The following is a 57,671-nucleotide window of genomic DNA, read 5'->3' on the forward strand; positions in this document are numbered from 1 at the left end:
CCCGGCGACGAGCGCGCCGGGTGGCGGGGCGGCCAGGGCGGGGACCGCGCCGAGCAGCGGGGCGGCGCACACGGCGGCGGCCACGATCAGCATCGCCCCGCGTCGCGTGACTGACACCATGACCCCTTTCGCGCTCCGACAACTCCCGCTCGGCGCGTCTGACGCCGCGCCACGACCGGGAGCCGTCGTCCGACAATCCCGCTCGGCGCGCCTGACGCCGCGCCACGACCGGGAGCTGTCGCGTCGGCGGTGTCGGTCGGCGGGCCGCCCGTCCTGCCGTGGATGAATCCTCTCACTCCCGGTCGCACATCACATCCGTTCCGCGGCGGCGGTCGCGTACGCTCGGGTCGCTGTGACCACCACCGACCAGAACGCCACCCCGCCGGCCCACGCCGCCCGCATCCGTACCTTCCATCCGCGCCGCGGCCGGATGAGCGACCGGCAGCGCGACGCGCTGGCGCGGCTCTGGTCCGCGTACGGCCTGGAGATCGCCGACCTGGACGGGCCGTTCGATCCGACGGCGCTGTTCGGGCGGCGGGCGCCGCTGGTGCTGGAGATCGGTTCCGGCATGGGCGACGCCACCGCCGCGATGGCGGCCGCCGACCCGGACCGACACTATCTGGCGGTAGAGGTGCATACGCCCGGAATCGCCAACCTGCTGGAACTGGTCGAGCGGCACGGGCTGGCCAACGTCCGGGTGGCCCGGGGCGACGCGCTGGACCTGGTCCGGGCGATGCCGGCGGGCTCGCTGGACGCGGTCCACGTCTTCTTCCCCGACCCGTGGCCGAAGGCCCGCCACCACAAGCGACGGATCATCCAGCCGACGCACGTGGCGCTGCTGCGCGCCCGCCTGGCCCCCGGCGGCACGCTGCACTGCGCCACCGACTGGGCCGAGTACGCCGAGTCGATGCGCGAGACGCTGACCGGCGACCCGGAGCTGGTCGACGTGCACGGCGACTACGCCCCCCGCCCGGCCCACCGCCCGGTGACCAAGTTCGAGCGCCGCGCGTTGATCGCCGGCCGCCCGATCTTCGACCTGGTCCACCGCCGGCGCTGAGCCGGTGCGCAGTCCCGCTCGGCGCGGCGGCCGGCGTCCGCGGGGCGGCCCGGTTGGCGCGGCGGGCCATGATCCAGGCACCATGGAGCGGCTATGACCCTCACCGCCGCGCTGCCGAAGAGCGCCGACCCCGACACCCTCTACGACGCGTTCGCCGGCTGGGCGTCCGAGCGCGGTCTCGACCTCTACCCCCACCAGGAGGAGGCGGTCATCGAGATCGTCTCCGGCGCGAACGTGATCATGAATACGCCCACCGGCTCCGGCAAGAGTCTGGTGGCGATCGCGGCGCACTTCGCGGCCCTGGCCGACGATCGGACCACCTTCTACACCGCGCCGATCAAGGCCCTGGTGTCGGAGAAGTTCTTCGCGCTCTGCGAGATCTTCGGCGCGGAGAACGTGGGCATGCTCACCGGCGACGCGAGCGTGAACGCCGACGCCCCGATCATCTGCTGCACCGCGGAGATCCTGGCCAACCTCGCGCTGCGCGAGGGCACCCGGGCCGACGTCGGCCAGGTGATCATGGACGAGTTCCACTTCTACGCCGAGCCGGACCGGGGCTGGGCCTGGCAGGTGCCGCTGATCGAGCTGCCGCAGGCGCAGTTCGTCCTGATGTCCGCCACGCTCGGCGACACCACCCGCTTCGTCGACGACCTGAGCCGGCGTACCGGGCGGCCGACCGCCGTCGTCCGCTCGGCCGAGCGGCCGGTTCCGCTCCTCTTCTCGTACGCGATGACCCCGCTGCACGAGACCCTCGAGGAGTTGCTGGAGACCAAGCAGGCCCCGGTGTACGTGGTGCACTTCACCCAGGCCGCCGCGCTGGAACGCGCCCAGGCCCTGATGAGCGTGAACGTCTGCACCCGGGCCGAGAAGGACATGATCGCCCAGGCGATCGGCAACTTCCGCTTCACCTCGGGCTTCGGCAAGACGCTGTCCCGGCTGGTGCGGCACGGCATCGGCGTGCACCACGCCGGCATGCTGCCCAAGTACCGCCGCCTCGTCGAGACCCTGGCCCAGGCCGGGCTGCTCAAGGTCATCTGCGGCACCGACACGCTCGGCGTCGGCATCAACGTGCCGATCCGCACCGTGCTCTTCACCGGCCTGTCGAAGTACGACGGCACCCGCACCCGGCTGCTCAAGGCCCGCGAGTTCCACCAGATCGCCGGCCGGGCCGGACGGGCCGGCTTCGACACCCTCGGCCGGGTGGTGGTGCAGGCCCCCGAGCACGTCATCGAGAACGAGAAGGCCCTGGCCAAGGCCGGCGACGACCCGAAGAAGCGGCGCAAGGTCGTCAAGAAGAAGCCGCCGGAGGGGTCGATCGGCTGGGGCGAGCCGACGTTCCAGCGCCTCGTCGAGGCCGAGCCGGAGCCGCTCACCTCCAGCTTCCAGGTCAGCCACTCGATGCTGCTCAACGTCATCGGCCGGCCCGGCGACGCGTTCGCCTCGATGCGGCACCTGCTCACCGACAACCACGAGGACCGGGCCGCCCAGCGGCGGCACATCCGGCGGGCCATCGCCATCTACCGGGCGCTGCGGGCCGGCGGCGTGGTCGAGGAGCTGCCCGAGCCGGACGAGCAGGGCCGCCGGGTCCGGCTCACCGTCGACCTCCAGCTCGACTTCGCGCTCAACCAGCCACTGTCGCCGCTCGCCCTGGCCACCATCGAGCTGCTGGACCGGGAGTCCCCGTCGTACGCCCTGGACGTGCTGTCGGTGATCGAGTCGATCCTCGACGACCCCCGCCAGGTGCTCTCCGCGCAGCAGTTCAAGGCCCGCGGCGAGGCGGTCGCCGCAATGAAGGCCGAGGGCATCGAGTACGAGGCCCGGCTGGAACTGCTCGACGAGGTGACCTGGCCAAAGCCCCTTTCCGAGCTGCTGGAGAACGCGTACGAGATGTACCGCCAGGGGCACCCGTGGGTCGCCGACCACCAGCTCTCCCCCAAGTCCGTCGTCCGCGACATGTACGAGCGGGCGATGACCTTCCCGGAGTACGTGCAGTTCTACGGCCTGTCCCGGTCGGAGGGGCTCGTGCTGCGGTACCTGGCCGACGCGTACAAGACGCTGCGGCAGACCGTGCCCGAGGACGCCAAGACCGAGGAGCTGGTCGACCTGATCGAGTGGCTGGGCGAGCTGGTCCGCCAGGTCGACTCCAGCCTGATCGACGAGTGGGAGCGGCTGCGCAACCCGTCCGACGTCGCGGAGGTCGCCGCGTCGCTGGACGACCGGCCGCCGGCGGTCACCCGCAACGCCCGGGCGTTCCGGGTGCTGGTCCGCAACGCGCTGTTCCGTCGGGTCGAGCTGGCCGCCCTGCGCCGCTGGGATGAGCTGGGCGAACTCGACGGCGCCTCGGGCTGGCACGCGGACGCGTGGGCGGACGCGCTGGAGCCGTACTTCGAGGCGTACGACGAGATCGGGGTCGGGCCGGACGCCCGCGGGCCGGCGCTGCTCATGATCGAGCAGGGCCGGGAGCGGTGGTCCGTACGACAGATCCTCGACGATCCGGAGGGCGACCACGACTGGGGCATCAGCGCCGAGGTCGACCTGGCCGCCTCGGACGAGGCCGGTGCCGCCGTCGTGCGGATCACCGCCGTCGGGCAGCTGTAACTGCTTTCTTTTCAGGGGCCGTCCGGGATGCCCGGGCGGCCCCTTTCGTTCCCTGGGCGATGTCAGTCCCGTCGATTAGAATGTATGTACTAATCGAGCCGCTGACCTGGGAGGATGCTCGTGAACGCGCCCACCTCCACCGCCCCTCTCACCCCCTACGCCACCCTCCTCGGTTTCACCCGGTACGTGGACCGCACCGGGCCCACCAAGGCCACCTTCGTCGGGGGCCTGCGCCGCCAACGGGCGAGCAAGTCCGGCTTCAACCCGCACGGGCAGTTCGTCAAGGCGCTCAAGGCCGACGTCGCCTTCCACACCGGCGGCACCCACCTGGCCCAGGTCGCCGACCTGGTCAAGCCCCGCTGGCGCCCGCTCTACGAGGCCCTCGTCCCGGGCGCGACCAGCTGGCTGCACTCCCTCGGCGAGCCGGCGGGCGTCGACCTGGCGCAGACCCGCGACGCCCTGGCCATGCTGGGCGACCTCCCCGTCAAGATCAACCCGCACTTCGGCGTCCGATACGCCGACGGCCGCGCCGAGGCGATCCGCCTGCACTTCGACGAGGCCCCGCCGAGCGAGGAGGCCACCCTGGCCACCCTGCACCTGATGGCCCGGCACATGGACGCGGTCCTCCCGCACGCCGAGCCGGTCCTGGTCGACGTCCGGCGCGGCGAGGCCCACCGCATGCCCACCGAGGTCAAGCCGGACCAGGTCGAGCAGTGGCTGGCCGGTGAGGCGGCCGCCTTCCGCGCCATCTGGTCCACCGCCGCCTGACCCCCACCCGCAGCGCGCCACCCACCGCGCGCCCGGCAAGATCGCGCTCGGCCCAGGAAGTAGTGGCCTCGCCGCCGCACGGAGGCCACTACTTCCGCGTTCGAGCGCGATCTTGGTCAGCGAGTTGTCGGTTATCCACAGGGGCGGCGCCACTGGCACGGGATCGGGCAGCGTGGTCGTATGTCGAAGCCTCCTCGGCGGCCGCCCCAGCTGCGCGGTCAGATCTTCCGTGGCTCCGTGGCCGTGCGGCATGGCCTGCTGACCCGCAATGATCTCCGCAGCTCGGCTTGGCGGCCGCTCTTTCGGGACATCTATGCCGACGCGCACCTGAGAGTGACCCATGCCGACCGGTGCGCCGCCGTGATCCGCTGGTTGGTCCCGCACGGCGCCGCCATCGCGGGGCGTTCGGCTGCCGCCCTCTACGGCGTCGGGCACGTCGCTCCCGACCAGCCCGTTGACGTGCTCACCCCCACCCTGCCAAGCGCCCTGTTGGCATCCGTCCCCGCGCCGGCCGCCCGTCCGGCCGACGTACCGACCTCGGCCGCGGACCAGGCGACGCCGGGCTGCGTCCCCGGCCGGCGCGGGCCGATGACCGGCCTGCGGGTGCACCGCGCCGACGTCGAGCCAGGAGACGTCGTGGACCGGGCCGGCATCCCGACGACCGCACCGGCCCGCACCTGTTGGGACCTGGCCCGATGGCTTGATGTGGTCGAAGCGGTCGTGCTCATCGACGGCCTGCTGGCCCGCGGGCTCACCGACGTGGCCACGCTGCGGGGGTACGCCCTGGCCAGGGCCGGCAGACGGGGCTGGCGGTCGCTGCTGCGCGCCGTCGATCTCGCCGATGCCGGCGCGGAGTCGCCGCAGGAGTCCCGCACCCGGGTCCGCCTGGTGCTGGCCGGCCTCCCCCGACCTCAGTCGCAGTGGGTGGTGTCGCACCAGGGGCGTTTCGTCGCCCGACTCGATCTGGCCTGGCCCGAGTTCAAGGTCGCGGTCGAGTACGACGGCCGGTGGCACGACGATCCCGAGCAGTTCCACCGGGACCGCCGACGACGCAACCGGCTGCTCGGGGCGGAGTGGATCGTCCTGCACGTGACGGCGAAACGCCTCCGCGACGACTTCGAGGGCCTTCTCGCCGAGGTTCGGACGGCACTCCGCGCTCGCGGCTGGCGCACGCCACAGACGTAAAGACCATGCTCGAACACGGAAGTAGTGGCCTCCCTATGCGGGCGAGGCCACTACTTCCTGGATCGAGCGCGATCTTGGCGCGGGGCGCGGCGCGGGGCGGCGCTCAGGCGGAGAGGTACTTTTCGAGGTCGTCGAGGATCTTGTTGGCGGCGGTGACGCCGATGCCGGTCATCCACGTCTCGTCGGAGACCACGTGGGCCTTGCCCGCCTGCACCGCGGAGAGGCCCTGCCAGAGGCTCCCAGCGGTGACCTTCGCCTGCTCGGCGGCGGCCTTCTCGCCGTACGCGGTCACGAAGATGACGTCGCCGTCGACCTCCTTGACCCGCTCGGGGCTGACCTGGTCGAAGCGCTTGTCCTCCTTGGCGTCGAGGCGCTGCCGCGCGGGGCGGCCCAGCCCGGTGTCGCCGATGACGATGCCGGAGAACGACTCCGGGCCGTAGACCCGGATGTTGCCGGGCATGAAGCGCACGATGGAGATCTCCCGCGAGGCCGCGTCGCCGAGCTTGGCGCCGAAGTCCTTGGCCCGCTTCTCATACGCCGCCAGAAGATCGCGAGCCGCCTGCTCCTTGCCCAGCGCCTTACCGTCGAGGAGGAAGTTCTCCTTCCACGTGATGCCCACCTTCTCGGTGAAGACCGTCGGTGCGATGGCGGACAGCTCGTCGTAGAACTTCTCCTGGCGGAACTTGCTGCCGAGGATCAGGTCGGGCTTGAGCGCGTTGATCGCCTCCAGGTCGGGCTCGGTGAGCACGCCGACCTCCTTGATGCCGGCGAGCTTCTCCGCGCCGAAGTAGGTGGGCCAGCTCTTCGCCTCGCCGGCGGTCGCCGCGCCGACCGGGGTGATCCCGAGCGAGAGCGCGGTGTCGATCTTGTCGGTGTCGAGCACCACTACGCGCTTCGGCTCGGTCGGCACCTTGGTGGTGCCCATCGCGTGGGTGATCTCCCGGGTCTCCCCGGTGGCCGCACCGGGGGCGGGGTCACTCTTCCCGCAGGCGGTGAGGCCGACGCCGAGGGCGAGGGCCGCGGTGAGGGCGGCGGCGAGACGACGCATCGGGGTCCTTTCGTGGAGGTACGGGTCGACGCGCGCTCAGGCGTCGCCGACGGAGGAGCCGGCCGGAGCCGGTGCGCCGGCCGGCGCGGCGGCCGGCACGGGCGAGGTGTGGGTGAGGGCGGGCACCACCAGCGGGGCGCCGGTGACGGGGCAGGGCACGACCACGCAGTCGAGCCCGAAGACCTCCCGGACCAGGTCGGCGGTGAGGATCTCGCGCGGCGGTCCGGCCGCGACCACCGCGCCGGCGCGCATCGCGACCAGGTGGTCGGCGTACCGGGCGGCCTGGTTGAGGTCGTGCAGCACGGCGACGACCGTCCGGCCGCGTTCGGTCCGCAGCCGGTGCAGCAGATCCAGCACCTCGACCTGGTGGGCGAGGTCGAGGAAGGTGGTCGGCTCGTCCAGCAGCAGCGCCTCGGTGTCCTGGGCGAGGGTCATCGCGATCCAGACCCGCTGGCGCTGCCCACCGGAGAGGGTGTCCACCGGCCGGTCGGCGAGCCCGGCGACGTCGGCCATGGTCATGGCCCGCTCGACGGCCCGCTCGTCCTCCGCCGACCACTGCCGCCACCAGCGCTGGTACGGCTGCCGGCCCCGCCCGACCAGGTCCGCGACGGTGATCCCCTCCGGCACCAGCGGGCTCTGCGGCAGCACGCCGAGCCGGCGGGCCACCTCCCGGGTGGGCAGGTCCCGGATCACCGCGCCGTCGAGCAGCACGCTGCCGCGGCGCGGGGTCAGCAGCCGGGCCATCGTGCGCAGCAGGGTCGACTTGCCGCAGGCGTTCGGGCCGACGATGACGGTGAACGCGTCGCCGGGCAGGTCCAGGTCCAGCCCGTCCAGGACCGTCCGGCCCTCGTAGCCGACGACCAGGTCACGGGTGGAGAGCATGGTCACGACCCCCTCTTCCGGGTCCGGAGCAGCAGGAACATCAGGTACGGCCCGCCGATCGCGGCGGTGAGCACGCCGGCCGGGAGCTGGGTGGGGGCGAACAGGCGGCGGCCGGCGAGGTCGGCCAGCACCAGCAGCAGCGCCCCGAGCAGCGCCGCGCAGAGCAGCGGCGGCCGCTCCGCCCGGACCAGCCGGCGGGCCACCTGCGGGGCGACCAGGGCGACGAAGTCCACCGCGCCGACCTGGGCGGTGACGGTCGCGGCGATCAGCACGCCGGTGGCGGCCAGCCCGATCCGCCGGGCCACCGGCCGCAGCCCGATGCCCCGGGCGGTGTCGTCGTCCAGGGCGGTGCTGCGCAGCGCCCAGCCGGCCCAGGCCAGCACGGGCAGCAGCAGGGCGAGTGTGCCGCCGATCCAGGCCGCCTCGGTCCACCCCTTGCCGGCCAGCGTGCCGATCAGCCAGAGCTGGGCGCGCAGCCCGTCGATCGGGTCGGCGGTGAGCATGACCACCTCGGTCAGCGCCCGGAACGCGAACGCCACCGCCACGCCGGCCAGGACGAACCGCTGCGCCGCCAGCCCGTGCCGGGCGCCGAGGGCGAACACCAGGACCGCCGCGACCAGGCCACCGAGCAGCGCGGCCGGCGCCACCAGGACGGCGGCCGCGCCGCCGGTGAGGGCCACCGTCGCGGCGAGCCCGGCACCCTGGGTGACGCCGATGACGTCGGGGCTGGCCAGGGGGTTGCGGGCCACGCTCTGGATCAGGGTGCCGGCCACCCCGAAGGCGGCCCCGGCGAGCGCCGCGAGCACCGCGCGGGGCAGTCGCAGGTCGAGCACCACGAGGTCGTACGGGGTGCCGGCCCCGGAGAGCGCACGCAGCACGTCGGCCGGTGCGACGTACGGGGTGCCGAGCGAGAGGCTGAGCACGACGGAGCCGGCGAGCAGCAGGAACAGCGTGCCGGCGACGAGCACCGGACGGCGGCGGACCTGGACGGTCACCGGCCCGATCCGCAGCAGCGACCGTCCGGGCAGCGCGACGCTCGACGCGCTCCGGGCTCCGGCGTGGATGGAAGTCACGGAGCCTCCTCAGTTCGCGACTGCGGGGCTCGCAAACCCGGCTCACTCCTCGCGCTCACGCGGTCACCACCCGGGCGCGGCGGACCAGGACGGCGAGCAGCGGGGCGCCGATCATGGCGGTGACGATGCCGGCGGGTACCTCGCCGGGCGGGGCGACGAGCCGGCCGAGGATGTCGGCGCCGAGCACCAGGGCCGGCCCGAGCAGCCCGGCGACCAGCAGGGTCCACCGGTGGTCGGCACCGACCAGAGCCCGGGCCAGGTGCGGCACGGCCAGCCCGACGAAGGCGATCGGTCCGGCGGCGGCGACGGCGGCGCCGGTGAGCAGCACGCCGGCGACGCCGGCGCCGAGGCGGACCAGGGCGATCCGGTGGCCGAGGCCGCGGGCCACGTCGTCGCCCAGGGCGAGCGCGTCGAGGCCCCGGGCGACCAGGGCGGCCAGCACCGCCCCGGCGAGGACGAACGGGAGCACCTGCCCGGCGACCCCGACGTCCCGGCCGGTGAGGCCGCCGACCACCCAGAACCGGTACTCCTCGAAGGTGCGGGCGTCGATGCTGAGCAGCGCGTACACGACGGCGCCGAGACTGGCGTCGAGGGCCGCACCGACCAGCGCGAGGGTGACCGGGCTGGCGCCCTCGCGGGTGCGGTTGGCGACGGCGAAGACCAGCAGGCCGGCGAGGAACGCCCCGGCGATGCCGAACCAGACGTACCCGGTGAGGGTCCCGACGCCGAAGACGGCGATGGCCAGCACCACGCCGAAGGACGCGCCGGCGCTGATCCCGAGGATGCGCGGCTCGGCGAGCGGGTTGCGGGTGACGGCCTGGAAGAGCACCCCGGCGACGGCCAGCGCCAGCCCGACCACCAGTCCCAGGGCGGTACGCGGCAGCCGCAGTTCCCGGACGATGGTGCTGGCCTCGCCGCCGTCCGGGGCGGTCAGCGCGGCCCACACCTGGTCGACGGGGAGCGGGCGGCTGCCGAGCGCCAGGCTGGCCAGCAGCGCGACGGCGAGCAGGAGCGCCGCCACCAGGGTGACCGCGAGACGGCGGCTGACGCCTCGGCGGGCCGGGGTGTCGGCCCGCTCGGGCCGGACGGCGACGGTGGTCACGGACGGAGTTCCCTCTCGGCTTAGGTTCGCCTTACCTTAGCCGACGAGGTTAGGTGAACCTAACTCGGGATCGTCGATCTTCGGCCGACGGGTTGCGCCTCCCGTGGGGGGAGACGCCAGGGTGAGGGTATGAACGGTGACCCGCGCTACTCGATCGGCGAACTGGCCCGGCGGACCGGCCTGACGGTCAAGACCATCCGGTTCTACTCCGACCGCGGGATCGTGCCGCCCACCGACCGTGGCCCGACCGGCCACCGCCGCTACGGCCTGGACGCCGTCGCCCGCCTGGACCTCGTCCGCACGCTGCGCGACCTCGGACTGGACCTGGCCACGATCCGCCGGATCGTGGACCGGGAGGTCTCGCTGCCCGAGGTCGCCGCGGCGCACGCCGACGCACTCGCGGCACAGATCCGGGTGCTGCGCCTGCGGCGCGCGGTGTTGACCGCGGTGGCCCGGCGCGGGTCCACACCCGAGGAGATGGCGCTCATGCACAAACTGGCCCGGCTCTCCGCCGACGAGCGCCGGCGGCTGATCGACGAATTCCTCGACGCCGCCTTCGCCGGTCAGGCGGGCAACCCCGCGTACGCGGGGATCAGGCGCTCGCTGACCCCCGACCTGCCTGACAACCCCGACGCCGACCAGGTCGAGGCCTGGGTGGAGCTGGCCGAAATGTCCCAGGACCCGGACTTCCGGGCCAGCCTGCGACACCTGGCGGAGCAGCACGCGGCGGACCACGCCGACGCGCCGGGCGTACGCCGCGACGCGGTCGCGTTGGCCCGGGCCGAGGTCGAGGAGGCGCTGGCCGCCGGCGTCGACCCGGCCTCGCCCCGAGCCGACCGGGTCGTCGCCGCGCTCACGAGCCGGTACGCGCACCTCTGCGGCCGGCCCGACGACGTCGACCTCCGGCGGCGGCTGCTGGACCGGCTGGACGCCGCGAACGACCCCCGTCGGGAGCGCTACCTGCACCTGCTCTCGGTGGTCAACGGCTGGCCGGCGACCGAGAGCCTGGCGCCGGTCCTCGACTGGTCGATCCGCGCGCTGCGGGCCCGGACCTCGGCGTAGCCCCTTTTCGACTGGTTTGCGCTCCTACCCTGGGAGCATGCGATTCGACCAGCACACCGTCGTCCTCCTGGTCCGTCCCGACGACCCGCCCGAGCTGCCCCGGGACGCGGCCGACCGCTTGCAGGACGCGCACCTGGCCCACCAGGCCGGGCTGGCGGAGCAGGGCGCCCTCCTCGCCGCCGGCCCGTTCCTCGGCGGCGACGACGAGCGGATCCGTGGCTTCGCCGTGCTCTCCGTGGACCCGCAGATGGCCCGCGAGCTCTACGCCAACGACCCCGCCGTACGGGCCGGGCGGCTGGTCGCCCAGGTGATGAGCTGGCTGGTGCCGGAGGGCAACCTGCGCTTCGAGCAGGTGCCGGTCCCCCGGTCGATGCTGGAGGTGGCGTCGGGCGACTGACCCGGCTCAGTCTTCCGGGGCCTGGCGGCTGCCCGGCACCACCGGCATCGGCCACACCCCGGTCCGCGGCACGGCCGGCACGTCCAGCTGGTGGTCCGACCAGACGTATGTCTCGGGCAGCAGATCGGTCACCGGGACCGCGCGCAGCCCGTCCGGCGGGCCGACGATCACCTTGATCGACGGGAAGTAGTCGGCGAGCACCTGCCGGCAGCGACCGCACGGCGCGAGAACGCCCCGGTTCCGGTCCCCCACCGCGACGATGGTCTCCAGGTCGCCGGCGCCCTGCGTGGCGGCGGCACCGATCGCCACCAGTTCCGCGCACGGTCCGCCGGTGAAGTGGTAGACGTTCACCCCGCTGAACACCCGACCGTCGGTGCTTCGCACGGCGGCTGCGACGGTGTGGTTGTCACTGCGGCAGCGCAGCTTGGCAACGGCCATGGCGGCCTGCACCAGTGCCCGGTCGGTGTCGCGCATGATCATCCCGTCCGTCGTCAACCTCGATCGGCGGCCACTTTAGCCCGGCGCCCCGGCCCGACCTGGGACGGCACGCGCGGGGACGTGGTCGGGGCGCGGCACCCCGGCCCGGCCGGTAACCCGGGAGCGCTGCGCCCGGCGGCTGCCTATCCTTGGCGACGACATGCAGAATCCAGCCGCACCCGCCGCACCCGAGGCCGTCCGCGAACTGCACCGCCGCCTCTCCCCCCTGATGTTCCGCGACCAGCGCCGGCTCCAGCGGCGGCTGGACGGGGTCCGGAAGCTGCGGGACCCGCAGCGGCGCGACTCGGCGCTCGCCGAGATCGCCACCGAGGTGGCGCGGGCGGAGGCGCGGCTGGCCGCCCGGCGGGCCGCCGTGCCGGCGGTCACCTATCCGGCGCAGCTGCCGGTGAGCGAGCGCAAGGACGACATCGCCGCCGCGATCCGGGACCACCAGGTGGTGATCGTGGCCGGCGAGACCGGCTCCGGCAAGACCACCCAGCTGCCCAAGATCTGCCTGGAGCTGGGGCGTGGGATCAACGGGCTGATCGGGCACACCCAGCCCCGCCGGCTCGCCGCGCGTACGGTGGCGGACCGGATCGCCGAGGAGCTCGGCACCGAGCTGGGCGACGTGGTCGGCTACAAGGTGCGCTTCACCGACCAGGTCAGCGAGCAGAGCCTGGTCAAGCTGATGACCGACGGCATTCTGCTGGCCGAGCTGCAGACCGACCGGATGCTGCGCCAGTACGACACGCTGATCATCGACGAGGCGCACGAGCGCAGCCTCAATATCGACTTCATCCTGGGCTACCTGAGGCAGCTCCTCCCCCGCCGTCCCGACCTCAAGGTGGTCATCACCTCGGCGACCATCGAGACCGACCGGTTCGCCCGGCACTTCGCCGACGCCGAGGGCAACCCCGCGCCGGTCGTCGAGGTGTCCGGGCGGACCTACCCGGTCGAGGTGCGCTACCGGCCGCTGGTCGAGGTGACCGAGGCCGAGGAGGAGGCCGACGAGGAGAACGTCCGCGACCAGATCCAGGCCATCGGCGACGCGGTCGAGGAGCTGGCCGCCGAGGGGCCGGGCGACATCCTCGTCTTCCTCAGCGGCGAGCGGGAGATCCGGGACACCGCCGAGGCGCTCGGCAAGCTGGTGGGGAAGAAACGGTCCCTGCTGGGCACCGAGATCCTCCCGCTGTACGCCCGGCTCTCCACCGCCGAGCAGCACCGCGTCTTCGCCCCGCACGCCGGGCGCCGGGTGGTGCTCGCCACCAACGTCGCGGAGACCTCGCTGACCGTCCCGGGCATCAAGTACGTGGTGGACCCGGGCACCGCCCGGATCTCCCGCTACTCCAGCCGGCTGAAGGTGCAGCGGCTGCCGATCGAGCCGATCTCCCAGGCATCGGCCAACCAGCGTAAGGGCCGCTGCGGGCGTACCTCGGACGGCATCTGCATCCGCCTCTACGACGAGCAGGACTTCGAGTCCCGACCCGAGTTCACCGACCCGGAGATCCTGCGGACCAACCTCGCCTCGGTCATCCTCCAGATGACCTCGATCGGGCTCGGCGACGTCGGGGCGTTCCCGTTCATCGACCCGCCGGATCGGCGCAACATCACCGACGGCGTCAACCTGCTGCACGAGTTGGGCGCGCTGAACCCGGCCGAGACCGACCCGGCGAAGCGGCTCACCCCGCTGGGCCGGCGGCTGGCCCAGCTCCCCGTCGACCCGCGGCTGGCTCGGATGGTGCTGGAGGGCGAGCGGAACGGCTGCGCCACCGAGGTGATCGTGATCGCGGCGGCGCTCTCCATCCAGGACCCGCGCGAGCGGCCGGCGGAGAAGCAGGCCCAGGCCGACCAGGCGCACGCCCGGTTCGCCGACCAGGAGTCGGACTTCGTCGCGTTCCTCAACCTCTGGCGGTACCTGCGCGAGCAGCAGCGCGCCCTGTCGTCCAGCGCGTTCCGCCGGATGTGCAAGGCGGAGTACCTCAACTACCTGCGGGTCCGCGAGTGGCAGGACATCGTCAGCCAGCTGCGCCAGGTGCTGCGTACCCCGGAACCGGGTGACGGGCGTCGGGGCCGGCGCGGCGGCCCGGCGGCCGAGCCCGACGGAGCCGGTGGCCGGCGCGGAGCCGGGGCGGACCTGCCGGAGGAGATCGACACCCCGAAGGTGCACCAGTCCCTGCTGCCCGGCCTGCTGTCCCACATCGGGCTCAAGGACGCGCAGAAGCACGAGTACCTGGGCGCACGCGGGGCGAAGTTCGCGATCTTCCCCGGCTCGGCGTTGTTCAAGAAGCCGCCGCGCTGGGTGATGGCCGCCGAACTGGTGGAGACCACGCGGCTGTGGGGCCGGGTCGCCGGCCGGGTCGAGCCCGAGTGGGTGGAGCCGCTCGCCCAGCACCTGGTCAAGCGCAGCTACAGCGAGCCGCACTGGGAGAAGCGGCAGGCCGCGGTGATGGCCTACGAGAAGGTCACCCTGTACGGCGTCCCGATCGTCACCTCCCGCAAGGTCAATTTCGGCCGGATCGATCCGGCGCTGTCCCGGGAGCTGTTCATCCGGCACGCCCTGGTGGAGGGCGACTGGCAGACCCACCACCAGTTCTGGCGGGACAACCAGCGGCTGCTCACCGAGGTGGAGGAGCTGGAGAACCGGGCCCGGCGCCGGGACATCCTGGTCGACGACGAGACGATCTTCCAGTTCTACGACGAGCGGATCCCGGCCGACGTGGTCTCCGGCCGGCACTTCGACTCCTGGTGGAAGAAGACCCGCCGGGAGCAGCCCGACCTGCTCACCTTCACCCGCGACCTGCTGGTCAACTCCGGTCGCGGCGGGGTCGACGAGGCGGACTACCCGGACGAGTGGCGGGCCGCCGGGGTGACCCTCCCGCTGACCTACACCTTCGATCCGGGCACCCCGACCGACGGGGTCACCGTGGACATCCCGCTGCCGCTGCTCAACCAGGTGCCGGCGGAGAGCTTCGACTGGCAGGTGCCCGGGCTGCGCGAGGAGTTGGTCGTCGCGCTGATCCGGTCGCTGCCGAAGGCGGTCCGGCGCAACTTCGTCCCGGTGCCCGACTACGCCCGGGCGGCCCTGGCGGCGATCGTCCCCGGCGAGGAGCCGCTGCTCGACGCGCTCACCCGGCAGCTGCGCCGGATGACCGGGGTGACCGTCCCGCCGGACGCCTGGGACCTGGCCAAGCTGCCGCCGCACCTCCGAGTCACCTTCCGGGTGCTCGGCGAGGACGAGAAGCCGGTCGCCGAGGGCAAGGACCTGCCGGCCCTGCAACGCCAGCTCCGCCAGGAGGTACGCCAGGTCGTCGCCGCCGCCGCGCCGGACGTGGCCCGGACCGGGCTCACCGAGTGGAGCTTCGACACCCTGCCGCGCACCATCGAGCAGGTCCGCGCCGGGTACGCGGTGACCGCGTACCCGGCCCTGACCGACGAGGGCGCCACGGTCGGGGTGAAGGTGTTCGACTCCCCGGCCGAGCAGGAGGCCGCGCACTGGGCCGGCACCCGGCGACTGCTCCGGCTGACCCTGCCGTCGCCGGCGAAGTTCCTGCAGGGCCGGCTCAGCAACGAGGCCAAGCTGGCGCTCAGCCGCAACCCGCACGGCGGGGTGCAGGCGCTCATCGAGGACGCCACCGGCGCGGCGATCGACAAGCTGATGGCGGACGCGGGCGGCCCGGCCTGGGACGCCGACGGGTTCGCCGTGCTGCGTGACAAGGTCCGCGCCGACCTGGTCGACACCGTGGTCGACGTGATGGGCCGGGTCCGTCAGGTGCTCGCCGCCGCGTACGCGGTGGAGCAGCGGCTCGGCGCGACGAGGAACCTGGCCGTGGTGGCCGCCCTGGCCGACATCCGCAACCAGCTCGGCGGCCTGGTGCACAAGGGCTTCCTCACCGAGGCCGGGTACGCCCGCCTGCCCGACCTGTTGCGCTACCTCACCGCGATCGAGCGGCGGCTGGACCGGTTGCCGGGCAACCCGCAGCGGGACAAGCAGCAGCAGGACCGCATCGCCGTGGTGCAGCGGGAGTACCAGGACCTGCTGGCCGCGCTGCCGCCGGCCAAGCGGCAGTCGGCGGCGGCCCGGCAGATCCGGTGGATGATCGAGGAGCTGCGGGTCAACGTGTTCGCCCAGGCGCTCGGCACCCCGTATCCGGTGTCCGAGCAGCGCATCTACCGGGCGATGGACGAGGCCGAGGGGCGTTAGGGCAGGGGCTCCACACCGGGCGGGAGCTGGTTGTCGGCGGTCGCGTCGTGGACGTACTCCAGCAGGATGCGGCGCAGCTCGCGGCCGGCGTGGGTGGGCACCACATCACGGCGGCGGGCCACCCCGATGGTCCGCCGTACGCCGGGCCGGGTGAGCCGGGTGACCCGGATGCCGGGCCGGCGGGCCACCGCGATGCCGGGCACCAGCGCGACGCCGAGCCCCGCCTCGACGAAGCTGAGCACCGCGTCCAGCTCGCCGCCGTCCACCGCGAGCCGGGGCTCGAAGCCGGCCTCCCGGCACGCCTGGAGGGTGGCGTCGCGCAGGTCGTAGCCCTCGCGGAACATCACCAGCGGTTCGTCGCGCAGGTCGGTGATGCGCAGCTCGCCGGTGACCGGGTCGGCCGGTAGCGGGTCCACCGAGGCGACCACCAGGCTCTCCCGCAGTATCGGGTCGGCGCGCAGCCCCGGATCGGTGCCGGCCGACGGCATGATGATCAGCGCCAGGTCGAGGTCGCCGCGGAGCAGGTCGCGGACCAGGTCCTGGGAGCCGCCCTCCTCCACCCGCAGATCGACGGTGGGATGGGCGTCGCGGAACCGGCGCAGCACCGGCGGCGCGAGCGAGGTGGCGAGGCTGGGCGTGGCGCCGAGCCGGACCCGGCCGCGGCGCAGCCCCACCAGCTCCTGCACCTCGCGGGTGGCGGTGTCGACGTCGGCGAGGATCCGCTTGGCCAGCGGCAGCAGCACCTCGCCGGCCGCGGTGAGGGCGATGTTGCCCCTTACCCGCTCGAACAACGGGGCCCCGAGGTCGGTCTCCAGGGCGTGAATTTGCTTACTCAACGAGGGCTGGGTAATGCCCACGAGGTCGGCAGCTTGGGTGAAATGTCGTACTTCTGCGACCGCGACGAAGTACCGGAGCTGATGGAGCTGCATCTAGATAGCTTATGGCTATCAAGACTGCGCAGTCGATGCATTGGACGACTGATCAAAGTGCTCCTAGCGTCGGTCGCGTGGTAATCACCAAAACTCGGTCGCCCATCCGCTCCAACGTCGGCCTCAAGGTCGTCATGGCGGTGACGGGCATTCTCCTCGTGCTGTTCCTCGTCGTGCACATGCTCGGCAACCTGAAGATCTTCACGGGCGAGACCTCGTTCGACCACTACGCGCACTGGCTGCGCGAGCTCGGGACGCCGCTGCTGCCGTCGACCTGGTACCTGTGGATCCAGCGCACCGTGCTGACCGTGGCCGTGCTGGTCCACATCGGGGCCGCCACCGTCCTGTCGATGCGCGCCCACGCCGCCCGCCCGGTGGCGTACGCGCACCGCCGCAAGGTGCACGTCAACTACGCGGCCCGCACGATGCGCTGGGGTGGGGTGATCATCCTGCTCTTCGTGATCTACCACATCCTGGACCTGACCACCGGTCACCTGAACCCGCAGGGCGACCTGAGCAACCCGTACGGCAACGTGGTCGCCGACTTCGCCCCGGAGCGCTGGTACGTCACGCTCTTCTACGCGCTGGCGGTCATCACGCTCGGCTTCCACCTGCGGCACGGCGCCGCCAGCGCGTTCCGCAGCCTCGGCCAGCAGACCCCGAAGGGCGAGCGCCGGGCCCGAACCGCCGCGCTGGTCTTCGCCGTCGTGCTGGTCGCCGGCTACCTGGTGGTCCCGTTCGCCGTACTCACCGGATTGGTGGCCTGACATGGATCTCTACACCGAAGGCGACCCGATCGCCGACACCAAGGCCCCGGACGGCCCCATCGAGACCCGCTGGGAGCGCCGCCGCTTCGAGGCGAAGCTGGTCAACCCGGCCAACCGCCGGAAGCTGACCGTGATCGTGGTGGGCACCGGTCTGGCCGGCGGCTCCGCCGCGGCGACCCTGGCCGAGCAGGGCTACCACGTCAAGTCCTACTGCTACCAGGACAGCCCGCGCCGGGCCCACTCGATCGCCGCCCAGGGCGGCATCAACGCGGCCAAGAACTACCGCAACGACGGCGACTCGGTGCACCGGCTCTTCTACGACACCGTCAAGGGCGGCGACTTCCGCTCCCGGGAGTCGAACGTGCACCGGCTGGCCGAGGTCTCGGTCAACATCATCGACCAGTGCGTCGCCCAGGGCGTGCCGTTCGCCCGCGAGTACGGCGGCCTGCTGGACACCCGCTCGTTCGGCGGCGCGCAGGTGCAGCGCACCTTCTACGCCCGGGGCCAGACGGGCCAGCAGTTGCTGCTCGGCGCGTACCAGGCCCTGGAGCGGCAGATCGGCCTGGGCAACGTGGAGATGAACGCCCGGCACGAGATGCTGGAGCTGGTCGTCGTCGACGGCCGGGCGCGCGGCATCGTGGTGCGCGACCTGGTCACCGGTGAGATCACCACCGAGATGGCCGACGCGGTGGTGCTCGCCTCCGGCGGTTACGGCAACGTCTTCTACCTCTCCACCAACGCCAAGGGCTGCAACGTCACCGCCTCCTGGCGGGCGCACCGCAAGGGCGCGTACTTCGCCAACCCCTGCTACACGCAGATCCACCCGACCTGCATCCCGGTCTCCGGCGACCACCAGTCGAAGCTGACCCTGATGAGCGAGTCGCTGCGCAACGACGGCCGGGTGTGGGTGCCGAAGGCCAAGGGCGACGACCGCCCCGCCAAGGACATCCCCGAGGACGAGCGCGACTACTACCTGGAGCGGATCTACCCCTCCTTCGGCAACCTGGTCCCCCGCGACATCGCCTCCCGCGCCGCGAAGAACGTCTGCGACGAGGGGCGTGGCGTCGGCCCGAGCGGGCTCGGCGTCTACCTGGACTTCGCCGACGCGATCAACCGGCTCGGCCGCAAGGCCATCGAGGCGAAGTACGGCAACCTCTTCGAGATGTACGAGCGGATCACCGGCGAGGACCCGTACGAGGTCCCGATGCGGATCTACCCCGCCGTGCACTACACGATGGGTGGCCTCTGGGTGGACTACGACCTCCAGTCGAGCATCCCGGGCCTGTTCGTGATCGGTGAGGCGAACTTCTCCGACCACGGCGCGAACCGGCTCGGCGCCTCGGCGCTGATGCAGGGCCTGGCGGACGGCTACTTCGTGCTGCCGAACACCCTGCCCAACTACCTGGCGGGCGCCGGTTCGTTCGAGCAGGTCGACGCCAGCCACCCCGAGGTGGTGGCGGCCCGCGCGGCCGTCGAGGAGCGGATCCAGAAGCTGCTCTCCATCAACGGCGACCGGACCGTGGACTCGTTCCACCGGGAGCTGGGCCAGATCATGTGGGAACACTGCGGCATGGAGCGCAGCGACGCCGGGCTGCGCAAGGCGATCGACGAGATCCGCGCCCTGCGCGAGCAGTTCTGGCAGCGGGTCCGCGTCCCGGGCGACGGCGAGGGGCTCAACCAGTCGCTGGAGAAGGCCGGCCGGGTGGCCGACTTCTTCGAGCTGGCCGAGCTCATGTGCATCGACGCCCTGCACCGCGAGGAGTCCTGCGGCGGCCACTTCCGGGCCGAGCACCAGACCCCGGACGGTGAGGCGCAGCGCGACGACGACCGGTTCGCCTACGTGGCGGCCTGGGAGTACACCGGCGACCAGCCCGTGCTGCACAAGGAAGACCTGCAGTTCGAATACGTCCACCCCACGCAGCGGAGCTACAAGTGAATCTGACCCTGCGCATCTGGCGCCAGCAAGGCCCTGAGGACAAGGGTCGGATGGTGACCTACCAGGTCGACGACGTGTCTCCGGACATGTCCTTCCTGGAGATGCTCGACGTGCTCAACGAGCGGCTGATCCTCCAGGGCGAGGAGCCGGTCGCGTTCGACCACGACTGCCGCGAGGGCATCTGTGGCATGTGCAGCCTCATGATCAACGGCGAGGCGCACGGGCCGCAGCGCGGCACCACCGCCTGCCAGTTGCACATGCGGCAGTTCTCCGACGGCGACACGATCGACATCGAGCCGTGGCGTGCCCGGGCCTTCCCGGTCGTCAAGGACCTGGTGGTCAACCGGAACGCCTTCGACCGGATCATCGCCGCCGGCGGGTACATCACCGCGCCGACCGGCAGCGCCCCGGAGGCCCACGCCAGCCCGGTGGCCAAGGCCGACGCCGACGCCGCCTTCGAGTCGGCCGCCTGCATCGGCTGCGGCGCCTGCGTGGCGGCCTGCCCGAACGGCTCCGGCATGCTGTTCACCGCCGCCAAGATCACCCAGCTGTCGCTGCTGCCGCAGGGCCAGCCCGAGCGGTACACCCGGGTGATCGGCATGGTGGACGCGCACGACGAGGCCGGCTTCGGCGGCTGCACCAACATCGGCGAGTGCGCGGCGGCCTGCCCGAAGGGCATCCCGCTGAACACCATCGGCCGGCTCAACCGGGACTACCTCAAGGCGACCGCGAAGCGCGCCGGCACCCCGGGCTCCTGAGCCCCGCGGCGGGTCCGCCCGCCGTCCGACCCCACCGACCGCCGCACCCACCTCAGGGTGCGGCGGTCGGCCTTTCCGGGGTACGCCGTGTCACGGCCAGGACATCTCCGGTGACCTCCTTTCGAGCTGAGTCGGCTGTGCTGTCGCGGCCGGAGCGGTTGCCGTCTCGGAGCGGTGCTGGGCCCGGGGTGGCGGGGCCAGGGCCGGCGGGGGCATCGGAGGTGGGCGGCGACCCTGCCAGATTCGCTCACCGGCCGGGCTTGAATCGTTGGCGATATCAGCTCCAAAGGGAGCGGAGACCTGGTGCGTCAGTCGCAGCGCGGCCGGAGCCGCCCGGAGCCGAGCGACGGGCGGCGGCCGGTTCAAGTCACCCCTCGCGGGTAGCAGTCCCATGGACGGCACCGAAGAGGGGACAAACAGGCATGAAGACACTGCGTACCCACCGGCTGCCGCTGGCGCAGGCGCCGCAGGCGTACGAGATGTTCCAGCAGAAGCGGGACGGCTGCGTCAAGGTCGTGCTCACGCCGTGAGCCGGACGGTGGTGATCAACGGAAGCGAACCGGCGTGCGGGTGGCTACCGTGTACTCGGCGGCGGCCCGGGCGGCCGCAGGGGTCTGCGGGACACGGGAGGGGACGGCGATGGGCACAACCGAGGAGCAGGCGGTCGAGCGGGCGCTGGGCCGGCGGCTGTGGCGGATGGCCGGCGTGGCCGCCCTGGCCGGGGTGGCCTGGGTGGGCCGGGACGTGCCGCTGCAGCTCGGAGGCCGGCTCACCGGTGCCCGGGCGGCCCGTGCCGCCCGCTCCCCCCAGTTCCGCGACGGCACCTTCCACAACCCGGCGGGCACCCGGACGATGGTCGCCGACCCGGGCCGCAACCTGCTCAGGGAGCTGCTGTTCGGCAAGCAGAAGCGGCGGCCGGACGGCCCCGTCCCGCTGCTGCGGCCGGCCGACCCGGCCCCGGCGGACACCGCCCGCGAGCTGAGCATCGTCTGGTACGGCCACGCGTCGGCCCTGGTCGAGATCGAGGGGCACCGGGTGCTGCTCGACCCGGTGTGGAGCGACCGCTGCTCCCCGTCGGCCCGGATCGGGCCGCGTCGCATCCACCAGCCGCCGGTACGCCTCGACGAGCTGCCCCCCGTCGACGCCATCCTCATCTCCCACGACCACTACGACCACCTGGACCTGGCCACCGTGCGCGGGCTGCTGGCCCACCAGTCCGCGCCGTTCCTGGTCCCGCTCGGCGTCGGTGCGCACCTGGACCGGTGGGGCGTACCGGCGGGGCGGATCGTCGAGCTGGACTGGTCGGAGAGCCACCGGGTCGGCGGGTTGACGGTCACCGCCACCGCCGCCCAGCACTTCTCCGGGCGCGGGCTGCGCCGCGACGGCACGCTGTGGAGCTCCTGGGTGGTGGCCGGGGCGCACCGGAAGGTGTTCTACACCGGCGACTCCGGCTACTTCGACGGCTACGCGGGCATCGGCGCCGAGCACGGTCCGTTCGACGTCACGCTGATGCAGATCGGCGCGTACGACCGGGCCTGGCCGAGCATCCACATGTTCCCAGAGGAGGCCGTCGCCGCCCACCTCGACCTGCGCGGTTACCTGCTCCTCCCGGTGCACTGGGCCACCTTCAACCTCGCCCTGCACGACTGGTCCGAGCCGGTGGACCGGCTGTGGGCCGAGGCGAAGGCTCGCGACGTCCGGCTGGCGGTGCCACGCCCGGGCGAGCGCGTCGTGGTGGACGACCCGCCGCCGGTGGACGGCTGGTGGCAGGCGGTCGCCTGATCAGAGCACGAAGGCGTCGGTCCAGAGCGCGCCGGAGCGGCCGGAGAGGGCATCCAGCATCGCCACCGCCTGCCCGTCGGTGAGCTGGGCGACGAAGTCGACGATCGCCCGGCCGCGGGCCCGGCCGATCCGGTCCGGCGTACGCGGGTGCAGCTCCGCCTCCGCCAGTTCGACGAGGTCGTGCAGCCGGCGGGGCAACCGGGACTCCTCCTCCGGGTCGAGCAGCCACTCCCAGAGCGCCTCCACCAGGCTGCCCAGCAGCCGCGCCTGGCCCCGCTGGTGCAGGGCCAGGTCGGGGCGGGCCAGCACGAACCGGTGGTGGACGAACTTGAGCACCTGCACCTCGTGCCACTGCGCCTTGGCCAGCAGCACGTGGCCGGAGCGCACGTCCGGCTCCGGGGTCAGCGTGATGGCCTCGACGAACCGGGTGGACCAGCGGGCGGAGAAGCGGGCCACGTACTGCTCCGCCTCGATCGACCCGTCGAACGGCAGCGCCAGCAGCCCCTCCACCAGTTCCTCGCGGACGTGTTCCACGGCAGCGGCGAACGCCTCGTCGTCGGCGATCCAGGCGTCCTTGCGGTGCAGCTGGCGGCGCAGCCGTTCGATGGCCGCCCCGGGGCGCCGGCCGGCGGCGGTCAGCGCGGCGCCGGTGATCGCCCGGAAGTGGCCGCTCTCCCGCTGCCAGGCCATCAGCTCGGCGGCCACCGCGCCCTGCTGGAGCACCCCGACCCGGTAGAAGTCCTCCACGTCGTGGATGGCGTACGCGATGTCGTCGGCGGTGTCCATGATGGACGCTTCCGGGGTCTGCTGCCAGTCCGGGATCCGGCCGGCGAACGGCTCCCGGGCCTGCCGCAGGTCGTCCACCTCGGTCCGGTACGCGCCGAACTTCGCCGACCCGCTATCCGGGTCGTCGGGCGGGGCGGCCGCGCCGCGGGGCGCCGGGTGGAGGTGCCGCGGGTGCGGGTCCGGGTGGTCCAGGCGGGTCCACGGATACTTCAGCATCGCCGCCCGGACCGCCGCCGTCAGGTCCAGGCCGGTGGTCGCCGCGCCCCGGATCTCCGTACTGGTGACGATCCGGTACGACTGGGCGTTGCCCTCGAAGCCGTCAGGCAGCCCGAGGCGCTGGCGGGCCAGCCGGTCCAGCACCCGCTCCCCCAGGTGCCCGAACGGCGGATGGCCGAGGTCGTGGGCGAGCGCCGCGGCCTCCACCACGTCCGGGTCGCAGCCACCCAGCTTCTCCAGCAGCTCGCGGTGCGCCTCCTCGACGGTCAGCCGCTCGGCGATCGCCCGAGCCACCTGGGCGACCTTCAGGCTGTGGGTGAGCCGGTTGTGCACCAGCAGGCCGGACCCGCCCGGGCTGACCACCTGGGTCACCCCGCCCAGGCGGGTGAAGAACGGCGACGCGACGATCCGGTCCCGGTCGGCCCGGAACGGGCTGGCGGCCAGGTCGCCGAGCGCCCGGGCGCTGCCGCCGAAGAGCCGCCGGGCCCGCGGATCCGCAGGTTGTTCCATGATCGCCCACGGTAGCGCAGCGAACCGGCCAGCAGCGACGGGTCGGCGTCCGGGCCGGGCGGCCCGGTGTCCTACAGGCGCTCCACCGCCGGCCCCGCGCACCGGTTACGGGTGTCGAAGACATAGCGCCCGTGCCTGGTCACCATGTCGTAGTCGAAGACGTCGTGATCCGTCACCACGACCACCGCGTCGGCCGCGGCGACCTCCTGTTCGGTCAACCGCACCACCAGCACCCCGCCGGGGATGTGGTGCGGCTCGGCGTACGGCTCGACGGCCCGGACCTCCGCGCCGAGGTCGCGCAGCCGCCGGGCCACCTCCACGGCCGGCGAGTCGCGCATGTCGCCGGTGTTCTTCTTGTACGCCAGCCCGAGCAGCAGCAGCCGGGCACCGCTGACCGCGCGGCCGGTCCGGTTGAGCCCGGCCATGATCCGTTGCGTCACGTGCTCGGGCATCTCGTGGTTGACGTCGTTCGCCAGTTCGATGAAGCGGAACTGCCGGCCCAGCCGCCGCTTCACCTGCCAGGAGAGGTAGCAGGGGTCGATCGGCAGGCAGTGCCCCCCGACGCCGGGCCCGGGCCGGAACGGCATGAACCCGAACGGCTTCGTCTCGGCGGCCTCGATCGCCTGCCACACATCGATGTCCAGATGGTGGGAGAGCATGGTGAGCTCGTTGATCAGGGCGATGTTGACCTGGCGGAAGGTGTTCTCGATCAGCTTGGTCAGCTCGGCCACCCGGGTCGAGGCCACGGGCACCGTGCGCGCCACGAGGCGGCGGTAGAACTCGTCCACCCGGGCCAGCGACGCCGCGTCCACCCCGGAAACCACCTTCGGGGTGTTCTCCAGCCGCCAGGTGGGGTTACCCGGATCGATGCGCTCCGGGCTGTAGCCGAGGTGGAAGTCACCCGGGCTGCGCAGTCCGCTGGCCGACTCCAGGAGCGGACGCAGCAACTCCTCGGTGGTGCCCGGGTACGTGGTCGACTCCAGCACCACCGCGCAGCCCGGTCGGACGTACGGGCCGATGCCGATGCCGGCCTGCTCCACGTAACTCAGGTCCGGGGTGCCGTCCCGCAGCGGGGTCGGCACCGTGATCACGCAGACGTCGAAGCCCTCGGCATCGGGGTACTCCGCGCTCGGCCGGTACCGGCCGCTGCTGAGCGCCCGGCCGAGCCGGTCGGCCGGGATGTCCTCCACGAATGACTCACCCGACGCGAGCCGCTTGACGCGGTCGGTGTCGACGTCCAGACCGACGACGTCCATGCCCGCTTCGACGGCCCGCATGGCCAGCGGCAGACCGACGTAACCCTGGCCGATCACGACCAGCTTCTCAGCACTCACCCGGGCTCCAGTTGGACGGAGGAATCACCTGGTTAGGAGGCTAGAGGGACTTCTGATGCCGTAAGTCCGTTTTCGTGATATCGGCGGCCGATCCACGCCGGTGGGTGCGCCGGGGCGCGGAGCGTCCGGGGCGGACGGCAGAATGCACGACGGAACCCACCCGAGAAGGCGGATCAGATCGTGACCCAGTCTGTTCATCAGCGGATCGCCGACGAGCTCAGCGTCGCCGAACGCCAGGTGCGGGCGGCCGTGGAGCTGCTCGACGGCGGCGCCACCGTGCCGTTCATCGCCCGATACCGCAAGGAGGCCACCGGCTCACTCGACGACGCGCAGCTGCGCACCCTCGAGGAGCGGCTGCGCTACCTGCGCGAGCTGGACGAGCGACGCGCCGCGGTGCTGGAGTCGATCCGGTCCCAGGGCAAGCTCGACGAGGCGCTGGAAGCGCAGATCATGGCGGCCGACTCGAAGTCCCGGCTCGAGGACATCTACCTGCCGTACAAGCCCAAGCGGCGGACCCGGGCGCAGATCGCCCGCGAGGCCGGGCTGGAGCCCCTCGCCGACGCGCTGCTCGGCGACCCGACGCTGGACCCGCGGGACGCGGCCGCCGGCTATGTCGACGCGGACCAGGGGGTGGCCGACCCGGCCGCCGCGCTGGAGGGCGCCCGGGCCATCCTCATCGAGCGGTTCGCGGAGGACGCCGACCTGATCGGCACGCTGCGGGAGCAGATGTGGTCGCGGGGTCGGCTGGTCTCCCGGGTACGCGACGGCCAGGAGAGCGCCGGCGCCAAGTTCGCCGACTACTTCGACTTCGCCGAGCCGTACCCGAAGCTCCCCTCGCACCGGATCCTCGCCATGTTGCGCGGCGAGAAGGAGGGCGTGCTCGACCTGACCATGGACCCGGAGCCGGAGGGTGACTCCGACGCCGTGGCCAGCGGCCCGACCCGGTACGAGGCGGCGATCGCCGGCCGGTTCGGGGTCAGCGACCAGGGGCGCCCGGCGGACAGGTGGCTGACCGACACGGTGCGCTGGGCCTGGCGGACCCGGATCCTCATCCACCTCGGCGCGGACCTGCGGATGCGCCTCTGGCAGGCGGCCGAGGAGGAGGCCGTGCGGGTGTTCGCGACCAACCTGCGCGACCTGCTGCTCGCCGCGCCCGCTGGCACCCGGCCCACCATGGGCCTCGACCCGGGCCTGCGGACGGGCGTGAAGGTGGCGGTGGTGGACGCCACCGGCAAGGTGGTCGCCACCCACACCATCTACCCGCACGAGCCGCGCCGGCAGTGGGACGCCTCGATCGACGTCCTCGCCAAGCTGGCCGCGGCGCACCGGGTGGAGCTGATCGCGATCGGCAACGGCACCGCCAGCCGGGAGACCGACAAGCTGGCCGGCGACCTGATCAAGCGGCACCCGGAGCTGAAGCTGACCAAGGTGGTGGTGTCCGAGGCCGGCGCGTCGGTCTACTCCGCCTCCGCGTACGCCTCGCAGGAGCTGCCCGAGCTGGACGTGTCGCTGCGCGGCGCGGTCTCCATCGCCCGCCGCCTCCAGGACCCGCTCGCCGAGCTGGTGAAGATCGACCCGCGCTCGATCGGCGTCGGGCAGTACCAGCACGACCTGTCCGAGGTGAAGCTGTCCCGCTCGCTGGACGCGGTGGTCGAGGACTGCGTCAACGCGGTCGGCGTCGACGTCAACACCGCCTCCGCTCCCCTGCTGACCCGGGTCTCCGGCATCGGCGCCGGGCTGGCGGAGAACATCGTGCTGCACCGGGACGCCAACGGGCCCTTCCGCACCCGGGCCGACCTGAGGAAGGTGCCCCGGCTCGGGCCGAAGGCGTTCGAGCAGTGCGCGGGTTTCCTGCGGATCCCCGGCGGCGACGACCCGCTGGACTCCTCCAGCGTGCACCCCGAGGCGTATCCGGTGGTGCGGCGGATCCTCGCCCACACCGGGCAGGACGTCCGCTCGCTGATCGGGCAGAGCAGGATCCTGCGCGGACTGAAGGCGACCGACTTCGTCGACGAGACGTTCGGCCTGCCCACCGTCACCGACATCCTCGCCGAGCTGGAGAAGCCCGGCCGCGACCCGCGCCCCGAGTTCCGGACGGCGACGTTCGTCGAGGGGGTCGAGACGATCGGTGACCTGAAGCCCGGGATGGTGCTGGAGGGTGTGGTCACCAACGTGGCCGCGTTCGGCGCGTTCGTCGACGTCGGCGTGCACCAGGACGGTCTGGTGCACGTGTCGGCCATGTCGCACACCTTCGTGAAGGACCCGCGGGACGTGGTGAAGTCCGGCGACGTGGTCCGGGTCCGGGTGCTCGACGTCGACGTACCCCGCAAGCGCATCTCGCTGAGCCTGCGGCTGGACGACGAGGCGCCCGCCGGCGGTGGCCGCCCGGCTGACGGCCGGCGGGAGCGCGGTGGCCAGGGCGGCGGCGCGCGGGGCGGCGGTCAGGGCGGCGGCCAGGGCGGTGCGCCGCGCGGGGACCGGGGCGGCTCGCGCGGTGGGCCGCAGCAGCGGCCGGGGCGCGGCGGCGGAGCACCGGCCCCGGCCAACGGCGCCATGGCGGACGCGCTGCGCCGCGCCGGCCTGGCCTGAGCCTCGGGCCACGCTGTCGAGCTGATGTCGTCAACGGATCGCCGGAACGCGTCAGCTCGACAGCGCGACCGGAAGCGGACCGCCCGGAGCTGACGGCACCGGCGGGCGGACCGGGCGCGCCGGTTGAGGCGGCGCGGGCACCGGACGGCTCCCGGTCAGCCGTCCTGCGAGCGCGTCCCGGCGGCGGCCGGCGAGGCCCGCGTACCGTGGCAGGCGTGGCGGACGACGGCCTGGAGTGGCGGGAGCGGCAGCGCCGCGCGGTGCGGGCGCACGCCGAGGCCGACGCCCGGCAGCGCGCCGCCGAGCAGGCCGAGGCGGCGGAGTTGGTGGCCCGGTTCGCGGCCGAGGCGACCCGGCGCGGCCTGCGCCCGGACCGGCTGACCGTGACGTCCTACGACGGCCGCGCCCGCTACCGCACCCGCCTCACTGGGTGGTACGTGGACCGGGCGCGCAGCCGGGCGGTCGACGCCGAGGGCCGGTTCTACCTGCTGACCGTGCCGCCCAGCCTCCGCTCGCGGCTGTTCGGGGCCGACCCCGAGCCGTCCCCGCCGCCACTGGTTGTCGGGCGCGGTGGCCGGGACGGGGAGTCGATGCCGCTGCGGGACCTGCTCACCCGGCGGCTGGCAGCTGGCGACGACTGGGGCTGAGCCGGCTCAGCCCCCGGCGGCCCGGTACCCGGCCGCCCGGTGGCGGATTCGCCACCACCACAGCTGCTGTACGACCAGGGTGGCAAGGCCGGCCAGCACGATCGCGAGCAGGTTGATCATCAGCTGGAGCGACGAACCTGCCGCCTCCTGCCATACGCCGTACGCCGCCGCCACGGCCACGTTCGCGGCGGCCGGCACGGTGGTCACCGAGATCAGCACCCCGACCAGCGCGCCGGACTTCTTCGAGGTCAGGGAGAGCATGCCGGCGACACCGGCGAGCAGACCGACCACCCAGGAGAGTGCGTCCGGCCGCCAGATGAAGTCGGTCAGCGGCCGGGGCGCCAGCAGGGTGGCCCGGCTGACCAGACCTGCCGCGGTCAACGCCCAGGTGCTCAGCACAGTCACCAGCATCGCGGCCAGGAACCCGACGACCAGGGCCTGCACCGACCGGCCGACCACCCGCCAGTTGCGCCGCAGCAGTGCGACGCTGAGTGCGGCGAGCGGGCCGAATTCGGGGCCGACCACCATCGCCCCGACGATCAGGATCGGCTGGTCGAGCAGCACGCCGATACCGGCGATCATCGTGGCCACCATGATGAGAGCCAGGAACGTCCCGCTGAGCACCGTCTGCTCGCCGGTCTTCGCGGCGATTTCGTCCCAGACCAGGGCATCCTCCCCGTGCCCCGGCGCCTCCCGGGCGGCCCGTTCCGCCGCCGCCGAGAGCGTCACCTCGACGTCGTCGGCGGAGATGCCGCCGCGCGCCTCGACACCGAGTTCCTGGAGCCGCCGCAGCACGCCGTCGGCGCTCTCCCGGACCACGTCGCACAGCACCAGGTCGCCCGGCGGTTGCCGCGCGGCACCGGACAGCACCGCGAGGTGGGTGACGCCGGGTTCCGCGGCCAACATGTCGACCACTGCGGACGACCGGTCGGACGGTGCGATCACCCGGAGGTGCAACACGGCGGGTACTCCCTGCGGTCGGGCGGCTCACACGCCGCCGGTCGCCGCACTGTACCGATCAGCCGGCCGGCTCGCCCACGCGCGGCACGGACGGCGTGGCCGAGATGGCGTAGCAGTTCATCCGCCGCCCTTCCCGGGTGGTCCAGCTGCCCCGCAGCGTCCAGCCCGCCCGCTCGTAGAAGGCGTTCACCCGGTCGTTGCCGTCCGCGTCGGTGGTCAGGTACGCCGAGGCCACCCCCCGCCGACGGACTCCCTGCCACCAGGTGTCGATGAGCCGTCGCCCGTGCCCGCCGTGCTCGGCTGCGGGGTCGACGCAGATCGAGCTGAGCAACGCCCCCCGGGTCTCGACCGGCGCATCGCCACGGTAGGCGACCCCACGCAGCACCCGCAGTGCCACCGCCGGGCGACGGAGCACCGCCGGCATGCTCGCCAGCGCGAGCCGCGGGCCGCGCTGCCGCAGCAGCCGGCGGAAGAACAGCTCCGGGGCGACGGTGCCGACGACCATGCCGACCAGCTGGCCGTCGGGGTCCCGAGCGACCGCGGTGACCGCGTCGGGGTCTTGGACGAAGCCGGCGTAGAACTCGCGTAGGAAGGGCTCGCCGAGAGTGGACAGGAAGAACCGGTCGAACGCGCGGACGTGCAGCGCCGCGGCCCGGCGGACGTCACCGGGGCGCAGGACGTCGAGGTCGCCGACCGGGCTCATCGGCGCCCGCCCGCCCAGGCGGCCGCGCGCAGCGCCTCCTCCACCCGTCGTACCCCGGAGGCCAGGGAGTACTCCCGGTCGTAGAACTCCCGGCCGTCCCGGCCGAGCAGGTCCAGCTTCTCGCGTCCCAGCCCGCACACCACACGGACGGCGTCGGCGATCGAGTGGGGGTCTCCGGGCCGGGCGGTGATCCCCGCACCGCTCGCCGACGCCACCGCTGCGGCGTCACCATCCGCTGCGACAAGCAGCGCGCGGCCGGCGGCGAGGATCGCCTGGACCTTGCTCGGCATCGTGTACGCCGACATGCCGGTGGGCCGGAGGCTGACCACGTGCGCATCGCCGGTGCGCAGCAGCGCCGGCATCCGCTCGGCCGGTAGCCGGCCGAGGAACCGCACGTTCGACAGCCCGTGCTGCGCGACCTGCCGACGCAGGCGTTCCTCGCACCCCCCGGAGCCGGCGAAGAGGCAGACCAGCCGTGGGTCGTCGACCATCGCCACGGCGTCGACGAGGGCGTCGAGCCCCTGCGCCTCCCCCATCGTCCCGGCGTACACCAGGACGATCTGGTCGTCGCGCAGGCCCAGCTCCGCACGGAGGTCGCCCGGAGCGGCCGCAGGCTTCTCGTCGGCCCACATCGGAATGTGCACCAGCTTGTGCTCAGGCACCCCCCGGCGGACCAGCAGCTCACCGACACTGGGCGAGATGTACGCCACCTGGGCGGCGGACCGGTACATCGCCGCGCACCAGCCGGCCATGCCCCGGGCCAGCAGCGCGCCCCGCCGCCCCGCGCCGAGGAAGCCGCTGGCCTGCGCGCTGTCCGGCCACAGGTCGAGCACGTGCAGCACCACCGGGATCCGGTGCGCGTAGCGGGCGAACCACATCGGCAGCGAGACGGTGATCGGGGAGTTGCTCACCCAGAGCGCGTCCAGGCCCCGCAGGGCGTCGGTGCCGGAGGCGAGGGTCGAGGCGGCGAAGGTGCCGTAGGTGGCCAGCCGGCGCAGCGGGGAGTCGTCGTGGCTCGGGTAGAGCGCGACCCGGCGGATCCGCACCCCCTCGGCGTCCACCTCGTCCTGCCGCCGGCTCATCCGGTAGCCCGGGGCCAGCCGGCCGGTCGGGTAGTTCGGGAAGCCGGTGAGGACCTGGACCGTGTGGCCGCGTCGGGCGAGGCCGCGCGCGAGCGTGCCGGGCAGCGCCGCCGGCCCCGGCTCGGGGTCGTACCACTGGGTCAGCAGACCGACCCGCATTCGTCACCTCACGAACCATATTCGCAAATAGGCAAATAGTCACCAGAAGGGGCGAAGGGAGTTTAACCTCCGACAAGGCAAAACAGACCAAGGCAGCAAAGAGGAGTTTTGGTGGGAGACAGCAGCCTTCCCTTCGCGTTGCCTGACATCGGCGAGGAGGAGATCGCTGCAGTCACGGCCGCCCTCCGCTCCGGATGGCTCTCCAGCGGGCCGTTGGTGCCGCGCTTCGAGCAGCGGTTCGCCGAGGAGTGTGGACCGGGGATCAGCGCCGTCGCGGTGAACTCGGCGACCGCCGGCCTGCACCTGGCCCTGGAGGCGCTCGGCGTCGGGCCGGGCATGGAGGTGCTGGTGCCGACCTGGACCTTCACCGCCACCGCCGAGGTCGTCGTGCACCTGGGCGCCGAACCGGTGCTGGTCGACGTCGACCCGGTGACCCTGCACATCGACTTCGTCGACGCGGCAAGGAAGGTCACGCCACGGACCGTCGCGGTGCTGCCCGTGCACTTCGCCGGCCAGCTCGTCGCCCCGGCGCAGCTGCGGGCGTTCGCCGAGCGCCACCAGCTGGCCGTGGTCGAGGACGCCGCCCACTCGTTCCCGGCGAGCAGCCAGGGAGTCGCCGTCGGAGCCGGACCGAGCGCGGCGACGGTGTTCAGCTTCTACGCGACGAAGACGATCACCACCGGCGAGGGCGGGATGGTGGTCACCCGCGACCCCGACCTGGCCCGGCGGATCCGCACCACCCGGCTGCACGGATTCGACCGGGACGGCTTCGACCGCTACCGCAGCGACCGGCCGGCGTGGCGGTACGACGTGGTCGAGGCCGGCTGGAAATGCAACCTCACCGATCCGGCGGCCGCGCTCGGCCTGGTCCAGCTCGACCGCGCGGAGGCCATGCGAGCGCGCCGCGAGGAGATCGCCGGCTGGTACCACGAGGCCTTCGCCGGACTCCCCCTCGACCTGCCCACGCCGGCTCCCGCCGGCGACGTGCACGCCTGGCATCTCTTCGTGGTCCGGCTACGCCCGGAGGCGGCACCCGGCCGGGACGGGTTCATCCAGGAGATGTCCCGCCTCGGCGTGGGCTGCAGCGTGCACTTCATCCCGCTGCACCAGCACAGCTACTGGCGGCACCGGTACCACCTCACCGATGCCATGTTCCCCGTCGCCAGCGCGGAGTTCGCGCGCGTGGTCAGCCTGCCCATCTTCTCGGCCATGACCGACGAGCAGGTCGACCGCGTCATCACGACCGTCCACAAGGTGCTTCAGTGATCAAAAGACTCTTCGACGTCGTCGTCGCGGCGGCGGCCCTGATCCTCTGCGCCCCCGTCCTGGCCGTGATCGCCCTGGCGATCCGGCTGGACGACGGCGGGCCGGTGCTCTTCCGGCAGGAACGCGCCGGCCGGGCCGGGCGCAGCTTCCACATCCGCAAGTTCCGGACCATGCGGGCCGGACCCGGCGCCGCCGTCACCGCTGACACCGACGCCCGGATCACCCGGGTCGGCCGGCTGCTGCGGGCGAGCAAGCTCGACGAACTCCCCCAGCTCTTCGACGTGCTGATCGGCCACATGAGCCTGGTCGGTCCGCGCCCTGAGGTCCGCAGGTACGTCGACTGCTGGCCGCCGCTGGCCCGCTGGCGCATCCTGTCGGTGCGGCCGGGCATCACCGACCCGGCGTCGATCACGTACCGCAACGAGTCAACGGAGCTGGCCCGGGCGCCGCAGCCGGAGGAGTACTACGTGTCGGTGGTGCTGCCTCGCAAGGTGGAGATGTACGTGCGCTACGTCGAGACCCGCAGCTTCCTCGGCGACCTGCTCATCCTCGCCCGAACCGTGCAGGCGGTCATCGGCCGCTGACCTCACCTGACAGGGCCGGGGACCTCGTGGCCCCCGGCCCTTTTCTCGTGGCTCGGACGGGTCAGCGACGGATGCCGTCCCACTCGTGGTGCCGGCGGACGGTGGAGAGGATGAAGTCGACCACCCGGCGGGAGGTGTCGGTCACCTGGTAGTCGGCCGGGCAGGGCACGCCGTCGGCAGCGACCTGCTCGACCACCACGCCGACCGCCTCCACGACCCCCGTCGGGTCCAGGCCGGTCATCACGATGCCGCCCGCGTCCAGCGCCTCCGGCCGCTCGATCGACTCGCGCAACGTCACCGCGGGGAAGCCGAGGATCGCGGACTCCTCACTGATCGTGCCGCTGTCGGAGAGCGTGCATCGGGCCAAGCGCTGCAACTGGACGTAGTTGATGAGCCCGAACGGCTCGTGGAAGGTGATCCCGTCGAGGGTCAGCGCATCGGCCGCCAGCACCTCCAGCCGCTTGCGGGTACGCGGATGGGTGGACACCAGCACCGGCAGGCCCCAGGCGTCCCGGACGGCCCGCAGGCAGTCCAGCAGCCGGCCCAGCCGGTCCGGCCGGTCCACGTTCTCCTCCCGGTGCGCACTGACCAGGAAGTACCCGCCCTCGTCCAGCCCGAGCTGGTCGAGCACCGTCGAGCGCTCGATGTCCGGCAGGTAGTGCGTCAGCACCTCCCGCATCGGCGACCCGGTGTGCAGGATGCGCCGCGGGTGCAACCCCTCGGCGAGCAGGTTGCGCCGCGCGTGCTCGGTGTAGACCAGATTGAAGTCGGCCACGTGGTCGACCAGCCGGCGGTTGGTCTCCTCCGGCACGTTGAGGTCGAAGCAGCGGTTGCCCGCCTCCATGTGGTAGACGGGCACCCGCATCCGGCGGGCCATCAGGGCGGCGATGCAGCTGTTGGTGTCGCCCAGCACCAGCAGGGCGTCGGGCCGGACCTCGGCGATGGCGTCCTCCATGCCGATCAGCACCCCGCCGAGCACCCGCCCCAGCGACGAGGTGTCCACCCGCAGGAACCGGTCCGGCTCACGCAGCCGCAGCTCGGTGAAGAACACGTCGGACAGCGAGTGGTCCCAGTTCTGCCCGGTGTGCACGAGGACGTGGTCCACCGTACGGTCCAACCGGTCCAACACCCGGGACAACCGGATGATCTCCGGACGCGTACCGACCACCGTCATCACTCGGGTCATGCCTGCTCCTTCCCTACGCCGCCGCCACGGCCGGCTCCGCGATGGTCAACTCCACCGGCTCGGGCCAGGTGTCGGGTCGGGCGGGGTCGAAGACCTCGTTGGTCCAGAAGAGGGTGAGCAGTTCCGCCGAGCCGGTGTTCACGATGTTGTGCACCCACATCGTCGGCATGTCCACCACCACCGGCTCGGCGCCGTCCACCGGGAACCGGACGACGGCGTCGTCGCCGACGCGGCGCAACCGGATCTCGGCGCTGCCCCGCAGCACGCAGAACCGCTCCACCTTGGCGAGGTGGAAGTGCTCACCCCGGACCACCCCGGGACGACTGGTGGAGCAGAACGTCTGGCCGCCGCCACCGTGCACCTTGACCGTCTCGACCAACTCGCCGCGCGCGTCGGCGCGGCGGGTGAGCGGCAGCGGGTAGTGCGCCGGAAAGCAGTGCGATCGGTAGGTGTTGAACAAGCGGACGGCGTGCCGATCGGTCAGCGGTGGTATCTCGCCGCCCCGGTACAGCGCCGCGAATCCGGCGAGCCGGTCGGCCAGTTCCCGCACCCCGGTACGCAGCCCCGGCATGCCGGCGTCCCACGAGTCGCCCGCTGGCGCGCCCATCAGCCGGGCCGCCGCGTCGGTGACGTGCACCAGGGTCAGCTCCCGGTCCTCGTGCACCTCCGGCGACCGCTGCTCGGCGAGCATCCGGCAGAAGGTGGCCACCACGGAGTTGTAGTAGGGCAGGCCGTGCTCGCCGTACAGGTTGGGCAGCTGCACATCCACCAGGTCGGGACGGGCGGCCGCCAGGGTGACGGCGGCGACCGCCTTGGAGTCGCCGTACGGGGTGCCGTTACCCGCCTGCACCGAGTTGGCGAAGACCACCGTCCCGGGCTGGGTGGCGCAGCGGCGCAGGCCGCGGACGAGTGCGGCAGCCAACTCGACGTTCCCGGCAGCCACCTCCCGCGGGTCACCCCGGTTCACCCCGGCCAGGTGCAGCACCCGGTCGACACCGTCCAGCTTCGCCGCCAGCGTCGCCTCGTCGAGCAGCTCGGCGCGATCGATCAGGACCGGGTCCGGCCAGCCCAGGGCGCGGGCGAGCACCCGGACGTGCCAGCCGAGGAAGCCCTGGCCGCCGGTGAGCGCGAGCCTCAGCACGCCAGCACCGGATCCCGCAGGGCCAGCTCCGCGCGGATCTCCGGCAAGGTGCGCAGCAGGTCCATGATCTGGGGTACGTCCAAGCGCGGCGCATTGGCCGAGTTGAAGTCCTCGGTCGCCTTCTCGCCGAGGGCGCCCTCTGAGACGTACAGAGCGTAGTTGAGGTCCCGCGCGTCCAGCGGCACTCGGAAGAAGTCGCCGAAGTCGTGCGCCTGGGACAGTTCCTCGCGGCTGGCCAGCGTCTCGTCCCACTTCTCGCTGTGCCGGACCCCGATCACCTCGAGCTTGAACGGCACGTCGAAGAGCTGGCAGACCGCCTCGGCGAGATCCCCGATGGTGCACGCCGCGGCCTTTCGGATGAAGACGTCACCAGGGCGGCCGTTGTGGAATGCGTGCTCGACCAGCTCGACCGAGTCGGTCAACGACATGAGAAAGCGGGTCATGGTCGGATCCGTCACGGTGAGCGAACGACCGGCCTTGATCTGCTCGACGAAGAGCGGGATGACGGAGCCACGCGAGTACATGACGTTGCCGTACCGCACGCACGACACGACGGTCCCGCTGTCCGGGTTGTTCCGGGCGTACGCCTGGGCCACCTTCTCCATCAGGGCCTTGCTCATGCCCATCGCGTTCACCGGGTAGACGGCCTTGTCGGTGCTGAGGACGACCACCGAGCTGACCCCGCTCTCCGCGGCGCCCTCGATCACGTTGGCACTGCCCAGGATGTTCGTACGAACGGCTTCCAGCGGAAAGAACTCGCAGGACGGCACCTGCTTCAGGGCGGCGGCATGGAAGACGAAGTCGACGCTGCGGGTCGCTCGCAGCACGCTGTCCCGGTCCCGCACGTCGCCGACGTAGTAGCGCAGCCGCTCGTCGCCGAACACGCGCCGCATGGCGTCCTGCTTCGCCTCGTCGCGGCTGAGGATGCGCACCTCGGCCACATCCCGGTCCAGCAGCCGACGCGCCATGGTCTGTCCGAAGGAACCGGTCCCGCCGGTGATCAGCACCCGGCTACCCGCAGTCATCAAGCTCATTGTTTCTCCCGTTCGTCCCCGACGGGCGGTCGCACCCGCCAGTACGGCGGATCACCACGCGCTGTTTCGAGCCGGACGCTCGCGCCCGATGGGCACGAGGACGGCCTCGACCGATACGGCCACCCGGGTCAACGACGGGCCCCAGCAGCGGATACGTGTTTCCCACAAATGCCACGAAAGGCCGTAATCATCTAAACGTCTCGACCGTTTTCATAGCGGACACTTGCGGAATCACACTCTTCAACGCCGTTTGACTGGTAGAACGGTTTCGTGCTGCCCGCTGGCGGGCTCCGTCGGCTCAGACGTCCGCCGAGAGCCCACCCCTGCGCGGGCCTCCTGACCCGTCACCGAAGGAGTTTCATGCCGCGCGGTAACTCGTCAGGCTCGAATCGACGCCGAGTGCGGACGCGCCTGGCTCGCCGGCTGTGCATCCCAACCGTCCGACCTGCGGGGGCACGCCCATGACCGCGGCGCCGCCGCGGGTCGGCCGTGTCATGGCCGCGATCCCGCACGCCGCACCGACCGACTACCCGGCCCTGCCGGCCGCTGCGGCCGGTCTACCGTCTCCCCGGCGCCCATCAGCGACATCAGGAACCGGAGCGCCAGGCGGAGGCCTGGCCAGCGTGCTCGTGCTCTGCGTGGTGGCCTTCATGACGGCCAGGCCCCCCTCGTGGTCGTTCAACTACGCGGCGATCCTCGCGGTCGTCGCCGTCGCGCTCACCGTCCGGCTGCCGCGCCTGCGCACTGCGGACGTCCTCGCGCTACTCACCGGCGGATGGGCGTACGCGAGTCTGATCTGGACGGACTGGGCCAGTCTCACGTCGCCCGCGGCCTACCGGTATGCCTCGGTCTGCCTGCTCTTCGTGGCCGCTCGGCACGTGCTGCACAGGCGGCGCGACCTGTTACTGGTGGGATGGACGTTCCTGGCCGGCTGCGCCGTCGTCGCGATCGAGGTCATCACCGGGGCGCGGTCGCAGGGCCCGGTGGACTTGTTCGGCCAGCGGTACGGAATCGACGGCATCAACCTGAACTTCACCGCATACACCCTGACGGCGGGTATGGTGCTGGCCCTGGTTGTCGCCGCGGTCACCACCGGCCGGCTGCTGCTGCGGCTCAGCCCGCTGGCGATCGCCATGCTCCTCGGGTACGCCGTCCTGCTCACCGGGTGCCGAGGGGCAGCCGTCGGCATTGTGCTTGGGGCGGCGGTGCTGCTCATGGGCCGGCTCGTGCCTCGGCTGACCGTGGGCACCCTGGTCGTGGTCATCATCGCGCTCGTTGTGCTGGTGCCGCTCGAACTCCTCCCGGAACGCCAGATCATGTGGCTCGACAACCTGTACGACCGACCCACCGGCGACCTCTCCGGCCGCCTCGCCATCTGGCCGTACGCCCTGAAGACGTGGTCGGAGGATTTGCTGACCGGTTCTGGCGCCGGAGTGTTCATCGGCACCAACCCGTTCGAAATCGGACCGCACAACCTGCTGCTGACCGTCGGCAACGATCTCGGCCTGGTAGGTGTGCTGCTCTACTTCGGCGTGATCGCCGCGGCGCTGCTCGCCACCGCCCGCACCGGTCGGGTCAGTTTGCTGTTGAGCGGTACCTTCGCCGCCGCCATGGTCCCGATCTGGCTCAGTGGGCAGTGGGAGACATCGCTGGCGTTCTGGCTCGTCCTCGCGCTGATCAGCGTGCTGCCGCAGGCGGGCGTCCCGGCCGGCGGCTGGGCGTCGAACGGCCGGCATCACCGGTCCACTCGCGTGATTCCCCAGTCGCCACCCCGCAGCACGCCGGCGAAGATCTCCAGGCCCACTACGGGTTGAGCCGGCGGGCTCGGCAGCACGTCCCTTGCCCGGCCAGGGTCGCAGGCCGGGCCGTGGTCGATTCCACCAGCCAGTCCCCCGGTTGGCCGCCGTCGGCCGGGGAGCGCGAAACCTGATAAGCCGATGAACGCATCCCAGCCGGCGGCCCCGGTGCCGGCTCAGCCTCTGGACACCTCTGCCGCCTGCAACCGCCGGCGGTGCGCCGACGGGAGGCCGGTCGGGCGGCCAGCCGCCTCCCGGAGCACCTCAGCGAAGCGGGCCGCCACCTGGTCCGCGCGGTGGTGGCGCACCGCGTACGCCAGGCCCTGCCGACCGAGGCGGTCGCGCAGGGCGCGGTCGGTGCAGAGCCGGGACAGCTCGGTCGCGAGCGCGGTGGGATCGTCCACGCCGACCACCACGCCGGCCCGCGCCGCGCCGATGTGGGCCATAGAGGCCAGCTCGGCCGGACCGAAGCCGAGCAGCGGCCGGCCGGCCGCCAGGTACTGCGGGATCTTGGTGGACAGTGAGTAGCGGGTGTAGCGGCGGTGCTCGGCCGCGAAGGACTCGACGTGTACCAGCACGTCTGACCGGCGCAACACCGCACCCACCTCGGCGCTGTCCAACGATCGGCCCAGCCGGACCGCCGACAGCCCGGCGAACGCGTCGCCGTAATGGACCAGGTCCGCCGTCGGTGCGTGCACCGTGAGCCGGACCGGCACGTCCCGCGCCGCGAGGAGTCCCACCGCTTCGCATACCCGACGCAGCGACCGCCAGCGGTCCAGATGCAGGCCGCCCACGTAGACGAGCTCAACCACCGGCCGGTCCTGCTCAAGGTCCGGCGAAGCGTCCGGGGCGGCGAACTCCGCCGCGTTCACGCAGTTGCCGAAGGTGGCAAACGGCAGCCGGTACCGGCGCTCGTACTCGCGGGCCATCGGCTCGCTGATCCCCATCCCGTACGAGCTGTGCCGCAGCGTCTTCCGGACGCCGGCGCGCACGGCGAGGCGAGGCAGGCCGAGCACCTGTCCCTGCGCGTAAAGGGTGCTCGGCCAGTCGTCCATGAAGTGCGGCACCAAGGATGCCCGGCACTCCTCGGCGGCGACCACGGCGAGACGCATTACCCGGATGCTGCCGATGGTCGTGTAGATCACTTCCGGGCGTTGTGCGCGCAGCCACGCACGCACGTCGTGAGGTACCCGGATCGGGCTGAGGTCGAAGAACGCCCGAAACTGGATGCGGAGCCGGGCACGCAGCGGACCGGGGAGCGGCGCGACGGCCGGCTGCTCGACCTCTGGCCCCACTGTGCCGCTGGTAGGGTGCCGGCGGATCCGGTGCCACAGCCGGAGGGCGTGGTGCTCGACCGGTGCGTTTTCAAGCACGAACCGCCGGAACGTGCCACCGATCCCCGGCCCCGGCTCCCGGTCTTCGAGGTAGAGCTGGGACAGCCGGTCCGCCGGCCAGCCGGCGAACAGGTTCGACAATGTGATCCCGGTGCCGGTGGTGCGGTCCAGGACCGCCCCGCTCACGATCAGCACCCGAGGGAACTCCTCACGGGGCGACAAGCTGCTCACCCGATCCTTCCTCGATCACCTTAGGGCGGTGCCGCCGCAGCGTCCGGTGATAGCCGTAGAGCGCGGCCGGAGCGACGGTCAGCGCGTAGCAGGCAGCACCGACCCAGGGCACGACGTTGACCCCGAGCCACTCGCCGCCGTACCACTTGCCGACAGTCGACAGCGCCAGGAAGACAGTCCAACCGATCAGTTGCGGCCCGATGACACCGGCGGCGTTCTGCACCATGAACCGCGGCGAGAGCCCGGCCTGGAGCACCCACCACGCGCCGAGACCAGCCAGCAGCCACGGGTCACCATCCATCGGCACCGGAAGCCACACGGCGAAGAGCCGATCGCCGAGCAGCACGAAGGCAGCGGCTGGCAGGCCCGCGGCGAGCACCGAGACGACTGTCATTCGGCGGGTGATCCGCAGCACCCAGTCGAGCTGCCGCTGCGCCAGGGCATCCCCATTGGCGGGCCAGAGCGGTACGTTCACGAGCGCGGCAACGAGCCCGACCTGGGCCAGCAGCTTCGCCGGCACGGCGAAGGCGGCCACGCTGGACAGGCCGAGGGTGTGCGCGATGATGAGCGTGTCGGCGTTGGTGGCGGCCGACATGACCACGGTCACCAGGAAGAACAGGCCACTGAGTCGGGTCAACTCTCGAGCGGTCGCTGCCTCCACCGCCGCGAGCCGCGGGCGCAGCTGCGGGCATTGTCGTCCGAAGAACCAGACCGTGTTCGCCAGGTTGACCAGCAACGGGGCGGCGGCCGATGCGGCGATGACCAGGATCGGCGACTGGTCGGCCCACACCAGCCCCAGCACGGTCGCCACGCCGGCCAGGTTGCCCCCGGTCTGCCACACGTTGCTCCAGCTGACCTGCTGGTAGGCGTACTGCACGCGGACGATCAGCGAGAGCGGGACGTTGAGCGCGAACGCGGTGAGGCTGATCAACGAGATGAGCCGGGTCTGCTCGGGGGTGATCTGGCCGGTCACGTTGAAGACCTCAACCCACGGGATGGCGTCGGCGAGCAGCCAGAGCAGCCCGGTCAGGAAGACCGCGAGCAGCGAGAGGGTCAGGTATGCGCTGGATATGTAGCGCCGCGCCCGCATAGTGTCACCGTGCGCGTAGCAGGGGGCCAACTTGGTCATCAGACCGCTGCCCAGCCCGAGGTCCGCGAAGGCCGCCATGGCGGACAGCGAGGCGACGGCCATCCAGAGGCCGTACAGGTCCTTGCCGAGGAACGGCAGAGTCACCGGGACCGTCAGGATCGGCGTAAGGAAACCGGCGGCCCGGCTAACCAGCGCGGTGGCCACGCCGGAGAACAGTCGTCGGGTGCGGTCGGGTGCGCGGCCGGCGCTGGCGGGGGGCCCGTCCCGGTCGGCGAGCGTCGTGGACACGGCCTGCTCCTACTGGCCGGCGAGCCGCAGCGGCGCCTGCGAGCCGTTCAGTTTCTGCGACAGCCGGGCGGAGGGATCCGCGACCGCCATGACCCGAGTGACTGCCGGGGTGATGTCCACCCGCACGGGACTGACGCCGATGAAGGTGGGGCCCGTCACCGCTACCTCCACGTCGTCCCCCGTCCGGTCGTACGCCAGCCCGGCGATCGGCGCGGCTTACCACGGGACAACGAGCAGAGCCACCGATGAGTCACGCAAATCGGGCAGCGCAACCGAGGTCGTGGCGTCAAGGGGTGCGAGCGGCGGCAGCCACCACTTCGGGCGAGCGTTCGGAGTGGCTGGACCCAGCAAGCGCGGCAAGGAAGTTGCGCATCCGCCTGCCCTGCGCGGACGGTCCACGGGTGCCACGAACGAAGGCCGCCCCGCCGCGTCCGATCCGGGCACCCTCCTCGGGGGGCAGCCGAAGGACCCGATCAATGGCCGCCCGCAGGCCCGCCGCGCTGTCCGAATCGGCGAACTGCAGCCACGGCTCGTAGTCGGCTGGAATGCCGGTAAGTCGAGTGGTCACCACCGGGACGCCGGCGGCGAGGTACTCGATGAGCTTCGACGGAAAGGACCACCGGACGAAGTCCTGCCCGACTGGACGGGGGTTCACCAGTACGGAAGCGCTGGCCAGCCGGGGCAGCAGGGCCGCTCGAGGCAGCAGTTCGGGCAGCGCGATGCGCGGGTCTTCGGCAGCCTGGCTGGCAATCCACTGCTCCAGTTCACCGCGTCCGTACACCCGCAGCCGCAGGTCGCAGTCCGGCAGCCCCCGGAACGCCGCAACCAACCTGTCCACCCCGTACGAACGGCTGAGACCCCCGGCATAGACGATCTCCCGAGCACCCCGCGCCGCTGTCGTCGGCTCTTCGACCGTGGTCGAGGGATTGGGCACCGCATGGAAGATGCCTTCCATGACCAGCCGGGGCAGGCCCGGAGCGAAATCGTCGGCGAGGGCAGGCGTCAACGCGATTATCCCGGAGCAACGCGACAGTGCCATCTGGACCAACGCCCGATCAAGCCGGCGCAGCAGCCGGACCAGCCGTCCGTCGGTGGGCAGGACGACGCTGGGCGGATCGGTCAACACGGGGACCACCCGTACGCCCAGTCGACGCGCGCGCAGCGCACCGAACCACAAGAACGGCGAATGCACACCGTGCACCAGCAACACGTCCGCCCTCGATTCCCGCAGCGTCCGCGCGCCCATCCGCCACACCGTGGCGAAGCGGGTGAGGTGCTTCAGCCCGAGCACATTGACGAAGCCGAGCAGCTGCCCCGCCACGCCGTCCTGCCGAAAGGAGCCGGACCGGAAGCGGAGTTGCCGGTTGCCGGGCCAGTTGGAGACGGGCGCGGCGGAGAGGAGGTGGACCGGGCAATCTGCGGCGCGCAGGCTACGGACGAGACCCCACGCGAACGTATGGGTCTGGACCGGCATGACCCAGTCCCGTTTCATGATCTCCACGAGGAGGTCGTCCGGCACGGTGAAGCCGAGCAGCACGACCGACGGGTTGCCCGCTGTGCTCACCGCTGCAACACCCGCTGGTAGGCGCCATCGAGGGCCGCGAGCATGACATCAAGGCTGTAGCGCTCGGCAACGACTTTTCGTGCGATTTCCCCCAGGTGGCGCCGCTCAGCCGGCTCGTCGAGCAGGGGCACCAACGCCGCCGCCAGGGCTTCTGGATCACCTGCCGGCACCAGCCGGCCGCCCCCGGAACGCAGCACCTCCACGTTGCCGCCCACCCCCGAGGCGACTACCGGCAGCCCGTACGCCATCGCCTCCAGCAGCGCGTTCGACAGGTTCTCGTGGAGGCTCGGGAAGACGAAGATATCGGCGGCCGAGAGCAGGTCCGGTACATCCAGCCGGTTTCCCAGCGGCCGGCACTCGGTCGCATCCACTCTGGCCAGGGCCGCCGCGATGCCGGCCCGGTCGGGCCCGGAACCGGCGACGAGCAGCACGCGTCGACCGGTCGTCGGAGGCAGCCGGCGCAGGGCGTCAGCCAGCACGCCGTACCCCTTGTCCCAGGTCAACCGCGCCACCGCGATCATCACGACGTCGTCGGGCCGCAAGTTCAACTCAGCGCGGACCCGGTCCCTACCGGCTGCGGGTTCCGGCGGCAGGGGGACACCGTTCGGGATGACACCGATGAACCGGGCGCCCGCGGCGGCCAGGAAGTCACGCCCGGCGGCGTACTCACAGACGGTGGCGACGTGCGTGGCGGCTCGCAGGGTGAACGGTTCCGCGCCGTGGACGAGTAGCCGGCGCCGCCAGGACTGGCCCGCGTGCCGCAGGTCCCGTACGGTCCCGTGCACCGTGACCAGGATCCGCCGGCAACCGGCGAGCCGCGCGGCGAGGACTCCGTGGAAACCCTCGTTCTGCAGGCCACGTACGTGCACCAGGTCCGGCCGCACCCGGCGCAGCATGCTCACCCACTGCCAAAGGAGGGGCATGTTCAGCGCACCATTGCCGTGCGGCTGGTGCATGCGGAGGAACTCGTAGCGCTCGGCGAGCGGCGAGGCGAGCACCCGCTCGACCGCGGTCAACGGACCGTTCGCCCCGGGCGAGCCAGCGAAGTGCTGGACGACGACGGGCCGGCTCACCGGCTGCCTCCCGGCACCGGCCGCCGCCGGGAACGGTCGGCTCTCCCCCTCGGCTCCACGTCTCCCCCTTGCAGACAACGTTCCGGCGCTGCGACCGCCACAAGCAGGACAGCGTATGATGACTCCGACAAAAGCCCCTTACCTACATGAACGACCGAAATGCTGAGGTGGAATGGACCAGACAGCAACGACCTCCACTGCCCCGTCCCCGCGCGCCGTCGCCGCGCCGGCGTCGCCACGACTGCTCGTCCTGAGCGCGTTCCGGTTCCCGCACGGCGACGCCATGTCGAACCGACTTCTCCAGCTCGCCCGCTCCGCGGCACCGGCGGGAGGCACTGTCCTGGTGGTCAACGACTGGCCGGACGACGGGAGTCGGCCCGATCCCGCGCCCGTTCTGCCACCGGAGGTGCAGCTGCTCACGCTTACCAGCCGCGCCCACGGTCGGCTGCTCCGGTGGCTGCGGCGGCAGACGCGGCCGGTCCGGGTGCTGCGGGCGCTGCGCCGAGCAGGCGTACGGCGAGGCAAAGTGAGCGGCGTCTACATTCCGTTGAACCTGTTCAACCTCACGACCTGGGCGGCCCTGCGTGCCGTCCTGCGCGTCCCGGTGCTGGTCGACGTGCTCGAACGGCACGATCCCGGGCAGTTTCCCCGAGGGCGGCTCGCGCCCTACTTCCTCCGCCACCGGTGGTCGTCGCTGCTCGCCGGCCGCCTTGCCAGCCGGGTGGTCGCCGTCTCGGAGACGCTCGGCGCCCACTACGCGGGGCACGGTCGCCCGGTCCTGGTGGTTCCGCCGCAGGTCGACTGTGCGCAGTTCACCTCGCCCGCGCCGCCACCCCTGGCCAGCGGTCTACGGATCCTGTACGCCGGCTCACCTGGCCTGAAGGACCTCCTCGCCGTCGTGCTGCAGGGCCTGGCCAGGTTGCCCGCACCGGAACGGCAGCGGGTCCAACTGGTGGTCGCCGGCGTGTCGCGTCTGGACGCTCCCCGGTCCTCCGATTTGGATGCCGGCCTGCTCGACACCGACTCCGTCGCGTTTCTCGGTCGGGTCCCCCGGGAACGGGTGCTCGCCGAGCTGCGCCGCTCGCACTTCTCGGTCCTGGTCCGGCCGGACGCCGGGTACGCCCATGCCGGCTTCCCGTCGAAGGTGCCCGAAAGCCTCGCCGCCGGCTGCCCCGTGCTGCTCAACCACACCAGCGACCTCGCCCGGTACGTGAGCGACGGTCGGGAGGGCATCGTGCTGGACGGGCCCACCGCGGAGGATGTCCGCCGAGGGCTCCACCGGGCGCTGCAACTCGACGACTCGCAGTGGCGACGGATGAGCCAGGCGGCCCTGGCCCGCGCCCGCGACTTCGACTACCGCGCCTGGACCCCGATTGTCCGCACCTTCGTCTCCGGTGTGGTCGACGCCTCGAACGCCCCCGGAAGGTCCGCCTTCGCGTCCGGTTCCTCGTCGCCCAACCGTCGGTCCGCGGGGTAGGGCGTGCGCTCATGCTCGCGGATGGTCGCCACCGGCCACCGCAACCGGATGACCCGCGCCGGATTCCCGGCCACGATCGGATAGGGCGGCACCGACCGGATCGCAACAACTCCCGCCCCGACGACGGCATCCCCGTTCGATCGTCCAGCGTGCAGCACGATCGCGCGGACGCCTATCCATATGCTCCTCAATGGCCACCTCTCGGTCGTACCGCTGCTCCTCGGGCTGATTGCCTACGGAGATCATGGGCCGGCCGACGATGTCGGTAAGTGGTTCCCGCCCCTGAGGTGACCTCTGGGCCGAACATGACGTAGCCACCGATCCGGATCCGCCCGGGGCGGCGATCAGCATCGGCCGGTAGCCGAGGTCGCCGTTGCTGCCCAGCTCGATCGTCTCGAAGCAGAACACCCAGTCCGGATCAAAGACCATGTTGTCCTCAGGCCGCGAAGCGCGCGCGAGGGCCCAACCCCGGACCGCCCGCCGATTCCGACGACCGGTCGTCCACACGAGGTCGGCCGCCGACGCCAGCCGCCGCATCACCGGGTCCGGCCGGCCTAGCCACCTCCGGACCGACGGCCTCAGCGGGCGGGAACACCCTCGTGCTCCTAGATCACGGCGGCGTTCTTCCGGACCGGCAGGTGTCCTGCAGCCCAGCGACCTCGCGCGCGTCGTGGTCAGGTACCCGTCGGTACTGCGGATCCGGTCCCTCAGGTCGACCCCGATGGAGCTGGCGAAGTCCTCGTGGTCGCGGGCGCAGGCCCTGCAATCGGCGTTCCGCGCCGCCGAACCGGCTGGTCGGTCATCCCACCGGCTGCTTCGACACCTGTGTCGCGTACCACTCCACCGTCGCGCGTACCCCCTCGGTCCACGTCACGGGAGCCACGTCGGGGAAGAGCGCGCGCAGCGCGGAGCTGTCGGCCTCCGAGTCCCGGACGTCGCCGGGCCGGGGTGCCTCATGCACGACGTCCATCCGCCGGCCGAGGACCTGTTCCAGCTCGGCGATCAGTTCGAGCAGCGAGATCCGGGCTCCGAAGGCGAGGTTGACGACGTCGGGGCTGGAGACCTGACGTAGCACTGCGTCGACGATGACGGAGGTGACGCTTCCCACGTAGGTGAAGTCGCGGGTCTGCTGGCCGTCCCCGTGTACGCGCAGCGGCTCTCCGGCCAGCGCGGCCGAGACGAACCGCGGCACGACAGCAGCGTACGCGTGGTTGGCAGCCTGGCGGGGGCCGAAGACGTTGAAGAAGCGGAAGGGCAGCACCGCCATGCCGTAGCAGGCGGCGAAGGCGAGGGCGTACGCCTCGGTGGCGAGCTTGGAGACCGCGTACGGGCTCACCGGCATCGGCCGGAGTTCCTCCACGCGGGGCAGCACCGGGTTCACCCCGTAGACAGAGGACGAGGAAGCGACGATCACCTGGGGCACGTCGTGGCGGCGTGCCGCCTCCAGCACGCTCAGCGTGCCGGTGGCGTTGGCGTGGTGACTGCCGATCGGGTTGTCGATCGAGCGGGGTACCGAGCCGAGGGCGCCGAGGTGGACGACGCTGTCGGCGTCGGCGATCGCCTCGTCAAGCACGTCGGGGTCGAGAATGGTCCCGATGATCAGGCGGACGGGCACGTCGGCGAGATTGTCCAGCGAGCCGGTGGACAGGTCGTCCACCGCCACGATCTCGGTCACCTGTCGGGCGTCGGCGAGGGCACGCACGAGGTTCGAGCCGATGAAACCGGCGGCCCCGGTAACGACGATCTTCAAAGGACCTCCTCGTTGCGGCCACGCGGCGGCCATTCGCGCAGGGCACCGGTCTCCGCCCCGTCGTTCAACGAGAAGTTCCGTTACAGGTTATGCAAAAACGCCCACTGCTCCCTATTCGTCCCGAGCTCGCCCGGGAGACCGGGATCTCCCGCCGGTGTGAGCTTGGCTCGCCCCTCCGCCTCAGCCGACGATCGGCTCGGCCCGGCGCTGGGGCCGTGCGGCCACCTGGGCCCGCAGCGGAACGTGCGTCTGGTGCCACGCGACCGTGGCAGCGAGCCCCTCGGCGAGCGGTACGGCTGCCGCCTGCGGAAACAACTGGCGCATGAGATGGTTGTCCGCCTCGGAGTGCAGGATGTCTCCCGTTCGGGCCGGCGCGTACCGCCGGGCGACCGGTCGACCGAGGATCAGTTCGAGCTCGGCCAGCACCGAGTGCAGGTCGGTCCGGGCGCCGAAGGCCAGGTTCACGGGTTGGGGCTGGTGCACGTGCCGCCGGACAGCGTCGAGGATGATCTCGCAGACCGTGTCCACGTAGGTGAAGTCCCGGCTCTGGTGGCCGTCACCGTGGATGACCACCGGCTCGTCATGCAGGGCGGCGTGCACGAACTGGGGGATGACCGCCGCGTACGCGTGGTCGTGGCGCTGGCCGGGGCCGTAGACGTTGAAGAGGCGGAAGGCGAGGGTGGGCAGGCCGTAGCAGGCCTGGTACGCGGACGCGTACGCCTCGGTGGCGAGCTTGCCCGCGGCGTACGGGCTGAGCGGGCTGGTCCAGGTCAACTCGCTCTTCGGCAGCTCGGGATTGGCACCGTAGACCGATGACGACGAGGCCAGCACGACGTGCCGGACACCCTCTCTGCGGGCGGCCTCCAGGACGGAGAGCGTGCCGGTGGCGTTGATGCCGTGCGCGGCGATCGGCTCCCGGATCGAACCGGGCACGCTGGACATCGCGGCCAGGTGAACGACCACGTCGCGGTCCGCCATGGCACGGGACAGCCGGGCCTCGTCCAGGATGGAGCCTTCGCGCAGCTCCACGTCGAGTCCGGCCAGGTTCGACCTGCTGCCCGTGGAGAGGTCGTCGAGCACCCGGATGTCGGTGACGGCCGGGTCCGCCGAGGCGATCCGGACCAGGTTCGCACCGATGAACCCGGCGCCCCCGGTGATCAGCAGTCGCATCGCGAACCTTCCCCTTCCGCGCATTCCCCTGTCGTCCGCGCCAGCGGGGCGGGCGCCCGTGAGGACAGCGGACCGTACGGTGCACCAGTCACCTCGAGGTCGGCGTGGATGCCGCAGCATGCCACTGCTGTACCGCCCTCCTGCCGACGAACCGTGATGTCAGCTTAGAGGGGAATCTTTCGGTTTTATCCGATTCTGCCCCCCCGTGTCGGCGCGACCCCCGCCGGGCGGCCACATGATCGCCCAGCACTCGACATCCCCGCCCGCGTCGTCGTGCCCGGTTTACCCGCCTTGCCCCCGGTCCTGTGGTGAGCTGTACCGGTGGCGGGGTATGTGTTCGGGCTGGTGCTGCATCCCACCCGGGACGTCTCCGACGTGGTCGGGATCATCGACCGGTGGGCGGTCCGGCACGGCAAGACGCTGGCCGTCCGCGCCGAGGACCGGCACCGGGTCCCGTCGTCGGTGCAGCCGGTCCCGGGGCCGGAGCTGGCCGCCCGCTCGGACGCCTTGATCAGCATCGGCGGGGACGGCACCATGCTGGGTGCGCTGCGCGCGGCGGTGCACGACCCGAAGCCGGTGCTCGGGGTGCACCTGGGCCGGGTCGGCTTCCTGGTCGAGGTGGAGCCGCCGGACCTGCCGCGGGCGCTGGACCGCCTGGTGGCGCACGACTTCACCATCGAGTCGCACGCCTGCCTGGCCTGCGACGTCTGCGGGGACGACGTGGTGGCGTTCAACGACGTAGCCCTGGTCCGCCAGCCGGGCCTGGGCTTCGTCACCGCCAGCCTGGCCGTCGACGGCCAGGAGTACGGCTACTACCGCTGCGACGCCCTGGTGGTGAGCACGCCGACCGGCTCGACCGCCTACAGCTACGCCGCCGGCGGACCGCTGGTGTCGCCCGCCACCCAGGCGGTGGTGGTGACGCCCTCCGCGCCCATGTCGGGCATCTCCCGATCGGTGGTGTTCTCACCCGAGGAGAGGATCCGGCTCGACCTCCGGCCCAGTTCGGCGCCGGTGGCTGTCGAGGTCGACGGCCTCGTGATCCGCGATGCCGCCACGGAGGGCGCGGTGGAGGCCCGGTACGTCCGCGACGCCGGCCTGGTCGTCCGGCTCGATCCCCGCCGCTACCAGGAGCGCAGCCAGCTCAAGCTCAGCCTGCTCGACCTGCCGCTGCTGCCCGACCAGCTCCGGGAACTGCTGCCCGAGGAGCTGCGCGAGCAGCTCAACCGGCGCGAGCTGGCCCCGCCCCGCTGACCAGGGACGGGCCGCCGGACGGGAGTCCGCCGCTGACGGGAAGGGGCCGCCGGACGGGAGCCCGCCGCCGGGCGAGGGCAGTCGCCGGGAGCGGCCCGCCCGGGCAGCCGCGACGAGCGCCGGGACCGGCGTCAGCCCTTCGACAGCACCGCGTCGACCAGGGCCTTGGCCTCCTCCTGGATCCGGGCCAGATGCTCCGGGCCCTGGAACGACTCGGCGTAGATCTTGTAGACGTCCTCGGTGCCGGACGGCCGGGCGGCGAACCAGCCCGACTCGGTGGTCACCTTCAGCCCGCCGATCGGTGCGCCGTTGCCGGGCGCGGTGGTGAGGATGGCCGTGATCGGCTCGCCGGCCAGCTCGGTCGCGGTCACCTGCTCCGGGGAGAGCTTGCCGAGGACGGCCTTCTCCTCCCGGCTGGCCGGGGCGTCGATGCGGGCGTACGCGGGCGCGCCGAAGCGCTCGGCCAGCTCGGCCCAGTGCTGGCTGGGGCTGCGCCCGGTGGTGGCGATGATCTCCGCGGCGAGCAGGCAGAGCAGGATGCCGTCCTTGTCGGTGGTCCAGGTACTGCCGTCCCGGCGCAGGAAGGACGCGCCGGCGCTCTCCTCGCCGCCGAACCCGACCGCCCCGTCGAGCAGGCCGGGCACGAACCACTTGAAGCCGACCGGCACCTCCAGCAGCGGGCGGCCCAGGTCGGCGGCGACCCGGTCGATCATGGAGGAGGAGACCAGGGTCTTGCCGACCGCCGCCGCGGGTCCCCACTGGTCCCTGGTCCGGAACAGGTGGCCGATCGCCACCGCCAGGTAGTGGTTGGGGTTCATCAGGCCACCGTCCGGCGTGACGATGCCGTGCCGGTCGGCGTCGGCGTCGTTGCCGGTGGAGACCTGGAACCGGTCGCGGGCGGCGATCAGCGAGGCCATCGCGTTCGGCGAGGAGCAGTCCATCCGGATCTTGCCGTCGCCGTCCAGGGTCATGAACCGCCAGGTCGGGTCGACGGTCGGGTTGATGACCGTCAGGTCGAGCCGGTGCCGCTCGGCGATCTCGCCCCAGTACGCCACGCTCGCCCCGCCCATCGGGTCGGCGCCGATGCGGACCCCGGCGTCGCGGATCGCGGCGATGTCCAGCACGGCCGGCAGGTCGTCGACGTACCGGGCCAGGAAGTCGTACTCCCCGGTGGTGTCGGCGGCCCGGGCCCGCGCGTACGGCAGGCGCTTCACCTCCTTGAGCCCGGCGGCGAGGATGGCGTTCGCGCGGTCCTGGATCCACTTGGTGACGTCGGTGTCGGCGGGCCCGCCGTGGGTGGGGTTGTACTTGAAGCCGCCGTCGTCGGGTGGGTTGTGCGACGGGGTGATCACGATGCCGTCGGCGAGGCCGGCGCTGCGCCCCCGATTGTGGGTGAGGATGGCGTGCGACAGCGCCGGGGTGGGCGTGTAGCCGTCGCGGCTGTCCAGCAGCACGGTGACCTCGTTAGCGGCGAGCACCTCCAGCGCGTTGACCGCCGCCGGGGCGGAAAGCGCGTGGGTGTCCCGGGCGAGGAACAGCGGGCCGTCCAGGCCCCGCTCCCGCCGGTAGTCGCAGAGCGCCTGGGTGACGGCGAGGATGTGGTCCTCATTGAAGGCGTTCTTCAGGCTGGACCCGCGATGGCCGGAGGTGCCGAACGAGACCTGCTGCGCCGGGTCCGCCGGATCGGGGTGCGCGGCGTAGTAGGCGGTGACCAGCCGGGGTACGTCGACCAGGTCGGCGGGCTCGGCGGGCTGGCCGGCGCGGGGGTGGGCCACTGCGGGGTCCTCCTTGCGAGTTCGGGCGGTCAGGGCTCGACGGTCTGGCCCTTGCCGATGACCACGATGCCGTTGTCGGAGACGGTGTAGCGCTGGCGGTCCTTCTCCAGGTCGACGCCGATCTCGGCGCCCTCCGGGACGTAGACGTTCTTGTCCAGGATGGCCCTTCGGACCACCGCGTGTCGGCCGATCTCGACACCCTCCATGAGCACGGCACCGTCCACGTGCGCCCAGGAGTGGACCTTCACCTTCGGCGAGACGATCGAGTTCTCCACCAGCGAGCCCGAGATCACCGACCCGGGCGAGATCAACGAGCCGACCGCCCGGCCGACCCGCTCCCCCCAGGCGTGGACGAACTTGGCCGGCGGGTAGGGCGGCTGGTTGCTGTAGATCGGCCAGTCGAAGTTGTAGAGGTTGAACACCGGGTGGACGTTGATCAGGTCCATGTGGGCGTCGTAGAACGAGTCGAGCGTTCCCACGTCCCGCCAGTAGCCCCGATCCCGGTCCGTGCTGCCGGGCACCTCGTTGTCCTTGAAGTCGTAGACGTTGGCCTCGCCCCGCTCGACCAGCATCGGGATGATGCTGCCGCCCATGTCGTGCTTGCTGCTCTTGTCCTCGGCGTCGTGCTCGACGGCGTCGATCAGGGCCTTCGTGGTGAAGACGTAGTTGCCCATCGAGGCGTAGATCTGGTCCGGCGCGTCGGGCAGCCCCACCGCGTCGGTGGGCTTCTCGCGGAACGCCCGGATCCGCCGGCCGTCCTCACCGACCTCGATCACGCCGAACTGGTTCGCCATCGACAGCGGCTGGCGGATGCCCGCCACGGTGACCGCGGCGCCCGAGGCGATGTGGTCCTCCACCATCTGCCGCGGGTCCATCCGGTAGATGTGGTCCGCGCCGAAGACGATCACGTAGTCCGGCTGCTCGTCGTAGATCAGATTGAAGCTCTGGTAGATCGCGTCGGCCGAGCCGGCGAACCACCACGGGCCGCGGCGCTGCTGCGCCGGCACCGGGGTGACGTAGTTGCCGAGCATGGTCGACATGCGCCACGTCGTGGTGATGTGCCGGTCCAGTGAGTGGGACTTGTACTGGGTCAGCACGACGATCCTGAGGTAGCCGGCGTTCGCCAGGTTGGAGAGGACGAAGTCGACCATGCGGTACATCCCGCCGAAGGGGACGGCGGGCTTCGCCCGGTCGGTGGTGAGGGGCATCAGGCGCTTGCCCTCCCCGCCGGCCAGGACGATCGCGAGCACCTTGGCAGCCATGCTCAGACGCTATCGATCCTGCCCCGACTTCACCACTCGTACGGGCACAGTTCCGCGCCGGGTGCGCGGCGGGCCTGTGCACTAGGGTGCCGGTCATGACGGATTCCGCTCGGCTGCGCGTTGATCTGCTCACCCGGGAGTACCCGCCGGAGGTGTACGGCGGGGCCGGGGTGCACGTCGAGTACCTGGCGCGCGAGCTGCGCCGCCTCGCCGACGTGCGGGTGCACTGCTTCGGCGCGCCGCGCGACGAGCCGGGCGTCACCGCGTACGCCGAGCCGGTGGAACTGGCCGGCGCGAACCCGGCGCTGCGGACCATGGGCGTCGACCTGGAGATGGCGGCCGGCTGCGCCGGCACCGACGTGGTGCACAGCCACACCTGGTACGCCAACCTGGCCGGGCACACCGCGAAGCTGCTGTACGGGGTGCCGCACGTGGTCACCGCGCACAGCCTGGAGCCGCTGCGCCCGTGGAAGGCCGAACAGCTCGGCGGCGGGTACGCCCTCTCCTCCTGGTGCGAGCGCACGGCGGTGGAGGCCGCCGACGCGGTGATCGCGGTCAGCGAGGGGATGCGGCGGGATGTGCTGACGGCCTATCCGGCGGTGAATCCGGACCGCGTGCGGGTGGTCTACAACGGCATCGACACCGGGCAGTACACCCCGGACCACGACACCGACGTGGTGGACCGGCTCGGCATCGACCCGTCCCGCCCCAGCGTGGTCTACGTCGGGCGGATCACCCGGCAGAAGGGCCTGCCCTACCTGCTGCGGGCGGCCCGGGAGCTGCCCGCCGACACCCAGCTCGTGCTGCTCGCCGGCGCCCCCGACACCCCGGACATCGCGGCCGAGGTGGAGGAACTGGTCGCCGAGCTCCAGGCCACCCGCTCCGGGGTGGTCTGGGTGGCCGCGATGCTGCCCAAGCACGAGGTGATCCAGGTGCTCACCCACGCCACGATCTTCGCCTGCCCGTCCGTGTACGAGCCGATGGGCATCGTCAACCTGGAGGCGATGGCCTGCGAGACGGCCGTGGTGGCGACCGCCACCGGCGGCATCCCCGAGGTGGTCGTCGACGGCGAGACCGGGCTGCTGGTGCCGATCGACCAGGCCTCCGACGGCAGCGGCCGGCCGCTGGATCCGGAACGGTTCGTGGCCGACCTGGCGGCCCGGCTCAACGAGCTGCTGGCCGATCCGGCGCGCACCGCCGAGTTCGGCCGGGCCGGGCGGCGGAGGGCGGTGGAGCACTTCTCCTGGGACTCGATCGCGCGGCGGACGCTGGAGGTGTACCGGTCGGTGGGCGCCGCCGGCTGACCGAGCGCGAAGCGATCTCGCGCAGTAGGTTGAACCGGTGACTGGACGGTTCCCGATCGAAGACGTCTCCCCCGTCGTCTCCTGCGGTCGCTACCCGGCCAAGGCCGTAGTGGACGAACTCGTACCGGTGTCGGCCCGCGCCTACCGCGAGGGACACGACGCGCTCGGCTGCAACGTGGTCTGGCTCGGCCCGGACGGCGCGGCCCGCCCGTTCACCCGGCTGCGGCCCGGCGAGCCCGGCCAGGACCGCTGGCACGCCACCATCCGCCCGGACACGGTCGGCACCTGGCGATTCGCCGTCGAGGCGTTCCACGATCCGTACCTGACCTGGCAGAACGCGGTGACCAAGAAGCTGGCCGCCGGCCAGGGCCCGGCCGAGCTGGCCAACGACCTGGCCGAGGGCGCCCGGGTGCTGGAGGCGGCGCTGGAGCTGGTGCCGGCGGCCGACCGGGCGCGGGTCCGGGCGGCGGCCGCCGCGCTGCGCGCCGACGACCTGGAGCTGCGCCGGCGGGTCGGCCCGGCGCTCGACCTGGCCGCGCTGCTCTGGGACCACCCGGTCCGGGAGCTGGTCACCACCGGCGAGGAATACCAGCTCTGGGTGGACCGGCCCCGGGCGCTCTACTCCGCCTGGTACGAGTTCTTCCCCCGCTCCGAGGGCGCGATCCCGGCCACCGTCGACGCGCCGGCCCAGTCAGGCACCTTCAGCACCGCCGTCGACCGGCTCCCCGGCGTCGCGGCGATGGGCTTCGACGTGCTCTACCTGCCGCCCATCCATCCGATCGGCCGGGTCAACCGCAAGGGCCGCAACAACTCGCTCACCGCCGGGCCGGACGACGTCGGCTCGCCGTGGGCGATCGGCGCCGCCGAGGGCGGCCACGACGCCATCCACCCCGACCTGGGTACGCCGGAGGACTTCCGCGCCTTCCTCGCCGCCGCCGCCGAGCAGGGCCTGGAGGTGGCGATGGACCTGGCGTTGCAGTGCGCCCCGGACCACCCGTGGGTGACCGAGCACCCGGAGTGGTTCACCACCCGGGCCGACGGCAGCATCGCGTACGCGGAGAACCCGCCGAAGAAGTACCAGGACATCTACCCGCTGAACTTCGACAACGACCCGGCGGGCATCCGGGCGGAGATCCTGCGGGTGGTGCTGCACTGGGTCGGCGAGGGGATCCGGATCTTCCGGGTCGACAACCCGCACACCAAGCCGTTCGACTTCTGGCACTGGCTGATCTGGGAGGTCAAGCAGGTCGACCCGGACGTGCTCTTCCTCGCCGAGGCGTTCACCCGCCCGGCGATCATGCACGGCCTCGGCAAGATCGGCTTCACCCAGTCGTACACGTACTTCACCTGGCGCACCAGCGCCGCCGAGATGCGGGCGTACTGCGAGGAGCTGGTCGCGGCGGCCGACTACATGCGACCGAACTTCTGGCCCAACACGCCGGACATCCTGCACGAGTCCCTCCAGCACGGCGGCCCGCCGATGTTCAAGATCCGGGCGGTGCTGGCCGCGCTGCTCTCCCCCTCCTGGGGCATGTACGCCGGCTTCGAGCTCTTCGAACACGTCGCCCGCCCCGGCGCCGAGGAGTACCTGGACAACGAGAAGTACGAGCTGCGCCCCCGGGACTGGGCCGACGCCGAGGCGCACGGCCGCTCGCTCGCCCCGTTCATCACCACCCTCAACCGGGTACGCCACGACAACCCCGCCCTGCACCGGCTGCGCAACCTGCGCTTCCACGACATCGACAACCCGGCCCTGCTCTGCTGGTCCAAGCACGACCCGGACACCGGCAACACCGTGCTGGTGATCTGCTCGTTCGACTCCCGCGCCGTGCAGTGGGGCAACACCACCCTGGACATGCCGGCGCTCGGCCTCGACTGGCACGACCGGTTCACCGTCCACGACGAGCTGACCGGGGTCAGCTACGACTGGGGGCAGCGCAACGCCGTCCGGCTCGACCCGTACCTGCAACCCGCGCACGTGTTCACCGTGCGGCGCGCCGCCGCGCCGGCCGCACCGGACCCGGCGAACCCGGCGGCGCCCGACCTGACCGTCGAGGACGTGCCCGCCGACCTCTCCGGCGGCACCGCCCCGACCGCACCGGCCGTGGAGGACGACGAACGATGGAGCAGCTGATCTCCGGCCAGGCGTACGACCCGCACGCCGTGCTCGGCGCGCATCCGGCAGCCGGGCGCACCACCATCCGGACCCTGCGGCGCGGCGCCACCGACGTGGTCGTGCTGGTCGGCGACGAACGGCACCCGATGAAGCGGGTGCACGACGTCGGCGTCTTCGAGACCGTGCTGCCCGGCGAGGTGCTCGACTACCGGGTCGAGGTCGACGGCACGGTGCACGACGACCCGTACCGCCACCCGCCCACGCTGGGCGAGCTGGACCTGCACCTCATCGCCGAGGGGCGGCACGAGCGGCTCTGGGAGGCGCTCGGCGCCCGGGTGTTCGACGAGGGTGTGGCGTTCACCGTCTGGGCCCCGAACGCCCGCGGGGTGCGGGTGGTCGGCGACTTCACCGGCTGGGCGCCCGACGACGGCTGGCCGATGCGTTCGCTCGGCGCCAGCGGGGTGTGGGAGATCTTCGTGCCGGGCGTGCCGGTCGGCGCCCGCTACAAGTACCGCATCCTCGGCGCTGACGGGCACTGGCGGGACAAGGCCGACCCGCTGGCCGCGCGCACCGAGGTGCCGCCGGCCACCGCCTCGGTGGTGCACCACTCCACGTACGAGTGGGGCGACGCGGCCTGGCTGGCGCGCCGGGCGAAGCGGCGACCGCACCAGGAGCCGATGAGCGTGTACGAGGTGCACCTCGGCTCCTGGCGGCCCGGCCTCGGCTACCGCGACCTCGCCGAGCAGCTCACCGAGTACGTGACCACCCTGGGCTTCACCCACGTGGAGTTCCTGCCGGTGATGGAGCACCCGTTCGGCGGCTCCTGGGGCTACCAGGTCACCGGCTACTACGCCCCCACCGCCCGGTTCGGCGACCCGGACGACTTCCGCTACCTGGTGGACCGGCTGCACCAGGCCGGCATCGGCGTGCTCCTCGACTGGGTGCCGGCCCACTTCCCGCGCGACGAGTGGGCCCTGGCCCGCTTCGACGGCACCCCGCTCTACGAGCACCCCGACCCGCGCCGCGGCGAGCACCCCGACTGGGGCACGTACGTCTTCGACTTCGGCCGTCGGGAGGTGCGCAACTTCCTGGTGGCGAACGCGCTCTACTGGTGCGAGCAGTTCCACGCCGACGGGCTGCGGGTCGACGCGGTCGCCTCGATGCTCTACCTGGACTACTCCCGGCAGGAGGGCCAGTGGGTGCCCAACGTGCACGGCGGCCGGGAGAACCTGGAGGCCATCGCGTTCCTCCAGGAGGCCAACGCCACCGTCTACAAGCACCACCCGGGGGTGGTGATGGTCGCCGAGGAGTCCACCGCCTGGCCGGGTGTCACCCGCCCGACGGCTGAGGGCGGGCTGGGCTTCGGCTTCAAGTGGAACATGGGCTGGATGCACGACACCCTGCTCTACACCTCGAAGGACCCGATCTACCGGCAGCACCACCACCATCAGCTCACCTTCTCCCTCGCGTACGCGTGGAGCGAGAACTACGTGCTGCCGATCAGCCACGACGAGGTGGTGCACGGCAAGGGGTCGCTGGCCGGCAAGATGCCCGGCGACACCTGGCAGCAGCTGGCCAACGTCCGGGCACTGCTGGCGTACATGTGGGCGCACCCCGGCAAGCAGTTGCTCTTCATGGGCTGCGAGCTGGCCGACGACCGGGAGTGGAGCGAGGAGCGCGGCCTCGACTGGTACCTGCTGCACGACCCGGCGCGGGCCGGCGTGCAGCGCCTGGTCGGCGACCTGAACCGCGTCTACCGGGCCACCCCCGCGCTGTGGGCGCAGGACACCGACCCGGCCGGCTTCCGCTGGATCGCCGGGGACGACGTCGCCAACAACACCGTCTCGTTCGTGCGGATCGCCCCGGACGGCGCCACCCTGGTCTGCGTGGCGAACTTCTCCGCCCGACCGTTGGAGGGCTACCGGATCGGCCTGCCGGCCAGCGGCACCTGGACCGAGGTGATCAACACGG

At 72.1% G+C, this 57,671-nt stretch carries 46 protein-coding genes (2 of these 46 cut by a window edge); 21 read left to right on the forward strand and 25 right to left on the reverse strand.

Annotated features, from left to right (window positions below; translation table 11 throughout):
- Positions 1–120 carry the 5' end (the start) of a hypothetical protein gene (locus ABZ783_RS22035; RefSeq protein WP_357441255.1) on the reverse strand. It extends 474 nt beyond the left edge of the window, so the window shows 120 of its 594 coding nt (coding positions 1–120); the start codon lies at positions 118–120; the stop codon falls past the left edge of the window.
- A 232-nt stretch (positions 121–352) separates the two neighbouring features.
- Between ABZ783_RS22035 and trmB the strand changes: the two genes are divergently transcribed.
- The 4 genes from trmB (at position 353) to ABZ783_RS22055 (ending at position 5,608) form a co-directional block, all read left to right on the forward strand.
- The gene (trmB, locus tag ABZ783_RS22040) at positions 353–1,057 is read left to right on the forward strand and encodes a tRNA (guanosine(46)-N7)-methyltransferase TrmB (protein WP_357441257.1); all 705 of its coding nucleotides are present in this window, start codon (positions 353–355) and stop codon (positions 1,055–1,057) included.
- 93 nt (positions 1,058–1,150) lie between these two features.
- On the forward strand, positions 1,151–3,655 hold the full coding sequence (locus ABZ783_RS22045; protein ID WP_357441259.1) for a DUF3516 domain-containing protein: 2,505 nt from the start codon (positions 1,151–1,153) through the stop codon (positions 3,653–3,655).
- A gap of 120 nt (positions 3,656–3,775) precedes the next feature.
- A complete protein-coding gene (locus ABZ783_RS22050; RefSeq protein WP_357441262.1) occupies positions 3,776–4,423 on the forward strand; it encodes a hypothetical protein in 648 nt (215 codons plus the stop codon).
- Between the two features lie 180 nt (positions 4,424–4,603).
- Positions 4,604–5,608 carry a hypothetical protein gene (locus ABZ783_RS22055; RefSeq protein ID WP_357441264.1) on the forward strand — a complete coding sequence of 335 codons (1,005 nt, stop codon included), beginning with the start codon at positions 4,604–4,606 and terminating at the stop codon, positions 5,606–5,608.
- A gap of 103 nt (positions 5,609–5,711) precedes the next feature.
- On the opposite strand, the gene ABZ783_RS22060 is transcribed toward ABZ783_RS22055, so the two are convergent.
- The 4 genes from ABZ783_RS22060 to ABZ783_RS22075 are packed head-to-tail and all read right to left on the reverse strand — an operon-like array spanning position 5,712 to position 9,713.
- Complete coding sequence (locus tag ABZ783_RS22060) at positions 5,712–6,656, reverse strand: iron-siderophore ABC transporter substrate-binding protein (protein ID WP_357441267.1); 945 nt, start codon at positions 6,654–6,656, stop codon at positions 5,712–5,714.
- A gap of 36 nt (positions 6,657–6,692) precedes the next feature.
- Positions 6,693–7,538, reverse strand: a complete 846-nt coding sequence (locus tag ABZ783_RS22065) for an ABC transporter ATP-binding protein (RefSeq protein WP_073839698.1) — start codon at positions 7,536–7,538, stop codon at positions 6,693–6,695.
- Between the two features lie 2 nt (positions 7,539–7,540).
- Complete coding sequence (locus tag ABZ783_RS22070; RefSeq protein WP_357441270.1) at positions 7,541–8,611, reverse strand: iron ABC transporter permease; 1,071 nt, start codon at positions 8,609–8,611, stop codon at positions 7,541–7,543.
- A 55-nt stretch (positions 8,612–8,666) separates the two neighbouring features.
- The gene (locus tag ABZ783_RS22075; protein ID WP_357441273.1) at positions 8,667–9,713 is read right to left on the reverse strand and encodes an iron ABC transporter permease; all 1,047 of its coding nucleotides are present in this window, start codon (positions 9,711–9,713) and stop codon (positions 8,667–8,669) included.
- Positions 9,714–9,842: 129 nt separating this feature from the next.
- Between ABZ783_RS22075 and ABZ783_RS22080 the strand changes: the two genes are divergently transcribed.
- Both ABZ783_RS22080 and ABZ783_RS22085 read left to right on the forward strand, forming a co-directional pair.
- On the forward strand, positions 9,843–10,775 hold the full coding sequence (locus ABZ783_RS22080; RefSeq protein WP_357441276.1) for a MerR family transcriptional regulator: 933 nt from the start codon (positions 9,843–9,845) through the stop codon (positions 10,773–10,775).
- A gap of 37 nt (positions 10,776–10,812) precedes the next feature.
- Positions 10,813–11,172, forward strand: coding sequence for a YciI family protein (locus tag ABZ783_RS22085; RefSeq protein ID WP_357441279.1), 360 nt, complete (start codon positions 10,813–10,815; stop codon positions 11,170–11,172).
- 6 nt (positions 11,173–11,178) lie between these two features.
- On the opposite strand, the gene ABZ783_RS22090 is transcribed toward ABZ783_RS22085, so the two are convergent.
- Positions 11,179–11,646 carry a cytidine deaminase gene (locus ABZ783_RS22090; RefSeq protein WP_357441281.1) on the reverse strand — a complete coding sequence of 156 codons (468 nt, stop codon included), beginning with the start codon at positions 11,644–11,646 and terminating at the stop codon, positions 11,179–11,181.
- Positions 11,647–11,809: 163 nt separating this feature from the next.
- On the opposite strand from ABZ783_RS22090, the gene hrpA reads away from it, so the two are divergent.
- Positions 11,810–15,850 carry an ATP-dependent RNA helicase HrpA gene (gene hrpA / locus ABZ783_RS22095; RefSeq protein ID WP_357441284.1) on the forward strand — a complete coding sequence of 1,347 codons (4,041 nt, stop codon included), beginning with the start codon at positions 11,810–11,812 and terminating at the stop codon, positions 15,848–15,850.
- Here hrpA and ABZ783_RS22100 read toward each other — a convergent pair.
- Positions 15,847–16,779, reverse strand: coding sequence for a LysR family transcriptional regulator (locus ABZ783_RS22100; protein ID WP_357441287.1), 933 nt, complete (start codon positions 16,777–16,779; stop codon positions 15,847–15,849). The genes hrpA and ABZ783_RS22100 overlap by 4 nt on opposite strands.
- Before the next feature lie 35 nt (positions 16,780–16,814).
- Here ABZ783_RS22100 and ABZ783_RS22105 point away from each other — a divergent pair, with 35 nt between their 5' ends.
- The 4 genes from ABZ783_RS22105 to ABZ783_RS22120 all read left to right on the forward strand — a co-directional run bounded on the left by ABZ783_RS22105 (position 16,815) and on the right by ABZ783_RS22120 (position 22,022).
- Positions 16,815–17,546, forward strand: coding sequence for a succinate dehydrogenase cytochrome b subunit (locus ABZ783_RS22105; RefSeq protein WP_357441289.1), 732 nt, complete (start codon positions 16,815–16,817; stop codon positions 17,544–17,546).
- A gap of 1 nt (position 17,547) precedes the next feature.
- Complete coding sequence (locus ABZ783_RS22110) at positions 17,548–19,482, forward strand: fumarate reductase/succinate dehydrogenase flavoprotein subunit (RefSeq protein WP_357441292.1); 1,935 nt, start codon at positions 17,548–17,550, stop codon at positions 19,480–19,482.
- Positions 19,479–20,240 (forward strand): succinate dehydrogenase/fumarate reductase iron-sulfur subunit, encoded by a 762-nt coding sequence (locus ABZ783_RS22115; RefSeq protein WP_357441295.1) that lies wholly within the window; start codon positions 19,479–19,481, stop codon positions 20,238–20,240. The genes ABZ783_RS22110 and ABZ783_RS22115 overlap by 4 nt, the downstream gene beginning before the upstream one ends.
- A gap of 639 nt (positions 20,241–20,879) precedes the next feature.
- Positions 20,880–22,022 carry an MBL fold metallo-hydrolase gene (locus ABZ783_RS22120; RefSeq protein ID WP_357441298.1) on the forward strand — a complete coding sequence of 381 codons (1,143 nt, stop codon included), beginning with the start codon at positions 20,880–20,882 and terminating at the stop codon, positions 22,020–22,022.
- Here ABZ783_RS22120 and dgt read toward each other — a convergent pair whose 3' ends face one another.
- Positions 22,023–23,534 (reverse strand): dGTP triphosphohydrolase, encoded by a 1,512-nt coding sequence (dgt, locus tag ABZ783_RS22125; RefSeq protein ID WP_357441300.1) that lies wholly within the window; start codon positions 23,532–23,534, stop codon positions 22,023–22,025.
- A gap of 71 nt (positions 23,535–23,605) precedes the next feature.
- Positions 23,606–24,868, reverse strand: coding sequence for a nucleotide sugar dehydrogenase (locus ABZ783_RS22130; RefSeq protein ID WP_357441302.1), 1,263 nt, complete (start codon positions 24,866–24,868; stop codon positions 23,606–23,608).
- Positions 24,869–25,048: 180 nt separating this feature from the next.
- On the opposite strand from ABZ783_RS22130, the gene ABZ783_RS22135 reads away from it, so the two are divergent.
- Positions 25,049–27,457, forward strand: a complete 2,409-nt coding sequence (locus ABZ783_RS22135; protein ID WP_357441304.1) for a Tex family protein — start codon at positions 25,049–25,051, stop codon at positions 27,455–27,457.
- A 215-nt stretch (positions 27,458–27,672) separates the two neighbouring features.
- The gene (locus tag ABZ783_RS22140; RefSeq protein ID WP_357441306.1) at positions 27,673–28,104 is read left to right on the forward strand and encodes a hypothetical protein; all 432 of its coding nucleotides are present in this window, start codon (positions 27,673–27,675) and stop codon (positions 28,102–28,104) included.
- A gap of 6 nt (positions 28,105–28,110) precedes the next feature.
- On the opposite strand, the gene ABZ783_RS22145 is transcribed toward ABZ783_RS22140, so the two are convergent.
- Genes ABZ783_RS22145 through ABZ783_RS22155 form a run of 3 tightly spaced genes read right to left on the reverse strand, consistent with a single transcriptional unit; the run spans position 28,111 to position 31,008 of the window.
- Positions 28,111–29,064, reverse strand: a complete 954-nt coding sequence (locus ABZ783_RS22145) for a DUF389 domain-containing protein (RefSeq protein ID WP_357441308.1) — start codon at positions 29,062–29,064, stop codon at positions 28,111–28,113.
- Positions 29,065–29,122: 58 nt separating this feature from the next.
- Positions 29,123–29,767: a GNAT family N-acetyltransferase gene (locus ABZ783_RS22150; protein ID WP_357441311.1), complete on the reverse strand. Its 645-nt coding sequence runs from the start codon at positions 29,765–29,767 to the stop codon at positions 29,123–29,125.
- Positions 29,764–31,008, reverse strand: coding sequence for a glycosyltransferase family 4 protein (locus tag ABZ783_RS22155; protein ID WP_357441314.1), 1,245 nt, complete (start codon positions 31,006–31,008; stop codon positions 29,764–29,766). The genes ABZ783_RS22150 and ABZ783_RS22155 overlap by 4 nt, the downstream gene beginning before the upstream one ends.
- Positions 31,009–31,119: 111 nt before the next feature.
- Between ABZ783_RS22155 and ABZ783_RS22160 the strand changes: the two genes are divergently transcribed.
- Both ABZ783_RS22160 and ABZ783_RS22165 read left to right on the forward strand, forming a co-directional pair.
- On the forward strand, positions 31,120–32,274 hold the full coding sequence (locus ABZ783_RS22160; protein ID WP_357441316.1) for a DegT/DnrJ/EryC1/StrS aminotransferase family protein: 1,155 nt from the start codon (positions 31,120–31,122) through the stop codon (positions 32,272–32,274).
- Complete coding sequence (locus tag ABZ783_RS22165; protein WP_357441319.1) at positions 32,271–32,858, forward strand: sugar transferase; 588 nt, start codon at positions 32,271–32,273, stop codon at positions 32,856–32,858. Before ABZ783_RS22160 ends, ABZ783_RS22165 begins: the two co-directional genes overlap by 4 nt.
- A 61-nt stretch (positions 32,859–32,919) precedes the next feature.
- Here ABZ783_RS22165 and wecB read toward each other — a convergent pair whose 3' ends face one another.
- Genes wecB through ABZ783_RS22180 form a run of 3 tightly spaced genes read right to left on the reverse strand, consistent with a single transcriptional unit; the run spans position 32,920 to position 36,210 of the window.
- Positions 32,920–34,044, reverse strand: coding sequence for a UDP-N-acetylglucosamine 2-epimerase (non-hydrolyzing) (gene wecB / locus ABZ783_RS22170; RefSeq protein WP_357441321.1), 1,125 nt, complete (start codon positions 34,042–34,044; stop codon positions 32,920–32,922).
- Positions 34,045–34,057: 13 nt separating this feature from the next.
- Entirely contained in the window at positions 34,058–35,185 is a 1,128-nt protein-coding gene (locus ABZ783_RS22175; protein WP_357441323.1) for an NAD-dependent epimerase/dehydratase family protein, read from the reverse strand.
- Entirely contained in the window at positions 35,179–36,210 is a 1,032-nt protein-coding gene (locus ABZ783_RS22180; RefSeq protein WP_357441325.1) for a polysaccharide biosynthesis protein, read from the reverse strand. The genes ABZ783_RS22175 and ABZ783_RS22180 overlap by 7 nt, the downstream gene beginning before the upstream one ends.
- Before the next feature lie 659 nt (positions 36,211–36,869).
- On the opposite strand from ABZ783_RS22180, the gene ABZ783_RS22185 reads away from it, so the two are divergent.
- The gene (locus tag ABZ783_RS22185) at positions 36,870–38,033 is read left to right on the forward strand and encodes an O-antigen ligase family protein (RefSeq protein WP_357441328.1); all 1,164 of its coding nucleotides are present in this window, start codon (positions 36,870–36,872) and stop codon (positions 38,031–38,033) included.
- Positions 38,034–38,191: 158 nt separating this feature from the next.
- Here ABZ783_RS22185 and ABZ783_RS22190 read toward each other — a convergent pair whose 3' ends face one another.
- The 5 genes from ABZ783_RS22190 to ABZ783_RS22210 all read right to left on the reverse strand — a co-directional run bounded on the left by ABZ783_RS22190 (position 38,192) and on the right by ABZ783_RS22210 (position 43,595).
- Positions 38,192–39,580, reverse strand: coding sequence for a glycosyl transferase family 1 (locus tag ABZ783_RS22190; RefSeq protein WP_357441331.1), 1,389 nt, complete (start codon positions 39,578–39,580; stop codon positions 38,192–38,194).
- A complete protein-coding gene (locus tag ABZ783_RS22195) occupies positions 39,558–40,958 on the reverse strand; it encodes a lipopolysaccharide biosynthesis protein (RefSeq protein WP_357441333.1) in 1,401 nt (466 codons plus the stop codon). The genes ABZ783_RS22190 and ABZ783_RS22195 overlap by 23 nt, the downstream gene beginning before the upstream one ends.
- A gap of 9 nt (positions 40,959–40,967) precedes the next feature.
- A complete protein-coding gene (locus ABZ783_RS22200) occupies positions 40,968–41,117 on the reverse strand; it encodes a hypothetical protein (protein ID WP_357441335.1) in 150 nt (49 codons plus the stop codon).
- 127 nt (positions 41,118–41,244) lie between these two features.
- A complete protein-coding gene (locus ABZ783_RS22205; protein WP_357441337.1) occupies positions 41,245–42,522 on the reverse strand; it encodes a glycosyltransferase in 1,278 nt (425 codons plus the stop codon).
- The gene (locus ABZ783_RS22210; RefSeq protein ID WP_357441339.1) at positions 42,519–43,595 is read right to left on the reverse strand and encodes a glycosyltransferase; all 1,077 of its coding nucleotides are present in this window, start codon (positions 43,593–43,595) and stop codon (positions 42,519–42,521) included. The genes ABZ783_RS22205 and ABZ783_RS22210 overlap by 4 nt, the downstream gene beginning before the upstream one ends.
- Before the next feature lie 172 nt (positions 43,596–43,767).
- Between ABZ783_RS22210 and ABZ783_RS22215 the strand changes: the two genes are divergently transcribed.
- Complete coding sequence (locus ABZ783_RS22215) at positions 43,768–45,072, forward strand: glycosyltransferase (RefSeq protein ID WP_357441340.1); 1,305 nt, start codon at positions 43,768–43,770, stop codon at positions 45,070–45,072.
- 9 nt (positions 45,073–45,081) lie between these two features.
- Here the strand turns inward: ABZ783_RS22215 and ABZ783_RS22220 are convergent, their stop codons facing one another.
- The 3 genes from ABZ783_RS22220 to ABZ783_RS22230 form a co-directional block, all read right to left on the reverse strand.
- Positions 45,082–45,501 (reverse strand): hypothetical protein, encoded by a 420-nt coding sequence (locus ABZ783_RS22220; protein ID WP_357441342.1) that lies wholly within the window; start codon positions 45,499–45,501, stop codon positions 45,082–45,084.
- 370 nt (positions 45,502–45,871) lie between these two features.
- A complete protein-coding gene (locus ABZ783_RS22225; protein WP_357441343.1) occupies positions 45,872–46,822 on the reverse strand; it encodes an NAD-dependent epimerase/dehydratase family protein in 951 nt (316 codons plus the stop codon).
- 180 nt (positions 46,823–47,002) lie between these two features.
- Positions 47,003–47,992, reverse strand: a complete 990-nt coding sequence (locus ABZ783_RS22230) for an NAD-dependent epimerase/dehydratase family protein (RefSeq protein ID WP_357441345.1) — start codon at positions 47,990–47,992, stop codon at positions 47,003–47,005.
- A 321-nt stretch (positions 47,993–48,313) separates the two neighbouring features.
- Here ABZ783_RS22230 and ABZ783_RS22235 point away from each other — a divergent pair, with 321 nt between their 5' ends.
- The gene (locus tag ABZ783_RS22235) at positions 48,314–49,243 is read left to right on the forward strand and encodes an NAD(+)/NADH kinase (protein ID WP_357441347.1); all 930 of its coding nucleotides are present in this window, start codon (positions 48,314–48,316) and stop codon (positions 49,241–49,243) included.
- A gap of 131 nt (positions 49,244–49,374) precedes the next feature.
- Here ABZ783_RS22235 and pgm read toward each other — a convergent pair whose 3' ends face one another.
- Together pgm and glgC are read right to left on the reverse strand one after the other, a co-directional pair.
- Complete coding sequence (gene pgm / locus ABZ783_RS22240) at positions 49,375–51,018, reverse strand: phosphoglucomutase (alpha-D-glucose-1,6-bisphosphate-dependent) (protein ID WP_357441349.1); 1,644 nt, start codon at positions 51,016–51,018, stop codon at positions 49,375–49,377.
- A gap of 29 nt (positions 51,019–51,047) precedes the next feature.
- Complete coding sequence (gene glgC / locus ABZ783_RS22245) at positions 51,048–52,280, reverse strand: glucose-1-phosphate adenylyltransferase (protein WP_357441350.1); 1,233 nt, start codon at positions 52,278–52,280, stop codon at positions 51,048–51,050.
- 95 nt (positions 52,281–52,375) lie between these two features.
- Between glgC and glgA the strand changes: the two genes are divergently transcribed.
- The 3 genes in view from glgA to glgB are tightly spaced (at most 37 nt apart) and all read left to right on the forward strand, a layout consistent with a single transcriptional unit that may run on beyond the window.
- Positions 52,376–53,584 carry a glycogen synthase gene (gene glgA, locus ABZ783_RS22250; protein ID WP_357441352.1) on the forward strand — a complete coding sequence of 403 codons (1,209 nt, stop codon included), beginning with the start codon at positions 52,376–52,378 and terminating at the stop codon, positions 53,582–53,584.
- A gap of 37 nt (positions 53,585–53,621) precedes the next feature.
- Complete coding sequence (locus tag ABZ783_RS22255; RefSeq protein WP_357441354.1) at positions 53,622–55,718, forward strand: alpha-1,4-glucan--maltose-1-phosphate maltosyltransferase; 2,097 nt, start codon at positions 53,622–53,624, stop codon at positions 55,716–55,718.
- Positions 55,706–57,671, forward strand: partial view of a 1,4-alpha-glucan branching protein GlgB gene (glgB, locus tag ABZ783_RS22260; protein WP_357441355.1) — the 5' portion only. Its footprint extends 137 nt past the window's final position; 1,966 of the gene's 2,103 nt are visible here — the first part of the coding sequence; it begins with the start codon at positions 55,706–55,708; its stop codon lies beyond the right edge, outside the window. The genes ABZ783_RS22255 and glgB overlap by 13 nt, the downstream gene beginning before the upstream one ends.

Origin of the sequence: Micromonospora sp. NPDC047738 (genome assembly GCF_040642675.1) — a bacterium.
Classification (GTDB): domain Bacteria; phylum Actinomycetota; class Actinomycetes; order Mycobacteriales; family Micromonosporaceae; genus Micromonospora.

What these genes read in the sequence shown, in the direction of transcription:
- ABZ783_RS22045 (WP_357441259.1), top strand. Translation starts at nt 1,151, where the DNA reads ATGACCCTCACCGCCGCGCTGCCGAAGAGCGCCGACCCCGACACCCTC.
- ABZ783_RS22055 (WP_357441264.1), top strand. Translation starts at nt 4,604, where the DNA reads ATGTCGAAGCCTCCTCGGCGGCCGCCCCAGCTGCGCGGTCAGATCTTC.
- ABZ783_RS22060 (WP_357441267.1), bottom strand. Translation starts at nt 6,656, where the DNA reads ATGCGTCGTCTCGCCGCCGCCCTCACCGCGGCCCTCGCCCTCGGCGTC.
- ABZ783_RS22065 (WP_073839698.1), bottom strand. Translation starts at nt 7,538, where the DNA reads ATGCTCTCCACCCGTGACCTGGTCGTCGGCTACGAGGGCCGGACGGTC.
- ABZ783_RS22080 (WP_357441276.1), top strand. Translation starts at nt 9,843, where the DNA reads ATGAACGGTGACCCGCGCTACTCGATCGGCGAACTGGCCCGGCGGACC.
- ABZ783_RS22085 (WP_357441279.1), top strand. Translation starts at nt 10,813, where the DNA reads ATGCGATTCGACCAGCACACCGTCGTCCTCCTGGTCCGTCCCGACGAC.
- ABZ783_RS22090 (WP_357441281.1), bottom strand. Translation starts at nt 11,646, where the DNA reads ATGCGCGACACCGACCGGGCACTGGTGCAGGCCGCCATGGCCGTTGCC.
- hrpA (WP_357441284.1), top strand. Translation starts at nt 11,810, where the DNA reads ATGCAGAATCCAGCCGCACCCGCCGCACCCGAGGCCGTCCGCGAACTG.
- ABZ783_RS22100 (WP_357441287.1), bottom strand. Translation starts at nt 16,779, where the DNA reads ATGCAGCTCCATCAGCTCCGGTACTTCGTCGCGGTCGCAGAAGTACGA.
- ABZ783_RS22105 (WP_357441289.1), top strand. Translation starts at nt 16,815, where the DNA reads ATGCATTGGACGACTGATCAAAGTGCTCCTAGCGTCGGTCGCGTGGTA.
- ABZ783_RS22110 (WP_357441292.1), top strand. Translation starts at nt 17,548, where the DNA reads ATGGATCTCTACACCGAAGGCGACCCGATCGCCGACACCAAGGCCCCG.
- ABZ783_RS22120 (WP_357441298.1), top strand. Translation starts at nt 20,880, where the DNA reads ATGGGCACAACCGAGGAGCAGGCGGTCGAGCGGGCGCTGGGCCGGCGG.
- dgt (WP_357441300.1), bottom strand. Translation starts at nt 23,534, where the DNA reads ATGGAACAACCTGCGGATCCGCGGGCCCGGCGGCTCTTCGGCGGCAGC.
- ABZ783_RS22150 (WP_357441311.1), bottom strand. Translation starts at nt 29,767, where the DNA reads ATGAGCCCGGTCGGCGACCTCGACGTCCTGCGCCCCGGTGACGTCCGC.
- ABZ783_RS22155 (WP_357441314.1), bottom strand. Translation starts at nt 31,008, where the DNA reads ATGCGGGTCGGTCTGCTGACCCAGTGGTACGACCCCGAGCCGGGGCCG.
- wecB (WP_357441321.1), bottom strand. Translation starts at nt 34,044, where the DNA reads ATGACCCGAGTGATGACGGTGGTCGGTACGCGTCCGGAGATCATCCGG.
- ABZ783_RS22180 (WP_357441325.1), bottom strand. Translation starts at nt 36,210, where the DNA reads ATGACTGCGGGTAGCCGGGTGCTGATCACCGGCGGGACCGGTTCCTTC.
- ABZ783_RS22185 (WP_357441328.1), top strand. Translation starts at nt 36,870, where the DNA reads ATGACGGCCAGGCCCCCCTCGTGGTCGTTCAACTACGCGGCGATCCTC.
- ABZ783_RS22215 (WP_357441340.1), top strand. Translation starts at nt 43,768, where the DNA reads ATGGACCAGACAGCAACGACCTCCACTGCCCCGTCCCCGCGCGCCGTC.
- ABZ783_RS22220 (WP_357441342.1), bottom strand. Translation starts at nt 45,501, where the DNA reads ATGGTCTTTGATCCGGACTGGGTGTTCTGCTTCGAGACGATCGAGCTG.
- ABZ783_RS22230 (WP_357441345.1), bottom strand. Translation starts at nt 47,992, where the DNA reads ATGCGACTGCTGATCACCGGGGGCGCCGGGTTCATCGGTGCGAACCTG.
- glgC (WP_357441350.1), bottom strand. Translation starts at nt 52,280, where the DNA reads ATGGCTGCCAAGGTGCTCGCGATCGTCCTGGCCGGCGGGGAGGGCAAG.
- glgA (WP_357441352.1), top strand. Translation starts at nt 52,376, where the DNA reads ATGACGGATTCCGCTCGGCTGCGCGTTGATCTGCTCACCCGGGAGTAC.